This is a genomic window from Streptomyces sp. WAC04114, from assembly GCF_019733245.1.
Lineage (GTDB): Bacteria > Actinomycetota > Actinomycetes > Streptomycetales > Streptomycetaceae > Streptomyces > Streptomyces massasporeus_A.
In genome coordinates this window covers 1-41,125 of sequence record NZ_JAIGQA010000054.1, presented here as the reverse complement: position 1 = coordinate 41,125, position 41,125 = coordinate 1, and the positions used below count along the sequence as shown (strand labels likewise).

Sequence of the window (41,125 nt, the reverse complement as noted above, 5' to 3'; positions counted from 1 at the left end):
GGGCGGGATAGGCGTAGCCGATCCCGGTGATCTGCCCCAGGGCCTTGCGTTGGACGGGCGGGGCCATGTCGGCGAACGCCGAGACCAGGGCGCGGGCGGCGCGCAGCAGCGGATTGCGCGCGCGGGCCAGACGGACCAGTCCGCCACTGCTGCGCAGCACCGCCCTGCCGACCGGGTGGCGCTCTGCCTCGTAGCTGTCGAGGAGCCCTTCGGGCGCCCGGCCCTGCACGGCCGCGGCCAGCTTCCAGCCCAGGTTGGCGGCATCCTGGAGACCGGTGTTCATGCCCTGCCCGCCGGCCGGTGAGTGGATGTGCGCGGCGTCCCCGGCGAGGAAGACCCGCCCGACCCGGTAGTGCGGTGCCTGGCGCTCGTCACTGTGGAAACGGGAGAGCCAGCGGGCGTCGTGCATGCCGTAGTCGGTGCCGAGGGCGCGGCGGGTGATCTCCTTGACCTCGTCGAGGTCGAGCGGAGCGTCGTCGGAAACCTCGTTGCGGCGGTTCCAGCCCATGACCCGGTACCAGCCGTCGCCGAAAGAGGCGATCATCGCGAAGGCGTCGCCGCGGCCGTTGACGGTGAGGACGCCCTCGGGCTTCTCGGCCAGCCGGACATCGGCCAGGATCAGCGACTTGATGACGGAGACACCGGGGAAGTCCAGACCGATCGCCTCCCGCACGGCGCTCCGGTGACCGTCGGCGCCGATGACGTAGGCCGCCCGGCGGGTGACGACCGCTCCGTCCACGCCGCGCACGTCGAGGTCGACCCCCTCGTCGTCCTGCCGCAACCCCACGACCTCGCTCTCGTACGCGAACTCGACCCCGGCCTCCTGGGCCCGCCGCTCCAGGAGCCGCTCAACCTCGTACTGCGGGGTGATGAGCAGGAACGGAAAGCGCGAGGGCAGCGTGCTCAGATCAAGAGAGAGGCGGCGGAAGAGCCGCAGGCCGGTGATGGTGTCGCCGGTGGTGAGGAGTTCGTCGGCGAGGCCGCGGGCGTCGAGCTGCTCCAGCGTGCGGGCATGCACTCCGAAGGCGCGAGAGAGGTTGCTGATCTTGCGCGGCCGCTTCTCGACGAGCGTGACGTTGACGCCGGCTGTGGCGAGATCACCGGCGAGGAGCAGGCCGGTGGGGCCGGAGCCGACGACGATCACGGTGCGGTGGATGGCGGTGCCGTTCATCGTGGCCTCCCGTTGCCAACGCTTGCTTACCCTCGACGGCTGGCCAACACCTGTTGGCCAACGCTTGTTGACAAAGGTAGCGACGCATCGAGGGAACGTCAACGGTTGTTGGCGAACACTTGTTGACCTACGCCCGTTGACCTACGCTCGTTGGCATGAACGGCAGTGAGACCCTCTCGTCGGGCGCCGGCGCCGGCGCCCCCCGCCGCTCCGACGCCACCCGTGGCGCGATCCTCGCGGCCGCCCGCGAGCGCTTCGCGACCGACGGCTACGAGCGAGCCACCATCCGCGCCATCGCCAAGGACGCGAACATCGATCCGTCGATGGTGATGCGGTACTACGGCAACAAAGAGGGTCTCTTCGCAGCGGCCGTCGCCATCGACCTGCGGCTGCCGGACGTGAGCAATGCGGACCGCCGGCAGGACGTGGGGCGGATCCTCGTCGAGCACTTCCTCGACATGTGGGAGAACAACGAGGTCCTCACCGCCCTACTGCGGGTCGGCGTGACCAACCAGGCCGGAGCTGAACGCATGCAGAAGATCCTGCGGGAGCAGCTCCTGCCGGTCGCCCGGCAGGTATGCCCTGACCCGGAGCAGGTTCCGGCGCGGGCGGCACTCATGGCATCGCAGCTTCTGGGACTGGCGCTCACGCGATACGTACTGCGGATACCGCCTGCGATGGGGCTGACGCGGGCAGAGATCGTGGCATGGCTGGCACCGACGATCCAGCGGTACCTGACCGCGCCGAGTCCCTGAGAACCAGCCGAGCGCCGAGGTGCGCGTGCAGTCGTGTCCAGGAACCTGCCATGGGGCTCGTCCGGCGGATCATGAGCCGACCCAGGTCAGGATCGAGGCGAGGGCCGACCGGCGCCCCAATCGTGTTGACCCCTGCGGCAGGCAATGCTGGAGTCGGCACGTGGACAGCATCCCCGCCAACCGGCGGTTCTGGAATCAGATCAGCAGCGCCTACCAGCACCGGCACGACCCGCAGATCGGCGCCACACCCCGGCTATGGGGCATGTACTCCATCCCCGACGCCCACCTGCACGCCTTGGGCGACGTCGCCGGCAAGCGCGTCCTCGAACTCGGCTGCGGCGCCGGCCAGTGGTCCAGTGCGCTCGCCGCCGAGGGCGCCACCGTGGTCGGCATCGACCCGTCCGAAGCCCAACTCGCCGCAGCAGCCCGCGCGATGGGAGTGGCCCGGTACTCGCTGGTGCAAGGCGCCGCCGAACAACTCCCCTTCGCCGCCGACAGCTTCGACCTGGTGTTCTGCGACTTCGGTGGGCTCAGCTGGGCGCCCCCGCACCTGGCCGTCCCGCAGGCCGCACGCGTCTTGCGCCGAGGCGGTCGCCTGGTGTTCAACGTCGCCAGCCCATGGTTCGAGGCTTGCTACGACGAAGCCGCCGGCCGCGTGACCACGTCGCTGCAACAGGACTACTTCGGGCTGAACACCATCGCCGAAGACGACGGCGCGACCAGCTATCAACTCACCTACGGCGACTGGGTCAGGGTCCTGCGCGGCGCGGGTCTCATCATCGACGACCTCATCGAGCCGCGGCCGGACATCGGAACACGCAATGGCTACAACGAAACCGACCCACCCGACTGGGCCCACCGCTGGCCGGCGGAACTGCTCTGGGTAACCCACAAACCGTAAGCTCCGCCGCGCTGAGAGACGTAGGCATGTGCCTGTTGCCGCGTCATTTGCTGTAGGCCCGCTGATCTCACGGCTCGGTGCGCTCCGTCCTCGCTGGGCGTGCTTCCGAGGGGAACAATGGCGCAACTCGAAGGCGCTGCCCCGTTGATGCATCAACCACCCGTGACTTCATCAATTCGCTCGACGCGCGGCCCGGCGGGACAATGGACACAGGTCCACCGGCAGCGCTCCCCCGCCGGGAGCACCAAGTTGGATCAGCCGTACATCGCCATCACCGGGCGCGGCGCCGCGTACGCCCCCGTGGCACGATTGGGCCGGCGCCGGGAGCGTCGCGGCCGCGCCGGTAGCCGGAGACGGTCATTCCACGCCCATGCGACAGCCACTCAAGTCGTTCACGACTGCCGTATATCGACGAAAGCGTGACGGAGCGAGTGTGATGAATTTTCCGATCGAGATCAAGATCAATATCGACGGCAATATCGATGCTGCCCTCTCGGCGTTGGACCGGACGCAGGGCGACCAGGCCCAGAAGCGCCTCATCTGGTTCGCCGAGAATCGGCAGGGTATTGCGGACGGCCGGCTCCTGCTCGACAGCGGTGTGATCGTCAGGTTCAGAAGCGGTGACACCCCCGACGAGCTGACCGTCAAGTTGCGTCCGTGCACCACGGAACAGTTGTCCGGCCGGTTCTCCGCCCCGTTCGACAAGGAGTCATTCGAGTACAAGATCGAGGAGGACTGGTCGGGAATGCGCCGAGCACTCTCCGCATCCGCCACACGCACCCACCCTCAGGGGGCACTTCTGCACGCCGTGGCACCCGGAGCCGATGCCGCAGCGCCCCTCGACACCCTGCAATTGCGGTTTCTCCAGGAATGCGCACACGCCGTACGCATCACCGGACTTGACGCACTGGGCCCGATCGCCTCAACGAAGCTCAACAACGTGCCGCTCGACGATCTGGAAGTCGACTTCGAGCGATGGACCGTCCTCGACCTGGACTTCCTCGAACTGTCGATCCGCGTCAAGCCCAAACGCGGTGAAGAATCCCACGAGTTCGAGGAGCGGGCCGAACGCAAACAGAAGAAGCTCGAATCCGCCGTCCAGGACCGGGGAGTCGTGATCTCCGAGAATCCCGAGAACAAGACCCGGCGCGTTCTCACCGCCCTCGCCCGCAATCACCCCTGAAGCCTCACGGTATCGGAACCGTCTTGCATAGCGCGCTCGCAAGGCGGAGCACGCGTCAGGTCAGCACATCCTGGCCGGCATCCCTCTCGGGGTGCTCAGGGGCGGGCGCCGGGCTTGTTGACGACGCCCCAGGCGGCGCGGGCGCTGACCATCTCCCCGTCGTCCCGGGTCTGGCCGAGGTAGGCGTAGCTCTCGGGGTCGAAGAAGATCTCCTGCTTGCCCTGCCAGCCCGCGGGCGTCTTGTCGGCGTAGGTCACGCTCACGCCGATCGCCGCGCGGCCGAGCGGGTCCTTCACGCCGGTCGTCACCCGGGTGCCGGGGATCTTCGCGAGAGCCCGGAACAGGCCTGCCTGGACGTTGGGCGGGATCAGCACCGACCGGTACAGGACGTCGATCTCCCGCCAGTCGCGTTGGGCACGCGTCTCCCCCTTGATCGAACCGATCGCGTGTTCCTCGCGGATGCGCTTCATCATGCGGTCCGGGTCGCTCGGCAGGGTGGCGAGGAAACGGTAGAACTGCCGCTGGGAGCGGTCGTCGTAGCCCTCCTTCTTCCACCTCTCCTCCTGGTTGGGGCCGTACCAGACCTGGAGTTTGTTCGGGTCGAAGTCGGAGATGTCGCCGGCCGAGGGGATGCCGGGGAGATTGGCGTGCCCGGTGCCGTCCCAGCGGGTCCACTCCTCGCTGCTGCGGGGCTTGCCCTGGCCGAAGGCGGTGCTCTTTTCGTACACCCACTGCTTCGGGCCGGGTTCGGTTCCGTTGTGCTTCTCGACGGTCGTGGCGGCCAGTTCGAGGGCGTCGGCGGAGGCCCCTGCCGACAGCACCTGGGGGCCTTTCATGGCGGAGGCGCGGGTGTGGTCTTCGGGCAGGGTCGCGACGATCCCGGCGGTGATGGCGAGGGTCCCTGCGGTGGCGGCGCCGATCAGAATCTTCCGGCGCCCGGGAGGCGCGGTGCGCTCAGGCCGGGTTTCCTGCCGCAGCGCCGCGGTGAGCCGGGCCCGCGGTGCGGCGAGGCGGTCGGCGTCGGGAAGGGGTGCGTCAGCGCGCAGGCCGCGGAATTCGGAGAGCTCGTTCATGCGGGGTCACCTTCGTGTATGCGAGCTTCGATGAGAGGGCTGCCGGCCGCGGTGCGCAGTTTGCGGCGGGCCCGGTTGAGGCGGGAGCGGACGGTCCCGACCGGAATGCCGAGGGCTTCGGCGATTTCCTGGTAGCCGAAGTCGGCCCAGGCGAAGAGCAGCAGGACGTGCCGGTCGCCCGCGGAGAGACGGGCCAGCGCCCCGGCCAGGGGCCGGACGGCGGCCTCGGCGGCGAGACGGTCGTCGGCGGAGTCGGTCCAGCTGTCGGCGACCGGGTCGTGGCCGGTGCGGGCGAGCAGCTTCAGCGCCTGGACCTCCTGCCGGCGGTGCCGCCCGATCTGCTTGGCGGCGATGCCGTACAGCCACGGCCGCACACCGGCGCGGGCCGGATCGAAGCGGGCCCGTATCCGGAAGGCCGTCAGAAACGTCTCGGCGGTCACGTCGTCAGCCGCGTCCCGGCCCAGCCGCCGGGCGACGTACTGGTGGATCGCGGGGGCGTGACGGTCGAAGAGCGCCGCGAAACGCTCGGGTTCCTCGAGTGAGGCTGCGATGAGCTCGGCGTCGCCGCCGGCCAGGTCGGTCATGGACGGTCCGTCCGCTGGTGAGGTCGGTGGGTGTATGGGAGAGGGTGGGTGCTCACACCCTGTACTTGCCGAGTCGCGGTGAACGGGTTCACGCCGCCGCCTCAGGTGCCGTACGCCTGCGTGGTCTTCTGCGGCGCAACAGCCGGCACCCTTCTCCGACCGCCGGGAGCCGACGGTGGAGGTCGCGGCAGACTCCCGACAGGCGGTTGTCACGAACTACGCTGACATCCCCCTCACCAACAGCCCAGCAGTCCAGCAGTCCAGCAGTCCAGGGAGCAGCGTGCCGCCGGCCTTCGTCCACCGGATATCCAAGTACGACCCCGCCGACCGCGACGAGCGGGGGCACTACAACGGCGCTGAGGACACGGTGAGCGACCATGGGCCGGTCGAGGGGGCCTACTTGGAGGCGATCGTCGCCTTCGCGCAGGAATCGGGCGTCGAGCGGCTGGAGATCCGTGAACCGGAGGTCACCGGCTTCGTCAACTTCGGCCTGGAGTCACCGATCGACGGACACGGCCTCGCGGGACTGGTCCCGCCCGACCTCACCGGCTACCACGACGGTGCCGAGGTCTCGGTGCCGGTCGCGCTGGAGCTGGTCCGGGCCATGCTCCGCGACCAGGGCGTTTGGTGCCGGCTGGAGCAGCAGGACACGTTCACCGTGCACGTCGGGTGGGATCAGTACCAGTACGTCGGCCACGACCGGCCCTGCGAAGCAGCCGTCGCCCGGACCCGCGAGCTCGGCCTGTTCGCGGAACCGATCACGGCCTCGCCCTATGCCGCAGATCTTGAGGAGCCCGAGGTGACACAGGCTGCGGACGCGGAGTTCTGGGACCGCATACGCGCAGCACTGGGCGCGTCGCGGACGCTCCTCCTGGAGGAGACCTACGTCCGCAACGCCACCCGCTGGCACCGCCTCACCGAGACCAACCTCGAAACCGTGCGCGCCGCGCTCGGCCCACGCGCGCTCCTGACCTTCTGGCCCGACCTCACCCCTGATGTCGATGCGGTCCTTGCCGAGCTGCCCGAGGACGAATCCGTGGACTTCGTCTGGGAGGCGCCGAGCGGAACGATCCGCCATGTGACCGTCGACGCGGCCCACCACCAACAGCTCACCACTTTGGTGGCGGGCGCCAGGGCGGCCTGCTTCCTGCCCCTGGCCGTCGACGGATGCCACCCACTGTTCCGAGTTGCTCTGCCCGACAGGGACGAGGTGCTGCGCGCGAGGTGGTGAACCGGTCGGCCACGGGGGCGGTCTTGCGACGTGACGAAGGCTCCCCCCGGCAGCCGGGGGGAGGCTTCGAACCTGGCCTCACCCTCGCGCAGGCGACGGCCGTCCCTTTAGTTGTAGTGCGGCCTCAGATGCAGCGAGTTGATGGGCGTCAGGTCTCGGTACTCGCCGTGTCCCTCCGGAATCGACGACGTGCAGTCGTTCGCGTTGTAGCTGAGGCACAGCTCGACCACCGCGCCGTCGTACTGGTTGTTCAGCACCCAGTGGTTGCCCACCTGATTGCTGAGGTTGTGGGCGCCGTAGGTCCAGTAGATGTGGCTCGGCGACACGGCCGGGTTCTGGTTCTGCGGGTAGATGCAGACGGCGCCGTACGGGCAACCTGCCCAGGTGTCGGCCGGCTTGGCCTGTGCGGTGCCCGTCGCCACGACGACCGCGGTGACGCTCGCGAAGGCCAGTGCGGCGGCGCGTCTCAGTTGGGTGCGCATGGTCGGTGATTCCTCCGCTGTGAGATCGGGTGATGACCCGAGACCTTATGGAGCGGGTGGGCGTGGCAGGTCCTGACAGATGTCAGGACCCGGTGGGCGCGAGAGTGCGTACGTTCGCGGGAGACCGTCGAGACCAGGGGGAGTGCCGTGGACAGAGTGCGCAGATCATGGGCAGCGGGGAGAGCGGGGCGGAGCCAGCGGCCATGGGGGCGCCGGGTGCGGCTGTGGCTTGCCGCGCTCGTGACGGTGGTGAGTCTCGGCCTGCCGATCGCCTCGGCCGCTCCGGCGACCGCCGCCACGGGATGCGCGCCCTTGCAGTCCGGTGCGAGCCAGGCGGCGCAGGCGGCCGTCCAGGTCGCGTGCCGTTACGCCGGGCAGCAGTACGCCTGGGGTGGCGGTCACGCGCAGGGGATGCCCGGTCCCAGCCAAGGCATATACGACCGCTTCTACCCGGAGACCGCGGCGGACCCGACGTACTGGAGCTTCGACTGCATCGGCCTGGTCCGCTGGGCCTGGTACAAGGCGACCGGACGGGACATCATCACGGAGCGCACGACGCAGGCGACCTTCGCGGCGCCGGGGTACGCGCACACGAAGCTGCTGAAGTCGCAAGGGTCGGCCGTGCTGCTGCCCGGCGACATCATGTACTTCGGCCGTGACGGCTTCGGGCCGACGCACGTCGCGCTCTACCTCGGCAACGGACTGATGGTCGAGGCACCGGAATCCGGCGCGAAAATCCAGGTCAACTCCATCAGTGCCCGCTGGGACCGCTACCAGGGCGCGTTCCGCCCGCACGCCGACGCCGTACCGATGGTCTGGTCCTGGGACGGCCGCGGTTCGTACCACAAGACATGGGGCCAGCCGAATCTCCGGCAGGACTCGAACACCGGCAGCCCCGCCAACTTCACCAACGGCAACGGCATCTCCGTGCAGGTGCGAGTGCTGTGCCAGCGGGTGGGCGAGCGGGCCACGGTCGACGGCATGGTGAACAACGTCTGGTCGTATCTGCCGGACTACCACAGCTGGATCAGCAATCTCTTCGTCCAGGGGCCGGCGTTGCTCAAGGACGTACCGTCCTGCGGTGACTTTCCGGCGATCGGCGGGACTTTGGCCGGCGCGGAGAACAACACGTCCTGCGGCGACGGCACTCAGCCCGACTCGGCGGGGGCCTGGACGGCCAAGTCGACCACCGTCTTCGGCCGTACCGTGGAACTCCGCTACAACGGCACCACCCAGTGCGCCTGGGGCCGCATCACGGGGGGCACGGTCGGTGACGAGATCTGGGTGGACCGCAGTGCCGACGGCGGGAAGACCTGGGACTCGATGCTGGGCTACACCACCGTCACCTCGGGCAACGACGCGTACACCACCCAGTGGAACGACGCCGGCCTGGTGATGCGCGCCTGCGGCACGAACGGCCGGGGCGGCAGCATCGAATGCACCGGCTGGTTCTGACCGACAGGGCCTGACGCGGTGAACGGCGCGGCACTGGATGTCTTTCCTCCCGTCCGGTGCCGCCCCGCGGAGGCCTGCTACCGAGGCTGGGTGACGCCGCGGTCCCTCCGGGAGATCACTGACGTGCGGGCGCAGGGGCCAGGAGCGTGGTCCAGTCCTGGGTGTCGGCCCACTCAGCGAAGTTGTGCCAGCCGACTTCGGGGTAGTCGCGGCGCAGCCCGGCGACGTCCACGTCGAGGCCGGAGGTGGTGAAGTACTCGAACATGGCGGCCTGGTCTGCGGACTGGGTGCGCACGTAGGTCAGAGGCACCTCTTGATGGGTCACCGGGCGGCCGGTGGCCGCGGTGAGGGTCTTTGCGATCTGGCCCGGTGTGAGCTCGTCGGAGGCGATGTCGATGCGCCGTCCGATGAACTCGTCGCGGCGCTGGAGGGCCAGCGCGGCGTAGGGATTGCTACGGGGCTGCGGGTAGGGCCTGCCGTGGGCAACGACCAGCCGGTCGATACGAACGTCGAGCGAGGCCGAAGAGGATCTCAAGAACCCTTCACAGCGCTTCGGCTCACCCACCAGACTCTCTGCTTGTTCCCCAAAGGAGAAGAGGTCGGCGAGCATGGGCAACAGTGCACTTCTGGTGATGGACGTCCAGCGGGACGTCGTGGCCATCGCCGACGACGGGTCCGGATATCTGCCGCGCTTGCGCAGAGCGATCGACGCTGCCCGGGCTGCCGGCATCACCGTGATCTACGTCAAGATGGCGTTACGGCCGGGCGACTCAGAGGTCAGCCCTCGCAACAAGGTGATCACCAACGTGGTATGGGCCGGCCTGTTCGCCGAGGGTGCCCCTGGCACCGAGATCCATCACGACGTCGCGCCCCAAGAGAGCGATGTCGTGGTCACCAAGAGGCGGGGAAGCGCGTTCTCGGGCAGCGACCTCGACTTGGTCCTCAGGGCGCGGGACATCGACAGCCTCGTTCTCACCGGCATCGCCACCAGTGCCGTGGTGCTGTCCACTCTGTGGCACGCCATCGACCGGGACTTCGGCCTCACCGTCCTGGCGGACGCCTGCCTCGACACCGACCCCGAGGTGCACACGATGCTCACGGAAAGGCTGTTCCCGCAGTGGGCAGATGTCCTCACGGTCGAGGACTGGCTCAAGGCCATCGCAGCGCGGTAGCGGGGGCCTTCGGTGGCGGCGGTGGGGCGACGTACGGTGCTGGTCCTGGCATGCCGAAAGGCGCCGTACGACTCTACGAGCGGCCGCGTCCCGCCTGACGATTCCGGCCTTCCTCCCGGGTCTGGTGGAACGCGTCGGCGATGGTCTCCGCGGCGCCGGACAGAACTCCCTTGGTCTTGCCGCGGGCACCGGACTCCATGACCTTCCCGGTGAGATCCGTGAGCCCGGCCGGTTTGCGCGGCCCTGCCTCCAGATCGAGACGGTTGCACGCCTCGGCGAAGCGCAGGTAGGTGTCCACGCTGGCCACCACGATCCGTATGTCGATCTTGAGGATCTCGATGCCGACGAGGGAGACGCGCACGAACGCGTCGATCACCAGCCCACGGTCGAGAATGAGTTCAAGAACGTCGTAGAGGCCGCTGGATCCGCCCCCGCCACCCTGCTGTGTCGCGACGGTCATCGCGTTCACCCCTCGTCGCCCGCGTCGTGTCCCCGCATGATGCTGTCGGCGCCGCCCCGTTGAGAGGCAGGCTTGGCATGCGGATGACCCCGATTCGCCGCATCAAACGCACGTACGAAGCACGAAGGCTTCGACAGGGCGCAATGGGCGGGGGCAGGCGTCAGTGTGCTGCGGCGTCGGCCTGTGAGTCGGTGGCGGGTGTGGAGGGAGCGTCCAGGAACTCACGGATCGCGAAGCCCACCAGCGTGATCACCGCGGTCCAGACCACGACCGTGGTGGTCGGGTAGCTCCAGGTGAACAGGACGACGGCTGCGATCAGGAGGATGACCGCCCCGATCCAGCGCTTGTAGCGATGGACGAACCGCCCGACCGCACCGAGACGCAGGCCCGCCGATGTCGCGACGTCGCGCAGCCCGCCGATGCTTCTGCGGCAGGCGGTGCGCGTGAGTACGGCGATCCGGGACGGGCCGGAGAGAAAGGCGCCGGCGGCGGTGAAGAGGGCAAGCGCGGCGAGCGCCCGCACGCCGGCCCGCAGGAACTTGACCAGTGCGTCGTACACGGATCCCGCGGCGGCCTGGGACGCACCGGGTGGCAGCTTGTCGAGGTAGACGTCACGGGCGACAGTGAGGCCGATTCCGAGGACCAGCATGGCGACGAAGACGGCCAGGGCGGCCCCGATGAGCGCATGGCGGCGGTTGAACGCCGTGTACACCCCGGCGGCGGCGACCAGCAGAGCGATGACGGGCAGCCAGCCGCCGAGGATCTCCAGCACTCTCACGTAGTTCTTGATCTTGCCGACGTCCTCCGACGCGAACACCACGAAGCTCGTGTGCACGGCCGGGATCTTCTCGGCGACCGAGAACCCGGCGTCGACGAGCCGGTCCTTGACGTCGGCGACGATCGGCCCCAGATCGATGACGACCTGGTTGTTCTCCAGTTTCACCGCGCTGTCGGACTGGCCCGTCAGAGCCTTGTCCAGCGCCGCGTGCGCCCTGCGGTTGGCGTTCACCCAGACCGACTCGAAGGCACTGCTGGTGACCACCCGCTCCACCGTGCTGCTGACCAGTTCCTTGAGCCCGTTCTCGATCGGGCCGTCCAGATCGCCCAGCAACTGGTTCAGCCGCGGTGGGACCCCCTGCTGCGCAGCCGCGTCCGTCAGCTCCTTGACCAGCGCATCCACGTCGATCTGCGCCAGCACGGCGGAGGTGACCCGGTTGGTGACGGCCTTCTGCACATCGGGATCTCTCGCCAGCGGCCCGACCGTGTCGACGTAGCGGTCCGTGTCCTGCACGATGCTGTTCGCCCAGACCGCGACCACGGACAGCAGCGACAGCAGCGCGGCGAGGAGGATCAGCAGGACCGAGCCGAACGAGCGGAAAGGGTGATGCCGCTTCGTCGGGGACGGCCCGGCACTCTCCAGGGCGTTCACCCGCTGCCGCAGCTCACTCAGCTCGCTGTGCTCACTGGCCGAGAGCTCTTCGTCACCGCCGTCGCTCATGGCCACCAGCAGATCTTTGCGCAGCGCACCGCGCGACCTGGGCGAACCCAAGAGGGTGACCGGCGTACCGAGGTGCGACGGACGCGGCCCGGTGATGCAATAAGAAACGTGCAGTGGGGGCCGTTGCCGGGGGACATCACGAGCACCAGAGGTGACGCCGTGAGCGACGCATTCGAAGACGCGGGCGAGATGGGCCCCGTCGACTACCTGGTCGTCGAGTTCCCGGGCAACCGGATGACCGGCGAGGGCTTCCCCATCCTCGTCGATCTCGTGGACCGCGGCCTCATCCGGATCCTGGACCTGATGTTCGTCAGGAAGGACGCCGACGGAACCGTGAGCGGTATGGAGATCGCCGACCTCACCGGCGACGGCGCACTCGACCTGGCCGTCTTCGAGGGCGCGTCGTCAGGGCTCCTCGGCCAGGACGACCTCGAGGAGGCGGCCACCGCGCTGGAGCCCGGCAATTCCGCCGGCATCCTCGTCTACGAGAACGTGTGGGCCGCCCCCTTCGCGGCCGCCCTGCGCCGTGGCGGGGCCCAGATGGTCGCCTCCGGGCGGATCCCGGTGCCCGCCCTCGTCGCCGCCCTCGACGCGACCGACGCTGCCCACTAGGCGGACCCCCACCCACGCAGAAGGGACGCAGCCATGCCAGGTCTCCTCCGCGGTGTCGCGCGCACCGCCGTCGTCGCCGGAACCGCGACCGCCGTGTCGAACCGTGTGACACGCCGACAGCAGGGACGCTGGGCCGCGCAGCAGGGCTACCAGGAGCCCCCGGCGTACCAGGCCGAACCGCCCGCGACTCCGGCGGCCACCGACATGACCAGCAAGATCGAACAGCTGAAGCAACTCGGCGAGCTCAAGGAGCAGGGCGTGCTCACGGAGGCGGAATTCGAAGAACAGAAGCGCACGCTCCTCGGAACATGAATCGGCCGGCCGGACGACAGCACGGGCCCTCAGCGGGTGCCGGCGGTGGGATCCCCGGGGACGTCCGCGGCTGATGCGCGTCGCCGGCACACTGTGGCGCCGGTCAAGTGAGCCAGCTGCCCGCCGCGCATTCGGACGCGGTGACCCAACGGCGGGACCTGATGCTGTCGTTCACGACCTTCCCCGTGTTGTAGAAGTAGTTGTCCGTCAGGTTGTCGGCCCACAGCTCTCCCGGAGCCAGGCAGACGTACCCCTTCTCGTACTGGTAGTCCTTCTCGGCGTAGAAGGCGACCACGTCCCGGCCCCCGACGAATCCGCTGTTCATCACGGAGGGGGCGAGCCTCGGCGGGGCCAGGGCACGCCGTTGTCGCTCACGGCACCAGCCGAGCCTCAACACACCTACGGAGGGTGGCCGTCTGCTACCTGCGGGCGGGGACTACTCCGTGCCCTCCGCCGGCAGGCGCTCCGGGAGCCCGAGCCGTTGGAACTGGTCGTCGTGGAACGTGATGATCTCCGTGATCAGCCCGCCGGTGACGCGCAGGACGTCGATCGTCAGCGGGAGGTACGCGCCCTCCTCCCTTTGCCAGAGGTAGAAGCCGAGAGCGGGCTGCCGGTTCACGGAGGTGGGGACGGCACGCAGACCCTTCATGCCCACGAAGCCGCTGGTGATCCAGTCGTTCACCACGGTGTCGCGGCCGATGTAGAGGCCCGGTGTGGGCGGCATCGAGCAGCGGACGTCCTCGCGCAGCAGTGTGGTGAGCCCGTCGATGTCCGTGGCCACGCTGGCGTCGGTGTAGCGCCGTACCAGCTCGCGCGTCCCGGCGTCCTGATCGCCGCCGCTCCAGTCCTGCCGCTCGGCGGGCAGGTGCTGCCGCATGCCGGCGCGGGCCCGCTGCAGCGCGCTGTTCACGGAGTTGACGGAGTCGCCCAGGCACTCGGCGACGTCCTTCGCAGGCCAGCCGACCACGTCCCGCAGGATCAGCACGGCCCGCGGGCGCGGCGCGAGGTGCTGGACCGCCACGACGTACGCCAGCTCGATCGTCTCCCGCGCGACGGCGACGGCCTCCGGCTCGTCCGCGTCACCCGCGGGCAGCTCGTCGAGCAGCCGGTCCGGGTAGGGCTGCAGCCACAGCACCTCGCCGCCGGTGGCGGGCTCCGGGCGGACCTTGGCGAGCAGGTCCAGGCAGGCGTTGGTGGCGATCCGGTACAGCCAGGCCCGGAACGTCGAGCGCCCCTCGAAGGTCTCACGCCGCCGCCAGGCACGCAGGAACGTCTCCTGCACAGTGTCCTCGGCGTCCTCGAACGACCCGAGCATCCGGTAGCAGTGCACGTGCAGCTCCCGCCGGTGCCGCTCCGCCAGCCCCGAGAACGTCTGCTCGTCGACCTCGCCCAGACCGCTCACGCCCAGTTCCTCCAGCCGCGTGTCCGCACTCATCACGTCATCCCTCCGTCTCGTCATGCTCGACGTGTCCCGTCGTAGGTGTGACGGGAGCGGGCGGGAAAACTCATCACCAGGGGCCGGTCGGCCCGGCTGTGCCTCATCTCATCCGGAGACCGGCCTGCACCAGTCTCATGCGCGGCGGGCCACGCCGAGAAGGAAGGCGGCCCGCGTCGCCGAGCTCGTGCAGCCCGCTGGGCCTCGCACGTCCACGCCGGGGTCCGATCTCGCACGGGGTGTCGCGAGACCCGGCACGGCGTGCCGCTTCGGGAGGAGCTGGACGTACCAGCGGTGCGGGGCCGCATTCGAGATGCGCGTGACGCTCCTGAGGGTGGCGGATGACAGGATGGGGGCATGACTATCAAGGTTTTCTTCGACATCACCATCGACGACGTTCCCGCCGGCCGGATCAACATGAACCTGTTCGACGACGTCGCCCCCAAGACCGTGGAGAACTTCCGCGCGCTCGCGACCGGCGAGAAGGGCTTCGGCTACAAGGGCTCGTCCTTCCACCGCGTCATCCCGGAGTTCATGCTCCAGGGCGGTGACTTCACCCGTGGCGACGGCACGGGCGGCAAGAGCATCTACGGTGAGAAGTTCGCCGACGAGAACTTCACCCTCAAGCACACCAAGCCGGGCCAGCTCTCCATGGCCAACGCCGGCCCGAACACCAACGGCTCGCAGTTCTTCATCACCACGATCGTGACGTCGTGGCTCGACGGCAAGCACGTCGTCTTCGGTGAGGTCGCCGACGAGAGCAGCATGGAGGTCGTGCGCAAGATCGAGAGCTACGGCTCGCAGTCCGGCCGCACCAAGGCGAAGATCACCATCGCCGACTCCGGCACTCTCTGACGAGACGTAGCCGCGTGCGGGGCCCGGACGTACCGGACCCCGCACGAGAGGGTACTCACGGACCCTCGTACCTCGTGCCTACGGCTTGTCGAGCACCGTCCCCGTCAGAACCGGCCTGTCGGGCAGCGGCTCGGCGTTGCGGTCGGTCAGTGCGAGGCGCATCGACTCGGCCGGCTCGGCCGCCTGGTCCCGTACGGTCGGCACGACGAAGTCCACGCCGGTGCTGCCGGGCGGGATGTGCAGCCACACCCACAGATCAGCCTCGGACAGCGGCCGCTCGGGGTCGGCCGCGCCGCCGGACCATTCCTTGAGCCACTGCGGGTCCACGTCCTTGGTGGACAGCTCGGCGCCCTCGGTGACCGGAAGCACCCGCACCGGCTCGTAGAGGTCCACCGCGACGGGCGCGTCCACGGACAGTCGCCAGGTCAGCGTCTCTCCCTCGGTCACCCGGTCCGCGACCGGCGACAGGGTGATCACCGGCTCGGGGTCGTCGTTCTCGACGGTGACCCCGCCCCGATGCTTGCCGACGACGGCGCCCCGGACGGCCTTGACGGCGATGTCGTGCTCCACGTCCTCGCCGTAGGCCGTGTCGCCCTTCACCTCGACCGGCACGTCGATCGCGTGGCTGCCGGGCCGTACGGTGACGAGGCGGCTGCCGGCCCGGCCGCTGTCCGGGTCGAGGACGTACACGCGGACCTGTCCGCTGCCGCGCCCGGAGATCTCGACCGGGATCCGGTAGGTGCGGGCGCCCGAGTCGCCCTCCTTGACGGTCGTGCGGCCCACGTCGACACGGGGCAGGGTGGCCGCCTTCACCGCAGGAGTGCCGGGTGCCCAGCCCCAGGCGTCCATCAGCCAGGCCCGCCCGGCCCGCGAACGAGACGTCATTTCCAGAGACTTGACGTGCCTGAGGTCGAGTCCGGCCCGGGTCGCGGCCGACAGCGGGACGCGCAGCTCCTGAGCCCAGTGGGAGGCGGTCCTCGCGGAGCCCGGGAGTCCGTCCACCCGGACCGAGCCCAGCTTCACGCGGCGGTTGGAGGAGTCGGTGACGGACACGTCGAACCTCGTGCCGGACGTGTTGGGCGGTACGAAGACCCGCAGCGCGAGTTTCTGGGAGCCGCGCAGGGAGACTGGCTTGGCCGAGGTGACACGCGCGGCCCTGCCCGGCGTGGACCACTTCAGGTCCACGGCGCTGCGGCCGGTCTCCCGGTCCGTCTCCCACGACGCGAAGTGCGGTGAGGATCCGGGAGTCTGCGGGTTCAGACAGGCCACGGCCGGGTCCGGGTCGATCGCCGCACACAGCCGGGCGCCGGTCACCTTCGCCCCACCGTCCGGCAGGAAGCCGGCGCCGCGACGGCCGCCGACCGCGTGGGTCAGCACCCGGGCCGGGTCCGCGGACGGGGCCCGCTTGCCGGAGCCGTCGAGCAGCGGACGCACCCGGTCGTCCCCGGCGAGGAAGAGCCGGGCCGCGGCGGCGATGTACGTCGCGCCCGCCTTGTGCTGCTGGGCGGCGGTCAGCCGGGTCGCGGCACCCGGCGCGCACACCGGGTCCGCCGGCTGCTCCGGGTCGGTCCCGAAGTCGTCCCGGGCCGGTGCGACGGCCTCGCCCGGGGTCCACTCGCTGTTGAAGTAGTTGTGGTTGGCGCCGACCATGTAGACCGCGCTGTGCAGTGCCGTGCCCCGGCCGATCCCCCGCGTCCCGTCGACGAAGTCCTCGCCCTGCAGGTCGGAGACGTCACCGTCGCAGCCCGGCAGCAGGGTCACGGACGGCACGTCGGCGACCGGATTCTGACCGAAGATCGTCGGTCCGATGAGCACCGTGCCGCGCACCTTCCAGCGCACCGGGCCCCGGTAGCCGTCCTCGGCGGTCGGCGGCCGGTAAAGGCTGTCCATGGCGGCCCGGTTGACGCCCTCGCCGCCGCGCGAGTGGCCGACGAGCAGGACGCGGGAGAGGTCCGTCTTCGGCGCCCGGCGTACGACGGCCGGGGCGGAGGAGCGATGGGCGGTCCAGTCGGCCCAGCGGGCGAGGTGCTGCCGGACCAGCGAGGAACGCGCCTGCGCGCCGGCGTCCTCGGCCTCCCAGTCCTGAGCGTTGATGCCGTTCGCCGAGATCGACACCGTCACATAGCCCTGGGAGGCCAGCAGTCGCTGGTCGCGCAGATAGCCCAGGTGGCTCGGGATCGGCTTGTAGCCGTCGGCGCAGGGCCAGTCTCCGGTCACGTCGTCCTCGGAGCCCGGCTTGTAGCAGGTGGCGTGGCGGCCATGCAGGAACAGGGCGAGCGGCCGCTTGCCGGCGGCGCCCTTCGGTGCCACGACCTCGGCGGTCATCTCCACCGGGGTGTCGAACCCGGGCAGGCGCACCGGGTCGAGGTCGTACTTCCCGGTGACCGTGCGGTACGAGCCGGGCTTGCCCGGGTCGACGCCGCCCGCCGGCGCCTGCGCGGGCGGCCGTGCCTCGCGCGAGCCGGACTCGTGCGGGGCGTCGGCCGCCACGTCCAGCCGCCGCCCCGCGGCCGTCACCTGGAGATTCCTCAGCTGCTGGGGCCGCGACTCGTCGAGGGCGAGCCGGAAGGTCCGCCCGTCCTTCGCCGGCTTCGGCACCCCGAGCAGCCGGTCGCCGGTACGGAACTCGACCCGGGCGTCCCCCATGGGCACGGCCTTCGGCGCCCGCCAGACCAGCTCACGCTCCCCGCCCTCCCCGCCGATCCGCCACCCGGGCGGAAGTGGGTTGTCGTCCGTCGCGCTCAACAGTCCCGATTCTCTCGCCTGTTCCGCCTGTGCCGGTCCGGGCGAGCCCGCCAGGGCCGCCAGCACCGCCACGGCGGTCACACATATTCGCCGGGCACGGATCAATGGTCCTCTCCTCAAACCCCGTGCGCAGACGTCCCGTCGGTTCCGGGCGTCTCTCGCGTCACGTAGGAGGGAGGAGAGATGGCTGTGGGTTGTCTGTGGAGCGGACGCCGAGGGCGGGCAAGCCGTGATCAAGCCAAGGCAGCGGATCCGGCAGGACCCCGGCCGGTCATGAGCAGGCGCGCGTGCCTCAGGGCCCGGCCATCCCCGCGGTGAGTGTCATGCCGTCACCGGGATCGATCAGCAGGAACGAGCCCGTACGCCGCGAGTCCGCGTAGCTGTCGAGAGCCAGCGGTTCGGCGACCCTGATCCGTACCCGGCCGATCTCGTTGGTCACGAGGCTGTCGGGGTGGTGGCTCCGGGACAGGTCGTCCAGGTCGAGCCGGGACGTGATCTCGTCCACGACCCCCTTGACCGTCCTGGTGGTGTGTTTGACCAGGACCCGCTGACCGGCCGTCAGGGGCCGGTCGGCCACGTGGCAGACCGTCGCCCGGACGTCCCGGGTGAGGAGAGGGGCGTCGTCGGCGGGCACGATGAGGTCGCCGCGCGCGATGTCGACGTCGTCGTCGAGGAGCAGCGTCACCGAGCGCGGCGCCGACGCCGTGTCGACGGGCTCTCCCAGCAGGTCGATACCGGCGATCGTGCTGGTGGTGCCCGAGGGCATGACGACGACCCCCTCCCCCACCCGGAAGGTCCCGGCCGCTATCTGCCCGGCGTATCCCCGGTAGTCCGGCAGGTCGGGCGTCCCGGGGCGGATGACGTACTGCACGGGGAACCGGGCGCCGCACGCCCGCGTGTCCGGGTCGACGGCCACCGTCTCCAGGTGCTCCAGCACGGTGGGGCCGCCGTACCAGCTCATGGCGGCCGAGCGGTCCACCACGTTGTCTCCGGCGAGCGCGGAGACGGGGACGGCGGTCATCTCCGGGATGCCGAGCGCGTCGGCGTAGGCGCCGAACTCCTCGGCGATCGCCGCGAACACCTGCTCCCGGTAGCCCACGAGGTCCATCTTGTTGACGGCGAGCACGACGTGCGGCACGCGCAGCAGGGCAGAGATGGCGGCGTGCCGACGGGTCTGTTCGACGACGCCGTGGCGGGCGTCCACGAGGATCACCGTCAGGTCCGCGGTGGAGGCGCCGGTGACCATGTTCCGGGTGTACTGCACATGGCCGGGGGTGTCGGCGAGGATGAAGCGCCTTCTGGGGGTGGCGAAGTAGCGGTGGGCGACGTCGATGGTGATGCCCTGCTCGCGCTCTGCCCGCAGCCCGTCGGTGAGCAGGGCGAGGTCGGGCGTCTGCTGCCCACGGCCCTGGGAGACGTGCTCGATCGCCTCCCACTGGTCCGCCAGGACGGACTTGGAGTCGTGGAGCAATCGGCCCACCAGGGTGGATTTGCCGTCGTCGACCGAGCCCGCCGTCGCGAAACGCAGCAACGTCCCGGATACGGGGTCGGCGAGGTCGGCCACGGTACGAACGGTCGATACGGTCATGGCTAGAAGTACCCTTCCCTCTTCCGGTCCTCCATGGCGGCCTCGGAGAGCTTGTCGTCGGCGCGGGTGGCGCCCCGTTCGGTCAGCCGGGAGGAGGCGATCTCCGCGATGACGGCCGCGAGCGACGTGGCGTCGGAGTCGACGGCTCCGGTGCAGGACATGTCGCCGACGGTCCGGTAGCGCACGAGCCTTGTCTCGACGCGCTCGGACTCGGCGGGTCCTCCCCAGGCGCCCGAGGTGAGCCACATCCCGGACCGCTTGAACACCGGGCGCTCATGGGCGAAGTAGATGCCGGGGAGTTCGATGCCCTCCCGTGCGATGTACTGCCAGACGTCCAGTTCGGTCCAGTTGGAGATCGGGAAGACGCGGACGTGTTCGCCGGGTGCGTGGCGGCCGTTGTAGAGCTGCCAGAGTTCGGGGCGCTGGCGGCGGGGGTCCCACTGGGAGAACTCGTCGCGCAGGGAGAACACCCGCTCCTTGGCGCGGGCCTTCTCCTCGTCGCGGCGTCCGCCGCCGAAGACCGCGTCGAAGCGGTGGTGCTGGATGGCCTCGGTGAGCGGGACGGTCTGCAGGGGGTTCCTGGTGCCGTCGGGGCGTTCACGCAGGGTGCCCGCGTCGATGTAGTCCTGGACGGAGGCGATGTGCAGGCGCAGACCGTATTTCTCGACGGTGCGGTCCCGGTAGTCGAGGACCTCGGGGAAGTTGTGTCCGGTGTCGACGTGCAGCAGGGGGAACGGCACGGGGGCCGGTGCGAAGGCCTTCAGCGCCAGGTGCAGCATCAGGATCGAGTCCTTGCCGCCGGAGAAGAGGATCACGGGCCGTTCGAACTCGCCCGCCACCTCTCGGAAGATGTGCACGGATTCGGCCTCCAGCGCGTCCAGGTGCGCCGGGGCTCGCTGGGTTGCGGTGTCCGTGGTGACGGGCCGCGCGGTGGTTGTCATAGGAGACCCCTCTCCTCGAGATGTGCGTGGACGGCTGCCACGGACTCGGCCACGGTGAGGCGCTGCGTCGGCAGGCGCAGCTCCGCGGCGGCCGGTTCCTCGTACGGGTCGTCCACGCCGGTCAGTCCCGAGATCTCTCCCGCCGCCTGCCGGGCGTAGAGCCCCTTCACGTCGCGCGCGGAACACACCTCGACGGGTGTGGCGACGTGGATCTCCACATACGGTGTGGCCGAGGCGGCGTGTCGGCGGCGGACGGCTTCCCTGCTGTCCGCGTACGGCGCGATGACCGGGACCAGGGCCAACACGCCGTTGCGTGCCAGCAGTTCGGCGACGAAGCCCATCCGCTGGACGTGGGTGTCGCGGTCCTGCCGGCCGAAGCCGAGTCCGGCCGACAGGAAGGTGCGCGCCTCGTCGCCGTCGAGGACCTCCACCCGCCGGCCCTCGGCTCGCAGCCGGTCGGCCAGCGCGTTTGCGAGCGTGGTCTTGCCCGCGCTGGGCAGGCCCGTCAGCCACACGGTGGCGGCCTTCGCCGCCGGATTCGGGGCCGTCTCCGCGTGGTCGGTCACACGGGCGGTAGCGGCAGCGCTGTCGGTATCGGTATCGGTCATGAGGGCGTCTCCGTCGCAGCGGGGTTCACGTGGGCGAGGGCGGCGAGGATCCGGTCGCGGTCCTCGGGGTGACAGACGACGAGATCGGGCAACCACGGGCGGGCCTGGTTGTAGCGCAGGGGCGAGCCGTCGATGCGGGACGCGTGGAGTCCGCGGGCCATGGCGACGGCCACCGGCGCGGCGGAGTCCCATTCGTATTGGCCGCCGGCGTGGACGTAGGCGTCTGCCGTCCCCTCGATCACGGCCGCGATCTTCACCCCGGCCGACCCCATGGGGACCAGCCGGGCGTCCAGGAGCCGGGCCAGGGGGGCGATGAGGGCGGGGGGCCGGCTACGGCTGACCGCGAGTCGCGGCCCCCGGCCCGGCTCCTCGGGCCGGCGTCCGGTGCGGGGCGTCGGTTCCGTGGTGAGGACGGTGCCGCGCGCTGGCAGGGCGACGGCCGCCGCGGTCAGCCGTCCCTTCTCCCACAGGGCGACGTGCACCGCCCAGTCGTTCCTGCCCTCTTCGGAGAACTCCCGTGTGCCGTCCAGGGGGTCGATGATCCAGACCCGGGAGGCGTCCGGCCGGCTGCTGTCGTCGGTGCCCTCCTCGGACAGCACCGCGTCGGCCGGCCGGTGATGCCGCAGGGCGGCGGCGAGGTGGCGCTGCGCCCCCGCGTCGCCGATGCGGGCGAGGTCGCGCGGTTCGCAACGGGCGTGCTCGGCCCGTAGAGCGAGCAGGACGTGTCCGGCTCCGGCCGCAAGCTCGGCCGCCAGAGCAGCGTCGTCGGCGATGCGCGGTGTGCCGGCGGGCGGCGGGTCGGTCCGCGGGAGGACGGGTTCCGCCGGGCTGAAGGGGGTGCTGCCGCCGCTCACCACGGTGCCTCGTCCGTCTGCTCCCAGGGTGCCCGGTAGGGCAGGTCCCGGGCGTAGCGGACCAGGACGTCCGGCTCTTCCCAGACCTTCCGCACGGCCTGGGCGTACAGGTCCAGCAGGGGCTGCGCGTCGGGGTGCAGGTGGGCCTTCTGGATGACGAAGGAACTCTCGATCACCCGGCAGGTGGCGGGGGTGTCGTCGGGGCTCCAGCCCTGTACGGCCCGCAGTGCGTCCGGCGGGTAGCCGACGGTGGTGGGGGGCCGGCGGAACACGGGCTGGGCAGGCAGGGGCAGGTGCTGGTACGTGGACGCCGGAACGCCCTCGGCGCGCATGGCCCGGACGACGGCGGCCCGCAGCGGCCCCGCCATGCCGGCGGGCAGCCCGAAAGCCTCCGGGGCGAGACGGAAGCGCAGGATGTGCCAGGCGTGGGTGCGGTCGTCGGGGGCGCTCGGCACCAGCAGGCCGGGCAGGTCGCGCAGCCGGGCCAGGAAGGTGCGCACATTGGCGTCCCGGGCCGCCGCCTCGTCCGGGAAGCGGCTCAGCTGGCTGCGTGTGAACGCGCACTGCGGCGCACTGGGCTTGTGGTTCCAGCCCATGGTGTGCGACACGTACTGGCGCGGCTTGTCGCTCTCGATGACCTCGCCGAACTGACGCAGCGCCAGGGCCCGGCGGTGCACGTCCGGGTCGTCGGTGTTGACCAGACCCCCTTCGCCGCAGGTGGCGAGGTTCTTGCTGACGTTGAGGCTGAAGGAGTTGACCAGGCCCAGGGATCCGACCCGCGCACCGCGGTAGGTCGCGCCGTGGGCCTGCGCGGCGTCCTCCACGACGGGGATGCCCAGCGGCCGGGTCAGGGCCAGGATCTCGTCCATGTCCGCCGGGAGACCGTGGAGGTGGACCACGACGACAGCCCGGGTACGGGGGGTGAGGGCGGCGGCCACGCGGGCCGCGTCGGCGTTGAACGTCTCCGGGTCGATGTCGGCGAACACGGGGATCGCCCCGATGTGGAGCGGGGCGATGCCGCTGGCGACGAAGCTCAGTGCCGGCACGACGACCTCGTCGCCGGGCCGTACCCCGGCGGCGGCCAGGGCCAGGGAGAGCGCGGCGGTGCCGTTGCTGACGGCCAGCGCGTGCTCGGTACCGACGTACTGGGCCCATTCCCTTTCCAGCGCCGGGATCTCCTCCTCCCCCGCGGCGGCCGCGGTGAACGCGCCGCTGCGCAGGCTGCGCAGGACGGCCGCTTCGTCGTCGGGTGTCACACGGGGCCAGGCCGGGATGCGCCGGCCTCGGGGAACGCTGCGCGGCCCGCCGAGCATGGCCAGGCGCGAGTCGACGGCGGCGGTCACAGTTCCTCCCGCAGATCGCTCATGGCCGACAGCACCCGTTCGTGGTCGAGCAGCAGATCACGATGACGTCGGGCCAGACGGTCCGCGGACACCTCGTGCCCGCGGGTGAGGGCGGCCATGATGCGTACCGCGGTCCAGTGGTGCGCGAGGCGTTCGACGTCCCGGCCCAGTTCCGTCAGGGCGGGGGTGAAGAGCCGGGCACCCGTGGTGCGCAGCCATTCGGCGTGCAGCGCGGTGCTCGCCAGGGCGGCGCCGGCCACGATGAACAGTTCGTCCGCCACGGGCTCCGCCGCGCTGTGCCGTTCCTCGATGTCCGTCAGGAAGGCTGCCATGCCGGGCAGTCCGGCGTAGTCCGGTCCGACGTCGCCGGTCGTGAAGCCCTGGTGGTTGTGGCGGAGCGAGGCCGCGACGGCAGAGCGGTCGGAGGCCGGGAGGGGTTCTCCCAGGCGGGGTTCGAGCCACCGGTGGGAGATGTCCTGGTCGGCGAAGAACATGTCCCGTCCGTGCTCTGCGCGGTTGCCCGAGCCGCGGGCGGCGCACAGGACGGACTGGGGGATGTCACCGTCGAAGCGGGGCGGGACGGTGTCCATGACCCGGGCGGTGCCGCGCTCGTCGTCGAAGCCGTACACGATGATCAGGTGGTTGGCGTGCACGTCCTGGTAGGCGGGGCGGAACGGCAGGCAGTGGTTGTCGACGGCGACCGCCACCGGTGTGCCCCGGAGCACCGCCTCGCGCACCTGCCGCCATCCGTCGTCGGCGTCCAGGGGCCGGTGCCAGACGCTCTCCACCCGGTGGTGCGGGGCCAGGGCGCCGAAGAGGGACTGGTCGGGGGCCAGGGGCAGGTAGTACTCCTCGCGCCGGAAGTCGCCCGCGCGATACTGGAAGTGCCATCCGGAGCCGAGGGCGTCGAGCGGAGCGTGGCCGGCTTGGGCGAGAAGGGTGCCCGCGCAGGCGTGCAGGCATCCGGCGAGGTCGTGGCGCCAGGGGGTGACGCGGTCCAGGACGACGCGCATCAGGCCACCTGCCCGTCGGGCCGGGCGGCGGGGCCGCACAGGGTGAGGGCGAAGACGTGGATCGCCGGGTTGTCGGGCAGGTGGATCCCGGTGAGTTCGGCCTCACGCGGCACGGGGACGCGTACCCGCCACACGGACGGGCTCATGTCGCGCTGGATGTGCCGCGGGTAGTGCATGACGGGGAAGGTGATGCCCGTCGTGAAGCCGAAGTGGGGCGGGGTCTGCGGCCAGAAGTCGGGCACCCGGAGCCATTCGGGGTCGGTGGTGCCGTCGGCGAAGTGCAGGTGCAGCACGTCCTCGGTGCGGCGTTCACCGGCGGCGAGCAGGTAGATCCAGTCGTACCGGCCCTTCGGTGCGTCCAGTCGCTGCCCGGCGCAGCGCAGGTTGTCCGGCCCCGTGAGCTGGGCGGGGAAGCGGAAGGGCACTCCGCCGACGTCGACCGTGCCGTCCGGGTCGGCCGGCGGGAGGTGCTGCGCGGGGAAGGTGTTCGACCAGACGTTGAAGGCTCCGGCGCCGAGGTCGTCGGGGCGGGTGATGCCGGTGTTGTCCAGGTGGGGTCGTAGGTCGAGCTGCGTCGGCACGGCGGTGGGTGGGGCGTACGCGGGCGCCGCTACCGTCGGATCTGCGGTCACGGGATCATCTCCTCACGGACGGATGGCACGGCCCGGACGGGCGGCCGGGGCGCGATCCGGGTCTCACGGCCCGGGTTGTAGCGCCAGACCGCGAACCGCCACGGGTCGGCGGTGCGGGGCATGACGTGCGCCGGGACGCGTTCGCGGGGACCGGCGTAGCGGGTGATGTGCGGGTCGAGCCGCAGCCCTCCGGGGCCGGGGGGTGCGCAGGAGCGGCCGGCCGGCTGCGGGTCCATGTGGGCGTCGGTGCCCGCGTAGCGCAAGGGCGTGCCGGGGCCGAGGTGAGCGGCCAGTGTGTGTGCCGCGCCACGGGCCGCGTCGGCGACACCGCGGTGGTGGCCGGTGACCGCGTACACCTCCCCTGCCAGGGCGAACCAGTTGACGGTGGGCCGCGGCGCGGGCCAGATCCAATCCTCGGCGAGGGGCGCCGGGACGGCCGGGGAGCCTGGGCTGCGTTCCATCACCAGTTCGCTCAGCGGTTTGCCGGGCCCCGGTTCCAGTCCTGTGACGTGGTAGCCCAGGCGGGCGTAGAGCGGGGGCAGTCCGCGTTCGACGACCGCGTTGAGGCGGAGGGCGGGGATGCCCCGGTCGGCAGCGGCGCTGTCCAGCGCCGACAGCAGGAGGCGGCCGACTCCGCCGCCGCGCAGGGCGGGGTCCACGACCACCCGGTGGACGCACCAGGCTCCGTCGTCCGTCCCGGCGACCCGCATCGCCCCGGTGACCTCAGCGGAGGGTCCGAGCGCGATCCACAGCGCGCTTCCGGCGGCGAGTTCGTCGAGGAGCCGCGCCGACTCGTCTGCGGCCCCGTCGGGGCGCGGCAGCCCGGCGATCTCCCCGGTGTCCGAGAAGGCCCGTCGGGTCAGCGTGGCGACCCGGTCCGCCCAGCGGCGGGCCTCCGTGCCCGCCCCGGTGACGGTGAGGACGCGGCCGCTCACCGGTATCGCCTCAGCAGCGTCTCGAAGCAGTCCGCTCCAAAGCGCAGCGCGTCCACCGGGACCCGTTCGTCGGGAGTGTGCAGCAGCCAGCGGTGCGGGGCACCGGCCGGCAGGAGCAGCGGAGTCCAGCCGAAGCAGGTGATGCCGAGCCGGGCGAAGAGGCGGGCGTCGGTCGAGGCCGTCGTCATCATCGGGACCGGTACGCCGCCGGGGTCCTTCTCGGCGAGGATGCCGGCCAGGGTCTCGTAGAAGCCGTCGAAGGCCGGTTCCGGCATCTCCTCGCCGAGCACCAGGACTTCCGCGTCGAGCGGAAAGCCGACCAGCTCCGAGAGGTCCTTGACGAATCGTTCCGGCGGGTAGGGGCCGGGCAGCAGGCGGCCGTCGAGTTCGACGGTGATCTCGGCCGGCAGGACGTTGGTGGTGACGCCTCCCCGCAGCACCGTCGGGTTGACCGAATGGCGTACGACCGAACGGAAGTACTGGGCGTCGCGGGCGGGCAGGGCGTCCAGCGCGGCGGGGTCGGCGGGGTCCTCCCTCAGTCGTGCGCACGCCGCGGCCGCGGGGCCGGACAACCTGCTGTGCAGTGCGGTGAGGAGGCGCTCGACGACCGGGGTGACGACCGGTGGCAGTCCGCCGGGCTCCAGGGCGGACAGGAGGCGGGTCAGCCGGCGCACGGCGGTGTCGGCGCCGGCGACCCGCGAGCCGTGTCCGGCCGGTCCCCGCAGGGTGACGCGCAGCCAGCAGGCCCGCTTCTCCGCCACGACGACGGGGTGGACGCGCAGCGTGCCGTCCAGGTCGAGCCCCGCCCCGCCCTCCTCGCCGATCGCGTAGCGGGCTCCGTCGAACAGTTCGGGGTGCTCGCGGAGCAGGTACGAGGCGCCCGCGGTGCTGCCGGCCTCCTCGTCGCTGACCACGGCCAGCACGATGTCTCCCGCCGGCGGCTCCTGGCCGCTGCCGAGGCGGTGCAGGGCCGCCGTCATCATCGCCAGCGGTCCCTTCATGTCGACCGCGCCGCGCCCCCAGATCTCCTGGCCGCCGTGGCCGTCGGGTACGAGGTCGCCGCTGAAGGCGGGCCTGCTCCAGGGCTGCCCCGCGGTGGGGACGACGTCGGTGTGGGCGTGCAGCACCAGGGGCGGCGCCTCCCCCCGTCCCTCCAGCCGGGCCACGAGGTTGGGCCGGTCCCGGTCGCCGGACACGACGCGGGTGTGCAGCCCGGCGTCGGAGAGCTGGTCGCGCAACCACATGGTGCACGCGGCGGTCTCGCCGGGCGGGTTGGTGGTGTCGTGGCGGATGAGGCGGCGGGTCGTCTCGACCACGTCGGCGATGACGAGGGACTGCCTCGCGGGGGCGCTCATACGCTCCCGCCCTCGGCGGCCGGATGCGGCGAGGCGGCCACCAGGCGCGTGGACGCCGCGGCGAGGTCGGCCTCGACGAGGTCGAGCAGGGGGCCGGGGGCGGCCATGAAGGAGTGGTGGTCGCCGTCCATGTCGACGAGGCGGAACTCACCGGTGCAGGCGGACCACGCCTGCATGTCGGAGCGCGGTATCTCCGGGTGGTGCCGCCAGTGCAGGGCGGTGATCGCGCTCGGAAGCGGCTCGGGCGCCGGCATCGTGTAGTGACGGCTCGCCTCCAGGTCGCCTTCGAGTACGTCCAAGGCCATGTCGAGCAGGAGCGGCGAGGGCTCCTGGCCCAGTGCCCGGGCGATGCGGCTCAGCTCGTCCGTGAGGCCCTGCCGGTCCAGGTCGAGGAACCGGTCGCGGGGGCACTGGTGTGGCGGGACCTGCGCGGAGACGTACAGGCGCTCGGGGGCCGGCAGCCCGTCATGCGCCAGGCGGCGGGCGGTGGCGTGGACGGGCAGGCTCGCGGCACAGTGCCCGAAGAAGGCGCACGGCCGATCCAGGTACGGCTCCAGGGCGGCCGCGGCCTCGGCCGCGAACTCCTCGAAGGTGGCCGGGTGCGGCTCGCGCACCCGGTTCTCCCTGCCCGGCGGCTGGAGCACCACCACGTCCGTCGTACCGATGTGCCGCGGCCATGCGGCGTACATGGAGGCGCCCATGCCGCCATAGGGAAAGCAGAAGAGGCGGGTGGCGGCCTCGGGGTCCGGGTCGCGCAGCAGCCAGCGGGAGCGGGGCACGGTCATTCCTCCTCGGAGGGGGCGTCGTCGGAAACCGCGGCGGCGAGACCGGTCACGGTCGGGTCGAGGTAGAACTGGCGCATCGTCATGTCGATGCCGTGTGCGGAGTTGACCTGTTCGACGATGCGCACCGCGAGCAGGGAGTTGCCGCCGAGCTGGAAGAAGTCGTCGTCGACGCCGATGCCCTCGACGCCGAGGACCTCCTGCCACAGGGAGGCCAGTTCCCGGCCGAGCGGGTCGTCGGGCAGGCGCAGGGGGGCGTCCAGGTCGTCCGGTCGCCGCCGGGTGCGAGGGCGTTCCAGCTCGGCCCGGTCGACCTTTCCGTTCGCCGTGAGCGGCAGGGAGTCCAGCACGGTGACCGAGCCGGGCACCGCGTAGGACGGGAGGCGGTCGCGGAGCGCGGCCCGCAGCCGGACGAGATCGGGGGTGCGGCCGGGCACGGGCACGACGAACGCGGCCAGGATCTTGCCTCCGGGCGACGACTGCCCGACCACCACGGCGTCGGCCACCGTGTCGTCGGCGGTGAAGACGGCTTCCACCTCGCCCGGTTCGATGCGGAAGCCGCGGATCTTCAGCTGTTTGTCGGCCCGCCCCAGGAAGTCGATCACGCCGTCCGCGCGGCGCCTGACGAGATCTCCGGTGCGGTACATCCGCCGGCCGGGGCGCGCGGTGTACGGGTCGGGGAGGAACCGCTCCGCGGTGAGCGCGGGCCGGTTCAGGTAGCCGAGCGCCACTCCGGACCCGGCCGCGTACAGCTCACCCACGACGCCGTCCGGCACCGGTTCCAGGTGCTCGTCGAGCACGTACGCGCGGGTGCCACGGACCGCGCGGCCGATGGGCAGCGGCGACTCGACGGGTGTGCGGACCGTCCCACAGCAGGTGAAGGTGGTGTTCTCGGTCGGTCCGTAGCCGTTGACGAGCCGCACCCCGGGGAGGGCCGCGAGAACGCGCTCGGCGTGGGCCGGTGACAGGACGTCACCGCCCGCGAGCAGCGTGCGCAGCGAGGTCATCTCGGCGACGGGGCCGTCCGCCATCTGATGGAAGAGGCCGGCCGTCAGCCAGAGGATCGTGACCCCTTCCCTGGCGACGCCCGTGGCCAACTCCCGCAACGACGGCTCGCCGGGGGGTTGCACCACGAGGGTGCAGCCGTTGCACAGGGCTCCCCAGATCTCCAGCGTGGAGGCGTCGAAGGCGAGCGGAGCGAAGAGCAGGAACACGTCGTCGGCGGCGATGTCGAGGTAGTCCGGCTCCACCACCAGGCGGGTCACACCTGCGTGCGGGACGGCGGCGCCCTTGGGCCTGCCCGTGGAACCGGAGGTGTAGGCGACGTAGGCGACGTCGTCGGCGCCTGCGCGCACGTCGGGGGAGGTCGGCGAGCACCGGCGGATCACCTCGTCCTCGCCGTCCAGGAGGACCGTCCGGTGGCGCCCGGCGAGGTCACCGGCGAGCTCCGCCCGCGTCACGACGGCCCGGGCGCCGGCGTCGGCGAGGACGTCGCGGCGCCGCGAGGCCGGGTACCGCAGGTCCAGGGCGAGGTAGGCCGCCCCGCACTTGAGGATCGCCAGCAGTGTGACGACCACTTCGACCGACCGCTCCAGGTTCACGCCGACCACGTCGCCGGGGCGTACGCCCGTGGCCATCAGATGGTGGGCGAGCCGGTTGCTCCGCTGCTCCAGTCCCGCGTAGGTGAGGCCGGCCCCGCTCTCCCCGGCCATGCGGACAGCGGTCGACCCGGGGCGGCGTGCCGCCTGGGCGGCCACCAGGTCGTGCACCACCCCTCGGAAGCCGTCCTCGTCGCCCGGCCATCGGCCGTCGGGAGACTGCTGCGTGCTCCGGGTGTCCTCGTACGCCGGGCTGTCGCCGCCCGCCTGTCGATGTGTGGTCGCTGTCATCCCCACTCGCTCCCGTCACGCGCGGCCGATGCCGCGAGCGGCCTTCGAGGCCGCGAGAAATGAGTTCGATCAGGACGCTAGGCGTGGTGAGGGGCGCGGACCAGCAACAGGACCGCGCTTCTGCCCGAGGGCCGAGGAGCACGGTGATGGCACGGGTCAACGCTGCGCTTACACCGACACGAATGAGCCGTCCGGCATGAAGTCCGGCCGTCGTCACCGAAATAGCAAGTCAGCCGGGGATGAGGCCGATTGCGCGGCCTCGACGCAGCGCAAAAATCCAGCCAGTTGGAAAAGATCATGAAACTTGCACGATGCACATGTTTGTCGACTGCTCTCCCGGAAACACGACAGGCCGCCCTTTGCCCTGTCGAAGCGCCGGATGCGCGGAGAGGTAAGTCCACTTGTCCGTCGCACCTCCGCCTGGAAGCACACCCCCGAACGGACGGACGCAGGTATCGTGGCGAGCACGGGAAAAACATCGGGGGACGCCGGCCAGCGCTGCCCGAACACCGCACCGACGAGCACACTGCAACCCAAAGTGACGAACAGGGGAAACCGCGTTGGGTACCTCAACCGCTGTGCACGATGGGCTTCACAACAAGGCAGAAGAAGACGACTCGGGAGTCTTACAACGAATCCGCTCCACGAATCCACTGACCCCGCACAGTGCGACGCAGCGCATTCTCGTCTGCGGCCGCCTTCCCATCATGCGGGACGCGATATGCGATTTCATCCGCAGTGAACCGGACATGGAGGTCGTCGGCGCGACGGACAGTGGCATGGACGCCGTGTCGCTGGCGCGTACGGCCCATCCCCATGTCGTCATCACGGAACTGGACCTGTTCAGCCTCTCCGGGGTCGGGCTCATCCAGAGGCTGCGCCAGGACGAGCACGGAGCGGCGCCGCGCGTCATCGCGTTCACCCTGGGCGTGGACGACGAGATGCTCACCCGGATCATCCATGCCGGCGTCAACGGCGTGCTCGCCGAGAGCGCCACCCGGCACGAGGTCGTCGCCGCCGTGCACGCCGCTGCCAAGGGCCACATGTCCCTCGCCCCCCAGCTCGCGCAGCGCCTGATCGAATGGTTCCGGCTGAACAACGGGCACTTCGACGAGCGGCTGCGGCAGTCGGCGAGGTCGCTCACCTCCCGCGAGCGCGAGGTGCTGAGGCTCATGGCGCGCGGGCGCACCATGGAGTACATAGCCCAGAAGCTGTGCATCGAGATGACCACTGTGCGGACGCACATCTACCGCATGCGCACCAAGCTCGACATCCACGACCGGGCCCAGCTGGTGGCGTTCGCCTACCGGGCGGGTCTCATGCAGGCCGCCTGAACACGGCGTTGACCGGAGCGCCCCTGCGGCTCGCGGGGACGGCGGCTCGTGCACGTGTCCGCGCCGGTCGTGGACGGAACCGATCGCCGTCGGGAGACGGGCGGTCGGTTCAGGCGTGTGCGCCGGTCAGCCGCGTGCGGGAGCGGAAGTCGCAGCTCTCCGGTCCCCGGCCCACGCCCACAGTGCGGCGACGGCGCTCTCCGGTCACCGGACCCCCGTGCGGCGACGGCGCTCCCCAGTCTCCGGCTCCCCGTGCCCCGACGGTCGCCGGCACGGGCCCGTACCTCACCCGCGACAGCGACCGCCGGCGCCGCTTCGGCTCTCTCACGGCTGCGCGGGCAGGGCCTCCGCCAGCAACTTCTCGTAGAACGGCAGGTGGTGGCGAAGATATCCGCCCAGCCTTTCGTCGCTCTCCACGTCGACCGCGTAGGCGTTCTCCTTGGTGTGCACGCCGCTGCTGGCGCTCGCATCGCGGTGCCAGCGGGCCGACGGCGCCCACTCCTCGCGCTCCCCGCTGTTCCAGGTGAGCGCCTCGGCGTCGTAGGGCAGCCCGACCGCGTCGCAGTAGGCCCGGACGGTCGCCTCCGGCCGCTGCGCGAACCGGTCGCCGTCAATGACCAGGGGGGCGCGTCCGGTCGCCTCCCGTACCGCCTCGTACAGCTCGTACAGGGTTTCGAACCCCAGCTGATGGAGTTGCACGTCCGGGTTCAGGGCGTGGTACGAGGCGATGGTCTTCTTCGGATGCCGGATCAGGAACGTGTGCACGGCGTCGCGGGCGAGGAAGTCCTGGTCGGCCAGCACTCCGGGGTACCGCTCGTCGGTGGTGTCCTTGAAGAAGACCCGGCGCTCCCGGTTCAGATCACGCAGCGCCGCCATGAGTTCGGCTTCCGTGGCCGTCTGCCGCCCCTCCACCTCGCACCTGCCGAACTCGGCCAGGTAGGAGAACGGTTCGTGCACGACGCCCAGGTCGCCGCGCTCCCCCATCACCCGGAAAAAGGCCGTGGACCGGCTCCGCGGAACACTCCACAAGGCCAGCATCGGCTTACCGGCGTTCCCTTCCTGCGTCATACACCCTCCACGATTCGTCGACGGAACTTGCACATCGGATGGATGGTATGTCCCGATCGGTGGATGGCGGACCCCCGGAACGTCAGGTGCACAGGACGGCTTACCCGTTGTCGTCACTGTGTTGAGGGTGGCATTGATTGTTCCACCTGGTGCGCATTCCACAGCCGGGAACGGGGCGGCAGAATGTGCCGAGGAAGACCGACAGGCACGGTCTTTCACGCCTTCTCGAAATGAACGGAGAGCGAGCATGACTTCCTGCCCGGAATGCAATGTCGGAATTTCCGCACCGAACGTCTCGGCGGTCAGCGAGATCGTCGAGTGCGGGGACTGTCACAGTGAACTCGAGGTCGTCGGCGTCAGCCCACTGCGGCTGGCGCTCGCACCCGACATCGAAGAGGACTGGGGCGAATAGCCGTGCCGCAGTCGGCAGTACGCCTCGCGCTCGTCGCTTCCCGGATACGTTCCGACGAGAAGCTCCTGCTGGCCGCCGCGGAGAGGCAGGCGGTCCCTGTCACCGTGGTGGACAGCCGGACCCTCACCTGTGCCCTGGACGCGGGCCGGCCGGAGTGGGACCTCGCGCTCAACCGCGAGATCGGCTACGCCCGCGCCCTCTACGCCGCCCGCGGCATCGAAGCCGCCCACGGCACCGTCGTCAACAGCGCCCGCGCCACGGAGCTGTGCGGCGACAAGTGGCAGACCTCGGTCGCCCTGGCCGAGGCCGGGGTGGCCACCCCACGCACGGTCCTGGCCCTCACCCCCGAGGCCGCCCTGGACGCACTGTCCGAGGTGGGGTATCCGGCTGTCCTGAAACCGCTCGTCGGCTCCTGGGGGCGGCTGGTGACCCCGGTCACCGACGAGGCCACGGCCCGACTGGTCCTGGAGTACGTCTCCGCCCTGCCGCATCCGACGTCCCACATCGTCTACGCGCAGGAGATGGTGGACAAACGGGGTCGCGATCTGCGGGTCGCCGTCATCGGGGGCCGCGCCGTCGCCGCGGCCCACCGGTCGGGCCCGCAGTGGCGAACCAACGTCCATCTGGGGGCCACCACGCGGGCCTGTGCCCTCTCTCCCGAGCTGGACCGGCTGGCCGTCGACGCGGCCGCCGCCGTCGGCGCCGAGATCGCGGGCGTCGACATCGTGGAGGACGCCGACGGCCGGCCGTTCGTCCTCGAGGTCAACCACGGGTTCGAATTCACCGGTCTCCAGGAGAGCCTGGGGCGGACCCTCGACGTCGCCGGGGAGATCGTGGCCCATCTGACGGAGCGCTCACAAGCGCCCCGGGGCCTCGACGCGCGGGGAGCGGCCGCGTGATCCGGGTCGGCGTGGTGGGCGGGTCCGGTTACATCGGCGGGGAGTTGCTGCGCCTCCTCCTCGGCCATCCGCACCTGTCCCCGGTGTCCACCATCTCGAGCAGGTTCGCGGGGAAGCGGGTGGACGGCGTCCATCCCAACCTCCGCGGCCTGACCGAGCTGACCTTCTCGCCGCCGGAGCAACTGGATCACTACGACGTCCTGATGCTGGCGACCCCGCACCGGGAAACCATGGGCCGGATGCGGGAGTACCTGCGGCGGGCCGACGTCCTGGTCGACCTGTCCGGCGACTTCCGGCTGCGCGACCCCGCCGTCTACGCCCGCCACTACGGCACCGAGCACTGCGAACCCGCCCTGCTGGGGCAGTTCATCACCGGTCTGCCCGAGCTCCACCGCGGCGAACTGCGCCACGCGGACCGCATCAGCGTGCCCGGGTGCATGGCCGCGGCGGGCATCCTGGCCCTGCATCCGGCGGCCCGTGCGGGACTGGTGAAGCAGCCCGTGACCCTGGACGCCCGGACCGGGTCCAGCGGGTCGGGGGCCGCGGCCGGCTCCGCCAACCTGCACGCCGAACGCAGTGGCGCACTGCGCGTGTTCGCCCCCACCTCGCACCGGCACAGCGCCGAGATGGAACAGGCCACCGGCCTGTCCGTGAAGATGACGGCGACCGGCGTCGAGGCCGTGCGCGGAGTCCAGGTCGTCGCCCGCGTGACCCTGGAGGAAGGCGTGGACGAGCGTGCCCTGCGGGCCGCGTACCGGGAGGCCTACGCCGACGAGCCGTTCGTCCGTGTCGTCGCGCAGCGGCGCGGAGGCTACCGCCTGCCGGAACCGAAGATCCTCAACGGCAGCAACTTCTGCGACGTGGGCTTCGCCGCCGACGGCGCGGACGCGGTACTCGTCGGAGCTCTCGACAACCTGGTCAAGGGCGGTGCGGGCAACGCGGTGCAGTGCCTGAACGTGCGCTTCGGCTGGCCCGAGCGGCTCGGCCTCGAATTCCCCGGCCTCCACCCGGCCTGAGTGTGCACCCCGCCCACAGCGACAGCGGTGCGCCCGCGCTGCGGACGCACCGCCCGGAGAGGGACAGCATGAGTGAGATCACGGTGGTCAAATGCGGCGGGAACGCCGCGGTCGACCCGGCGGCGTTGTGCTCCGACGTGGCCGACATGGTGCACGCGGGCCGCAGGGTCGTGGTCGTGCACGGAGGCTCTGCCGACATCGAGGACGTGGCCCGTTCGATGGACACCCCGTTACGGACGATGACCTCGCCGGACGGCGTCACCACCCGCTACACGGACGCCAAGGCCCTGGACATCGTCACCCTGGCACTCGCCGGGCGCGCCAAACCGCGGCTGCTGGGCGAACTGTGCCGGCGCGGTGTCACGGCCCTCGGGATGACGGGGCTGGACGGCGGGCTGCTGCGTGCCCGGCGCAAGAGGGCACATCGGGCACGCGTGGACGGCCGTCTGGTCGTGGTGCGGGACAACCACAGCGGGGTCGTCACCGAGGTGGACTCCGCCCTGATCGTGCGGCTCCTGGACGCGGGGGTCACCCCCGTCATCTCTCCCCCGGCGCTGGCCGAGGACGGACGGCCCGTCAACGCGGACGCCGACCGGGTCGCGGCCGCCGTGGCCGCCGGACTCGACGCCCGGTCCCTGGTGATGCTCACCGGGGCCCCGGGCGTCCTGGAGGACCCCGGCGACGACGCCTCGGTCATTCCCGTGTACGCCGTGGAGGGCGACGGGGCCGTGCCCCGCCTGGGAGGCGGCATGTCGATGAAGCTGGTCGCGGCACGGGACGCCCTGCGCAACGGGGTCTCGCGTGTGGTGATCGCCGACGGCCGGGTGCGCAACCCGCTTCGGGCCGCCGGGGCCACTCGGGTCGTACTGGCGGGAGGAGGCCGGTGAGCGTTCCCACCCGCGCCCCCGGGCGGCCGCCCGCACCACCGGACCACGCGGCGGTGGACACCCTGCACCGCTTCCTGCGGATCCCTTCGCCGTCAGGTGAGGAAGGGCCGATGGCGGCGGAGGCGGTCAGCGTGATGCGCGGCCTCGGCTACCGGGCCGGGACCGACGCGGCCGGCAACGCCGTCGGTGTCATCGGCACCGGGGACGGCCCCCGCCTCATGCTGCTGAGCCACATCGACACCGTCAGCGGGCAGATCCCGGTGCACCTGTCGGACGGGCGTCTCCACGGGCGCGGAGCGGTGGACGCCAAGGCCCCCTTCGCCGCCATGGTCCACGCCGGAGCGGCCCTCGGGCCGGGCTTCCCCGGCAGCATCACCGTCGTCGGGGCCGTCGAAGAGGAGACGCCCGGTTCCAAGGGGGCCGTCGCGGTGCGCGAGACGCACCGGCCCCCGGACGCGCTGGTCGTCGGAGAACCGAGCGGCTGGTCCACCGTCGTCCTCGGCTACAAGGGCAAGCTCGACCTCCGCTACCGCGTCACCCGGCCCCCCACGCATCCGAGCAATCCGGCGCCCAAGGCGGCCGAGCTCGCGGCGGAGTGCTGGCACAACCTCCTGGACCTGCTCGGCCCCGACAGAGGGCACGGCTCGTTCGGCCGGCCGGGCGCCACCCTGGTCGCCCTGCACGGTGATCCCGCCGCGGCCGAGGCGGAGTTCGACGTGCGGATCCCGCCCGGCTTCGACACCGACGCGCTCGTGCGGGCGTTGCGCGACCGCACCCCGTGCGGCGAACTGACCGAACTGCAAGTGGTGTCCGCCGTACGCACCACCCGGCGCGACCCGGTCGTGCGGGCGCTGTCCGCGGCCGTCCGGGCGCACGGTGGCAAGCTCTCCCAGAAGGTCAAGACCGCCACCTCGGACATGAACACCCTGGCCCAGGCATGGGACGTCCCGATGGCCACCTACGGGCCCGGGGACAGCCGTCTCGACCACGCCGACGACGAACACATCGAGATCGACGAGTACCTCAAGGGCGTCTCCGTACTGACCCACGCACTGCGGCGGCTCGCCACCGACGAGACACTCACCAGGAGCCGTACATGACCCTTTCCGTGGCCCATGCGCCCTCCATGACCGAACCGACCGAACCGGCCTGCGACGACCTGACCGCGGCGGCACTGCGCGTACGCGAACGCGTGCTGCGCCTGTGCGCCACGCCGGACGGCGCGCACGCGGGCGGTTCCCTGTCGGAGGTGGAGATCCTGCTCACCCTCTACCGCCGTGTCCTGCGGGTCTTACCGGAGCGGCCCGACGATCCGGACCGCGACATCTTCGTCCTGAGCAAGGGACACGGTGCGGCAGGCCTGTACGCCGTTCTCGCCGAGTGCGGGTTCCTCACCGACGAGGCCCTCGCCTCGTACGGAACGCCCGGCAGCCGTTTCCTCGCGCATCCCACCACCGTCGTCCCCGGTGTGGAGGCGGCGACGGGTTCGCTGGGGCACGGTCTGCCCCTGGGCGTCGGCTTCGCCCAGGCGGCCCGGCTGACCGGCTCCGCCCGGCGCTGCGTGGTCCTCACCGGTGACGGCGAGCTCCAGGAGGGATCCGTCTGGGAGGCGGCGATGGCGGCGGCGTCCCTGGGTCTCGACGCGCTGACCGCCGTGGTCGACCGCAACGAACTCCAGATCAGCGGCGGCACCGAGAGCGTCGTGCGCCTCGAACCGCTGGCGGATCGGTGGCGCAGTTTCGGCTGGACGGTCCGGGAGGCCGACGGCCACGACATCGACGCCCTGACCGAGGTGCTGTCGGCGCCGGCGGAGGGCGGCCGCCCCACGGCCGTCATCGCGCACACGCGCAAAGGACGCGGCGTCCCCGCCATCGAGGGCCAGACCAAGAGCCACTTCGCGAAACTCACCCCGCGGGCGTACGCACGCGCGGTGCGGTCCCTCCAGGGCACCGGGGAGGAGGCCTCATGACCGCCCCGGCAGCCCCGGCCGCGGCGACGCGTTCCGCCCGCGAGACGTACCGCGACGCGCTGGTGCGCCTGATGCTGGAGGACGAGCGTGTCGTCTGCCTGGACAGCGACACCGGACTGTTCTCCGGCGTCGACTTCGGCCCCGCTGCGGCGCGTTACGTCAATCTGGGCATCGCCGAACAGAACATGATGGGGGTGGCCGCGGGGCTGGCCCGCTCCGGCATGGTCCCGTTCGTCAACACCATGGCCGCCTTCGCCAGCACACGCGCCGTCGAGGCGGTCAAGATAGACATCGCCTACGCGGGACTGCCCGTGCGTGTCGTGGCCACCCATGCCGGGCTCTCGGCCGGCCATCTCGGCCCCACCCACCACTGCCTGGAGGACCTGGCCGTCATGCGGTTGTTCCCCGGGATGACCGTGGCCGTGCCGGCGGACGCCGACGCCGTGGAGAGCGTGCTGCACCAGGGCATGGATCTGCCCGGTCCGCTCTACGTACGGCTCGGACGTGCCGCCACCCCCGCCCTGCAGACCACCGCGCGGCCACCGCGTCTGGGCCGGGCCCAACTCCTGCGCACCGGGCCGGACATCGCCCTGGTCGCCTGCGGGCCCTACCCGGTGCGCTACGCGCTGGCCGCGGCGGACGCCCTGGCCGCCGACGGGGTGGAGGCCGCGGTCCTCAACATGCACACGGTGAAGCCGCTGGACACTGCGGCGCTGGCGGACGCGCGAGCCGTGGTGACGGTGGAGGAGCACTGGCGCAGCGGCGGCCTGGGCGGGGCGGTCTGCGAGGCGCTCGCGCCCCGCGGGGTGCGTGTCGCACGCGTGGGTGTGAACGACGCCTTCGTCTCCGAGTCCGGTCCGCACGAGTACCTGCTCGGCGGTGCGGGGCTCAGCGCCGACACGGTGGCCGAGGCCGCCCGCTCGCTGCTGTGAGCGAGGCCGGGCCCGGTCGCGGGCCCGGCCCGGCGGGCGGCCCTCAAGCGCAAGCCCCCGGGGGCCGGTTCGCTGTCATCTCGTGAATGACAGAGCGAACGGAACGCGCCCTCCGGCGTCAACGCCACGCTGCACTTGCGGCCGGCGCCCCCGCACGGGCCCCGCCCCCGTGCTTGCATCGACCTCAGACCCCCTCGCCCGGAGCGAGGGTCCGAACAGTTGCCCGCGAAAGGTGGCATCCATGACCCGTCAGACCGAAGAGACCTACTCCGTCGTCGTCAACGACGAGGAGCAGTACTCCATCTGGCCCGCCCGGCGCCCGCTTCCAGCCGGCTGGACCGCGGTCCCGCTGGACGGTGCCGGCACCGGCACCAAGGAGCGGTGCCTGGAGTACATCGAGCAGGTCTGGCAGGACATGCGGCCGCGCAGTCTGCGCGAGCGCGCGGAGGCAATACGGTGAGCGCCGCGACCGAGGGCACCACCGCGCTCGTGACGGCCCTGTGGGCGGAGACATTCGCCCGGCCGATCGCCGAAGTGGACACGGCGGAGGGCTTCTTCGAGGCCGGCGGCACCTCGTACCGGGCGCTGGCGCTGATGACCCGGATCCAGGAGACCTTCGGCGTGGGGATCCCCCTCGCGACCATCCTCACCGAGGCGACCGTGGACTTCCTGGCCCGGGAGATCGACGACCGGCGCAGCGAGGCACTGCTGGCCGAACTGGACGGCCTGTCCGACGAGGAGGCGGCCCGCCTGCTGGGCGCCGAAGACCGAGAAGGAGCGTGAGACGGTGGACGACGTCAACGACGCGCGCACCCGCACCCAGTCACCGGAAGCCCCGCAGCCGACCGCAGCGCCCCTGTCGGAGGTGAAGGAGAAGCTGCTGCGCATGCGGCTGGAGCGTTCCCGTACCCGCGAGGCCGCGGACACGCCGCTGCAGCCGGTCCCGCGCGACGGCCGGATACCCCTGTCCTTCAACCAGGAGTACCTCTGGTTCATCGACCAGATCACGCCGGGACTCCAGGTCTACAACGTCCCCTTGGTCCTGAGGCTGAGGGGCGACCTCGACTCCGACGCCCTGGGCGGTGCCGTGACCGCGCTGGTGAGTCGTCACGAGGCGCTGCGTACCCGGTTCGCGGCGGCGCACGGGGTGCCGTACCAGGTGCTGCCGCCGGCTCCCGAGCGTGTCCCGGTACCCTGCGCCGACCTGCGCGGGTTGCCCGGGGACGAGCGGGAGGCAGCCTCCCGCGCACGCATGCGCGAGGTGCTCAACGCCCCGTTCGATCTGGCGGAGGACCTGCTGGTACGGACCGAGCTGATCCGTCTCGCCGACGACGAGCACCTTCTCCTGCTCAGCGCGCACCACATCGTCGTCGACGGCTGGTCGCTGGGCAGGCTGGCCGACGAACTCTCCGCCCTCTACAACGCCTTCGTGCGGGGCGAGAGTCCCGAGCTGCCCGTGCTGCCCGTGCAGTACGCCGACTACGCCGCCTGGCAGCGCGCCGCGCTGAGCGGCGACCGGTTGGACAAGCATCTGGCCTACTGGACGGAGCGCCTCGACGAGCTGCCCATCCTCGACTTTCCGACGGACCGGCCGCGTCCCGGCGAGCGCAGCTGGCGCGGCCGTACCTACGAACGCCCGGTGGACGCCGCGACGTACGTCCGCGCGCGCGACCTGGCGGCCCAGGAGCGCTCCACCCTGCTGGGCGTCCTGTACGCCGCCTTCCTGGTGGTGCTCCACCGCTACTCCGGGCAGGACGACCTGGTCGTGGGCACGGTGCTCAGCGGCCGCACCCAACGCGAACTGCACCCTCTGCTCGGCTACTTCGTGAACAGCCTGGTGCTGCGTACCGATGTGTCCGGCGACCCTTCCGCGCGCGACCTCGTCGCCCGCGCGAACGAGAGCGCCACCGGTGCGCTCACCCATCAGGACGTGCCCTTCGGGAAGATCGTCGACGCGGTCCGCGCCGACCGGGATCCCAGCCGGAACCCCCTTTTCCAGGTGTCCTTCACGCTCCAGCCCGGCAGCAACAACGCCGCCTTCGCCTTCGACGGTCTGCACGCCGAGCGGATGCCCGTCGAGGGCGAGACGGCCCGCTTCGACATCGCCTTCCAGGTCGAGGAGCAGCCCGACGACAGCGCGGTCATCTGGATCGAGTACGCCACCGACCTCTTCGACGAGGAGCGCATGCGCGCGCTCGCCGATCACTTCGTCACCGTTCTGGCGCAGATGACCGAGGACCCGGATCGTCCCGTCGGCGACCTCGTCCTCCTGGACGCCGAGGCGTCGCGGGCGGCCCTGGCCCACAATCCGGAGCCGGCCCCGCACGACACGGACGGCATGCTGCTGCACGAACTGTTCGAGCGGCACGCCCGGCGAGACCCCGGGCAGGTCGCCGTCGTGCACGAATCCACCGAACTCACCTACGGCGAAGTGGACGAGGCGGCCGACCGGCTGGCCCGCACCCTGCGCGAGCGGCACGAGGTCGGTCCCGAGACGCTGGTCGCCGTCCTCCTCGGCCGCGGGCCGGACCTGCCCGTCGCCCAGTTGGGTGTGCTCAAGGCGGGCGGTGCGTGGCTGCCGCTCGACCCGGCCAACCCGACGGCCCGGCTGGCGTTCCAGATCCAGGACGCCGGAGCCGCCCTCCTCGTCGGCGCGGGTGAGACGCTGAGCGCGGAACTGCGCGACACGGTGGGCGTCCCCGTGCTCGCTCTGGACGACCCGGACACCACCGCCGCGTCCCGCC

42 protein-coding genes are annotated in these 41,125 nt (G+C 71.2%); 20 read left to right on the top strand and 22 right to left on the bottom strand.

Features of this window, described 5'->3' with window-relative positions:
* Window positions 1–1,171: FAD-dependent monooxygenase (locus K4G64_RS16910; protein WP_221756864.1), on the bottom strand; the 1,171-nt coding region annotated here is incomplete at its 3' end.
* Between the two features lie 155 nt (window positions 1,172–1,326).
* Between K4G64_RS16910 and K4G64_RS16905 the strand changes: the two genes are divergently transcribed.
* The 3 genes from K4G64_RS16905 to K4G64_RS16895 all read left to right on the top strand — a co-directional run bounded on the left by K4G64_RS16905 (window position 1,327) and on the right by K4G64_RS16895 (window position 4,010).
* Entirely contained in the window at window positions 1,327–1,926 is a 600-nt protein-coding gene (locus K4G64_RS16905) for a TetR family transcriptional regulator (RefSeq protein WP_221756863.1), read from the top strand.
* 160 nt (window positions 1,927–2,086) lie between these two features.
* Window positions 2,087–2,827, top strand: coding sequence for a methyltransferase domain-containing protein (locus K4G64_RS16900; protein ID WP_221756862.1), 741 nt, complete (start codon window positions 2,087–2,089; stop codon window positions 2,825–2,827).
* Window positions 2,828–3,263: 436 nt separating this feature from the next.
* A complete protein-coding gene (locus K4G64_RS16895) occupies window positions 3,264–4,010 on the top strand; it encodes a hypothetical protein (RefSeq protein WP_260460549.1) in 747 nt (248 codons plus the stop codon).
* 95 nt (window positions 4,011–4,105) lie between these two features.
* Here the strand turns inward: K4G64_RS16895 and K4G64_RS16890 are convergent, their stop codons facing one another.
* The gene (locus K4G64_RS16890) at window positions 4,106–5,083 is read right to left on the bottom strand and encodes a CU044_5270 family protein (RefSeq protein ID WP_221756860.1); all 978 of its coding nucleotides are present in this window, start codon (window positions 5,081–5,083) and stop codon (window positions 4,106–4,108) included.
* Window positions 5,080–5,667 (bottom strand): RNA polymerase sigma factor, encoded by a 588-nt coding sequence (locus tag K4G64_RS16885; protein ID WP_221756859.1) that lies wholly within the window; start codon window positions 5,665–5,667, stop codon window positions 5,080–5,082. Before K4G64_RS16885 ends, K4G64_RS16890 begins: the two co-directional genes overlap by 4 nt.
* Before the next feature lie 280 nt (window positions 5,668–5,947).
* Here K4G64_RS16885 and K4G64_RS16880 point away from each other — a divergent pair, with 280 nt between their 5' ends.
* Entirely contained in the window at window positions 5,948–6,898 is a 951-nt protein-coding gene (locus tag K4G64_RS16880; protein WP_221756858.1) for an RNA-binding protein, read from the top strand.
* 107 nt (window positions 6,899–7,005) lie between these two features.
* On the opposite strand, the gene K4G64_RS16875 is transcribed toward K4G64_RS16880, so the two are convergent.
* The gene (locus K4G64_RS16875) at window positions 7,006–7,380 is read right to left on the bottom strand and encodes a hypothetical protein (RefSeq protein ID WP_221756857.1); all 375 of its coding nucleotides are present in this window, start codon (window positions 7,378–7,380) and stop codon (window positions 7,006–7,008) included.
* Between the two features lie 216 nt (window positions 7,381–7,596).
* Here K4G64_RS16875 and K4G64_RS16870 point away from each other — a divergent pair, with 216 nt between their 5' ends.
* Complete coding sequence (locus K4G64_RS16870; protein ID WP_221756856.1) at window positions 7,597–8,835, top strand: NlpC/P60 family protein; 1,239 nt, start codon at window positions 7,597–7,599, stop codon at window positions 8,833–8,835.
* 115 nt (window positions 8,836–8,950) lie between these two features.
* Here K4G64_RS16870 and K4G64_RS16865 read toward each other — a convergent pair whose 3' ends face one another.
* Window positions 8,951–9,370, bottom strand: a complete 420-nt coding sequence (locus K4G64_RS16865) for a hypothetical protein (RefSeq protein ID WP_221756855.1) — start codon at window positions 9,368–9,370, stop codon at window positions 8,951–8,953.
* A 73-nt stretch (window positions 9,371–9,443) separates the two neighbouring features.
* Here K4G64_RS16865 and K4G64_RS16860 point away from each other — a divergent pair, with 73 nt between their 5' ends.
* A complete protein-coding gene (locus tag K4G64_RS16860; RefSeq protein WP_221756854.1) occupies window positions 9,444–10,007 on the top strand; it encodes a cysteine hydrolase family protein in 564 nt (187 codons plus the stop codon).
* Window positions 10,008–10,080: 73 nt separating this feature from the next.
* Here K4G64_RS16860 and K4G64_RS16855 read toward each other — a convergent pair whose 3' ends face one another.
* Window positions 10,081–10,467 carry a gas vesicle structural protein GvpA gene (locus K4G64_RS16855; protein WP_221756853.1) on the bottom strand — a complete coding sequence of 129 codons (387 nt, stop codon included), beginning with the start codon at window positions 10,465–10,467 and terminating at the stop codon, window positions 10,081–10,083.
* A 160-nt stretch (window positions 10,468–10,627) separates the two neighbouring features.
* The gene (locus K4G64_RS16850) at window positions 10,628–11,965 is read right to left on the bottom strand and encodes a hypothetical protein (RefSeq protein WP_260460548.1); all 1,338 of its coding nucleotides are present in this window, start codon (window positions 11,963–11,965) and stop codon (window positions 10,628–10,630) included.
* Window positions 11,966–12,154: 189 nt separating this feature from the next.
* Here K4G64_RS16850 and K4G64_RS16845 point away from each other — a divergent pair, with 189 nt between their 5' ends.
* Both K4G64_RS16845 and K4G64_RS16840 read left to right on the top strand, forming a co-directional pair.
* Window positions 12,155–12,577, top strand: a complete 423-nt coding sequence (locus K4G64_RS16845) for a DUF6325 family protein (RefSeq protein WP_221756869.1) — start codon at window positions 12,155–12,157, stop codon at window positions 12,575–12,577.
* 33 nt (window positions 12,578–12,610) lie between these two features.
* Window positions 12,611–12,889, top strand: a complete 279-nt coding sequence (locus K4G64_RS16840; RefSeq protein ID WP_221756852.1) for an SHOCT domain-containing protein — start codon at window positions 12,611–12,613, stop codon at window positions 12,887–12,889.
* A 103-nt stretch (window positions 12,890–12,992) separates the two neighbouring features.
* On the opposite strand, the gene K4G64_RS16835 is transcribed toward K4G64_RS16840, so the two are convergent.
* Together K4G64_RS16835 and K4G64_RS16830 are read right to left on the bottom strand one after the other, a co-directional pair.
* Window positions 12,993–13,214: a hypothetical protein gene (locus K4G64_RS16835; RefSeq protein ID WP_221756851.1), complete on the bottom strand. Its 222-nt coding sequence runs from the start codon at window positions 13,212–13,214 to the stop codon at window positions 12,993–12,995.
* 111 nt (window positions 13,215–13,325) lie between these two features.
* Complete coding sequence (locus K4G64_RS16830; RefSeq protein WP_221756850.1) at window positions 13,326–14,324, bottom strand: RNA polymerase subunit sigma-70; 999 nt, start codon at window positions 14,322–14,324, stop codon at window positions 13,326–13,328.
* 357 nt (window positions 14,325–14,681) lie between these two features.
* Between K4G64_RS16830 and K4G64_RS16825 the strand changes: the two genes are divergently transcribed.
* A complete protein-coding gene (locus K4G64_RS16825) occupies window positions 14,682–15,179 on the top strand; it encodes a peptidylprolyl isomerase (RefSeq protein ID WP_190895949.1) in 498 nt (165 codons plus the stop codon).
* Between the two features lie 78 nt (window positions 15,180–15,257).
* On the opposite strand, the gene K4G64_RS16820 is transcribed toward K4G64_RS16825, so the two are convergent.
* The 12 genes from K4G64_RS16820 to K4G64_RS16765 all read right to left on the bottom strand — a co-directional run bounded on the left by K4G64_RS16820 (window position 15,258) and on the right by K4G64_RS16765 (window position 29,864).
* Window positions 15,258–18,029: a hypothetical protein gene (locus tag K4G64_RS16820; protein ID WP_221756849.1), complete on the bottom strand. Its 2,772-nt coding sequence runs from the start codon at window positions 18,027–18,029 to the stop codon at window positions 15,258–15,260.
* Window positions 18,030–18,216: 187 nt separating this feature from the next.
* Complete coding sequence (locus K4G64_RS16815; protein ID WP_221756848.1) at window positions 18,217–19,512, bottom strand: sulfate adenylyltransferase subunit 1; 1,296 nt, start codon at window positions 19,510–19,512, stop codon at window positions 18,217–18,219.
* 2 nt (window positions 19,513–19,514) lie between these two features.
* Window positions 19,515–20,453, bottom strand: coding sequence for a sulfate adenylyltransferase subunit CysD (cysD, locus tag K4G64_RS16810; protein WP_221756847.1), 939 nt, complete (start codon window positions 20,451–20,453; stop codon window positions 19,515–19,517).
* Window positions 20,450–21,061, bottom strand: coding sequence for an adenylyl-sulfate kinase (gene cysC / locus K4G64_RS16805; protein ID WP_221756846.1), 612 nt, complete (start codon window positions 21,059–21,061; stop codon window positions 20,450–20,452). Before cysC ends, cysD begins: the two co-directional genes overlap by 4 nt.
* Entirely contained in the window at window positions 21,058–21,915 is an 858-nt protein-coding gene (locus tag K4G64_RS16800; RefSeq protein WP_308122408.1) for a 3'(2'),5'-bisphosphate nucleotidase CysQ, read from the bottom strand. Before K4G64_RS16800 ends, cysC begins: the two co-directional genes overlap by 4 nt.
* The gene (locus K4G64_RS16795; protein WP_308122407.1) at window positions 21,912–23,258 is read right to left on the bottom strand and encodes a DegT/DnrJ/EryC1/StrS family aminotransferase; all 1,347 of its coding nucleotides are present in this window, start codon (window positions 23,256–23,258) and stop codon (window positions 21,912–21,914) included. Before K4G64_RS16795 ends, K4G64_RS16800 begins: the two co-directional genes overlap by 4 nt.
* Entirely contained in the window at window positions 23,255–24,271 is a 1,017-nt protein-coding gene (locus tag K4G64_RS16790; RefSeq protein WP_221756845.1) for a BtrH N-terminal domain-containing protein, read from the bottom strand. The genes K4G64_RS16795 and K4G64_RS16790 overlap by 4 nt, the downstream gene beginning before the upstream one ends.
* Window positions 24,271–24,903, bottom strand: coding sequence for a hypothetical protein (locus K4G64_RS16785; RefSeq protein ID WP_308122406.1), 633 nt, complete (start codon window positions 24,901–24,903; stop codon window positions 24,271–24,273). The genes K4G64_RS16790 and K4G64_RS16785 overlap by 1 nt, the downstream gene beginning before the upstream one ends.
* A complete protein-coding gene (locus tag K4G64_RS16780; RefSeq protein ID WP_221756844.1) occupies window positions 24,900–25,838 on the bottom strand; it encodes a GNAT family N-acetyltransferase in 939 nt (312 codons plus the stop codon). Before K4G64_RS16780 ends, K4G64_RS16785 begins: the two co-directional genes overlap by 4 nt.
* A complete protein-coding gene (locus tag K4G64_RS16775; RefSeq protein ID WP_221756843.1) occupies window positions 25,835–27,193 on the bottom strand; it encodes a M20/M25/M40 family metallo-hydrolase in 1,359 nt (452 codons plus the stop codon). The genes K4G64_RS16780 and K4G64_RS16775 overlap by 4 nt, the downstream gene beginning before the upstream one ends.
* Window positions 27,190–27,978 (bottom strand): thioesterase II family protein, encoded by a 789-nt coding sequence (locus K4G64_RS16770; protein ID WP_221756842.1) that lies wholly within the window; start codon window positions 27,976–27,978, stop codon window positions 27,190–27,192. Before K4G64_RS16770 ends, K4G64_RS16775 begins: the two co-directional genes overlap by 4 nt.
* Window positions 27,975–29,864 (bottom strand): non-ribosomal peptide synthetase, encoded by a 1,890-nt coding sequence (locus K4G64_RS16765; protein WP_221756841.1) that lies wholly within the window; start codon window positions 29,862–29,864, stop codon window positions 27,975–27,977. The genes K4G64_RS16770 and K4G64_RS16765 overlap by 4 nt, the downstream gene beginning before the upstream one ends.
* A 707-nt stretch (window positions 29,865–30,571) precedes the next feature.
* On the opposite strand from K4G64_RS16765, the gene K4G64_RS16760 reads away from it, so the two are divergent.
* Complete coding sequence (locus tag K4G64_RS16760) at window positions 30,572–31,198, top strand: response regulator transcription factor (RefSeq protein ID WP_221756840.1); 627 nt, start codon at window positions 30,572–30,574, stop codon at window positions 31,196–31,198.
* Window positions 31,199–31,522: 324 nt separating this feature from the next.
* On the opposite strand, the gene K4G64_RS16755 is transcribed toward K4G64_RS16760, so the two are convergent.
* The gene (locus tag K4G64_RS16755) at window positions 31,523–32,266 is read right to left on the bottom strand and encodes a sulfotransferase family protein (RefSeq protein ID WP_221756839.1); all 744 of its coding nucleotides are present in this window, start codon (window positions 32,264–32,266) and stop codon (window positions 31,523–31,525) included.
* Between the two features lie 247 nt (window positions 32,267–32,513).
* On the opposite strand from K4G64_RS16755, the gene lysW reads away from it, so the two are divergent.
* The 10 genes from lysW to K4G64_RS16705 all read left to right on the top strand — a co-directional run.
* The gene (lysW, locus tag K4G64_RS16750; protein WP_221756838.1) at window positions 32,514–32,678 is read left to right on the top strand and encodes a lysine biosynthesis protein LysW; all 165 of its coding nucleotides are present in this window, start codon (window positions 32,514–32,516) and stop codon (window positions 32,676–32,678) included.
* A gap of 2 nt (window positions 32,679–32,680) precedes the next feature.
* Window positions 32,681–33,577, top strand: a complete 897-nt coding sequence (locus tag K4G64_RS16745) for a RimK family alpha-L-glutamate ligase (RefSeq protein WP_221756837.1) — start codon at window positions 32,681–32,683, stop codon at window positions 33,575–33,577.
* Window positions 33,574–34,593, top strand: a complete 1,020-nt coding sequence (gene argC / locus K4G64_RS16740; RefSeq protein ID WP_221756836.1) for an N-acetyl-gamma-glutamyl-phosphate reductase — start codon at window positions 33,574–33,576, stop codon at window positions 34,591–34,593. The genes K4G64_RS16745 and argC overlap by 4 nt, the downstream gene beginning before the upstream one ends.
* 68 nt (window positions 34,594–34,661) lie before the next feature.
* Window positions 34,662–35,480, top strand: a complete 819-nt coding sequence (locus K4G64_RS16735; protein WP_221756835.1) for a [LysW]-aminoadipate kinase — start codon at window positions 34,662–34,664, stop codon at window positions 35,478–35,480.
* On the top strand, window positions 35,477–36,580 hold the full coding sequence (locus K4G64_RS16730) for a M20/M25/M40 family metallo-hydrolase (RefSeq protein ID WP_221756834.1): 1,104 nt from the start codon (window positions 35,477–35,479) through the stop codon (window positions 36,578–36,580). Before K4G64_RS16735 ends, K4G64_RS16730 begins: the two co-directional genes overlap by 4 nt.
* The gene (locus tag K4G64_RS16725; protein WP_308122404.1) at window positions 36,577–37,449 is read left to right on the top strand and encodes a transketolase; all 873 of its coding nucleotides are present in this window, start codon (window positions 36,577–36,579) and stop codon (window positions 37,447–37,449) included. Before K4G64_RS16730 ends, K4G64_RS16725 begins: the two co-directional genes overlap by 4 nt.
* On the top strand, window positions 37,446–38,381 hold the full coding sequence (locus K4G64_RS16720; RefSeq protein WP_221756833.1) for a transketolase family protein: 936 nt from the start codon (window positions 37,446–37,448) through the stop codon (window positions 38,379–38,381). Before K4G64_RS16725 ends, K4G64_RS16720 begins: the two co-directional genes overlap by 4 nt.
* Before the next feature lie 241 nt (window positions 38,382–38,622).
* A complete protein-coding gene (locus tag K4G64_RS16715) occupies window positions 38,623–38,841 on the top strand; it encodes an MbtH family protein (RefSeq protein ID WP_221756832.1) in 219 nt (72 codons plus the stop codon).
* Window positions 38,838–39,164: an acyl carrier protein gene (locus tag K4G64_RS16710; protein ID WP_221756831.1), complete on the top strand. Its 327-nt coding sequence runs from the start codon at window positions 38,838–38,840 to the stop codon at window positions 39,162–39,164. Before K4G64_RS16715 ends, K4G64_RS16710 begins: the two co-directional genes overlap by 4 nt.
* 4 nt (window positions 39,165–39,168) lie before the next feature.
* On the top strand, window positions 39,169–41,125 hold a 1,957-nt coding region (locus K4G64_RS16705), incomplete at its 3' end, for a condensation domain-containing protein (RefSeq protein ID WP_221756830.1).

What these genes read in the sequence shown, in the direction of transcription:
- K4G64_RS16905 (WP_221756863.1), top strand. Translation starts at nt 1,327, where the DNA reads ATGAACGGCAGTGAGACCCTCTCGTCGGGCGCCGGCGCCGGCGCCCCC.
- K4G64_RS16735 (WP_221756835.1), top strand. Translation starts at nt 34,662, where the DNA reads ATGAGTGAGATCACGGTGGTCAAATGCGGCGGGAACGCCGCGGTCGAC.
- cysD (WP_221756847.1), bottom strand. Translation starts at nt 20,453, where the DNA reads ATGACAACCACCGCGCGGCCCGTCACCACGGACACCGCAACCCAGCGA.
- K4G64_RS16770 (WP_221756842.1), bottom strand. Translation starts at nt 27,978, where the DNA reads ATGACCGTGCCCCGCTCCCGCTGGCTGCTGCGCGACCCGGACCCCGAG.
- K4G64_RS16765 (WP_221756841.1), bottom strand. Translation starts at nt 29,864, where the DNA reads ATGACAGCGACCACACATCGACAGGCGGGCGGCGACAGCCCGGCGTAC.
- K4G64_RS16790 (WP_221756845.1), bottom strand. Translation starts at nt 24,271, where the DNA reads ATGCGCGTCGTCCTGGACCGCGTCACCCCCTGGCGCCACGACCTCGCC.
- K4G64_RS16725 (WP_308122404.1), top strand. Translation starts at nt 36,577, where the DNA reads ATGACCCTTTCCGTGGCCCATGCGCCCTCCATGACCGAACCGACCGAA.
- K4G64_RS16775 (WP_221756843.1), bottom strand. Translation starts at nt 27,193, where the DNA reads ATGAGCGCCCCCGCGAGGCAGTCCCTCGTCATCGCCGACGTGGTCGAG.
- K4G64_RS16860 (WP_221756854.1), top strand. Translation starts at nt 9,444, where the DNA reads ATGGGCAACAGTGCACTTCTGGTGATGGACGTCCAGCGGGACGTCGTG.
- K4G64_RS16715 (WP_221756832.1), top strand. Translation starts at nt 38,623, where the DNA reads ATGACCCGTCAGACCGAAGAGACCTACTCCGTCGTCGTCAACGACGAG.
- K4G64_RS16855 (WP_221756853.1), bottom strand. Translation starts at nt 10,467, where the DNA reads ATGACCGTCGCGACACAGCAGGGTGGCGGGGGCGGATCCAGCGGCCTC.
- K4G64_RS16850 (WP_260460548.1), bottom strand. Translation starts at nt 11,965, where the DNA reads ATGAGCGACGGCGGTGACGAAGAGCTCTCGGCCAGTGAGCACAGCGAG.
- K4G64_RS16755 (WP_221756839.1), bottom strand. Translation starts at nt 32,266, where the DNA reads ATGACGCAGGAAGGGAACGCCGGTAAGCCGATGCTGGCCTTGTGGAGT.
- K4G64_RS16895 (WP_260460549.1), top strand. Translation starts at nt 3,264, where the DNA reads ATGAATTTTCCGATCGAGATCAAGATCAATATCGACGGCAATATCGAT.
- K4G64_RS16720 (WP_221756833.1), top strand. Translation starts at nt 37,446, where the DNA reads ATGACCGCCCCGGCAGCCCCGGCCGCGGCGACGCGTTCCGCCCGCGAG.
- K4G64_RS16845 (WP_221756869.1), top strand. Translation starts at nt 12,155, where the DNA reads ATGGGCCCCGTCGACTACCTGGTCGTCGAGTTCCCGGGCAACCGGATG.
- K4G64_RS16885 (WP_221756859.1), bottom strand. Translation starts at nt 5,667, where the DNA reads ATGACCGACCTGGCCGGCGGCGACGCCGAGCTCATCGCAGCCTCACTC.
- K4G64_RS16890 (WP_221756860.1), bottom strand. Translation starts at nt 5,083, where the DNA reads ATGAACGAGCTCTCCGAATTCCGCGGCCTGCGCGCTGACGCACCCCTT.
- lysW (WP_221756838.1), top strand. Translation starts at nt 32,514, where the DNA reads ATGACTTCCTGCCCGGAATGCAATGTCGGAATTTCCGCACCGAACGTC.
- K4G64_RS16825 (WP_190895949.1), top strand. Translation starts at nt 14,682, where the DNA reads ATGACTATCAAGGTTTTCTTCGACATCACCATCGACGACGTTCCCGCC.
- cysC (WP_221756846.1), bottom strand. Translation starts at nt 21,061, where the DNA reads ATGACCGATACCGATACCGACAGCGCTGCCGCTACCGCCCGTGTGACC.
- K4G64_RS16835 (WP_221756851.1), bottom strand. Translation starts at nt 13,214, where the DNA reads ATGAACAGCGGATTCGTCGGGGGCCGGGACGTGGTCGCCTTCTACGCC.
- K4G64_RS16830 (WP_221756850.1), bottom strand. Translation starts at nt 14,324, where the DNA reads ATGAGTGCGGACACGCGGCTGGAGGAACTGGGCGTGAGCGGTCTGGGC.
- K4G64_RS16875 (WP_221756857.1), bottom strand. Translation starts at nt 7,380, where the DNA reads ATGCGCACCCAACTGAGACGCGCCGCCGCACTGGCCTTCGCGAGCGTC.
- K4G64_RS16815 (WP_221756848.1), bottom strand. Translation starts at nt 19,512, where the DNA reads ATGACCGTATCGACCGTTCGTACCGTGGCCGACCTCGCCGACCCCGTA.
- K4G64_RS16840 (WP_221756852.1), top strand. Translation starts at nt 12,611, where the DNA reads ATGCCAGGTCTCCTCCGCGGTGTCGCGCGCACCGCCGTCGTCGCCGGA.
- K4G64_RS16760 (WP_221756840.1), top strand. Translation starts at nt 30,572, where the DNA reads ATGCGGGACGCGATATGCGATTTCATCCGCAGTGAACCGGACATGGAG.